Annotated in this window: 64 protein-coding genes and 1 tRNA gene (1 of these 65 only partly in view); 13 read left to right on the top strand and 52 right to left on the bottom strand. The window is 42.9% G+C overall.

From position 1 onward, the window contains the following. The 4 genes from acsB to VB077_RS02590 all read right to left on the bottom strand — a co-directional run. On the bottom strand, positions 1 to 912 hold the 5' end (the start) of the coding sequence (acsB, locus tag VB077_RS02605) for an acetyl-CoA decarbonylase/synthase complex subunit alpha/beta (RefSeq protein WP_323413656.1). The gene continues 1,269 nt to the left of window position 1, outside the view; only the first 912 of its 2,181 coding nucleotides appear in the window; its start codon is at positions 910 to 912; its stop codon lies beyond the left edge, outside the window. A gap of 20 nt (positions 913 to 932) precedes the next feature. Beyond that, positions 933 to 2,951, bottom strand: a complete 2,019-nt coding sequence (cooS, locus tag VB077_RS02600) for an anaerobic carbon-monoxide dehydrogenase catalytic subunit (RefSeq protein WP_323413655.1) — start codon at positions 2,949 to 2,951, stop codon at positions 933 to 935. A gap of 81 nt (positions 2,952 to 3,032) precedes the next feature. Then, positions 3,033 to 3,809 (bottom strand): P-loop NTPase, encoded by a 777-nt coding sequence (locus VB077_RS02595; RefSeq protein ID WP_323413654.1) that lies wholly within the window; start codon positions 3,807 to 3,809, stop codon positions 3,033 to 3,035. Positions 3,810 to 4,204: 395 nt separating this feature from the next. Then, entirely contained in the window at positions 4,205 to 5,056 is an 852-nt protein-coding gene (locus tag VB077_RS02590) for a DegV family protein (protein ID WP_323413653.1), read from the bottom strand. Positions 5,057 to 5,309: 253 nt separating this feature from the next. Between VB077_RS02590 and VB077_RS02585 the strand changes: the two genes are divergently transcribed. The 7 genes from VB077_RS02585 to VB077_RS02555 all read left to right on the top strand — a co-directional run bounded on the left by VB077_RS02585 (position 5,310) and on the right by VB077_RS02555 (position 10,156). Beyond that, positions 5,310 to 5,386 (top strand) — tRNA-Pro (locus tag VB077_RS02585). 131 nt (positions 5,387 to 5,517) lie between these two features. Continuing rightward, positions 5,518 to 6,444, top strand: coding sequence for a tyrosine-type recombinase/integrase (locus tag VB077_RS02580; RefSeq protein ID WP_323413652.1), 927 nt, complete (start codon positions 5,518 to 5,520; stop codon positions 6,442 to 6,444). 13 nt (positions 6,445 to 6,457) lie between these two features. Further along, entirely contained in the window at positions 6,458 to 6,679 is a 222-nt protein-coding gene (locus VB077_RS02575) for a hypothetical protein (protein ID WP_323413651.1), read from the top strand. A gap of 21 nt (positions 6,680 to 6,700) precedes the next feature. Next, positions 6,701 to 6,913, top strand: a complete 213-nt coding sequence (locus VB077_RS02570) for a hypothetical protein (protein WP_323413650.1) — start codon at positions 6,701 to 6,703, stop codon at positions 6,911 to 6,913. Between the two features lie 307 nt (positions 6,914 to 7,220). Further along, positions 7,221 to 7,856: a hypothetical protein gene (locus VB077_RS02565; protein ID WP_323413649.1), complete on the top strand. Its 636-nt coding sequence runs from the start codon at positions 7,221 to 7,223 to the stop codon at positions 7,854 to 7,856. Positions 7,857 to 7,974: 118 nt separating this feature from the next. Then, positions 7,975 to 9,366 carry a Mu transposase C-terminal domain-containing protein gene (locus VB077_RS02560; RefSeq protein ID WP_323413648.1) on the top strand — a complete coding sequence of 464 codons (1,392 nt, stop codon included), beginning with the start codon at positions 7,975 to 7,977 and terminating at the stop codon, positions 9,364 to 9,366. After that, complete coding sequence (locus VB077_RS02555) at positions 9,359 to 10,156, top strand: ExeA family protein (protein ID WP_323413647.1); 798 nt, start codon at positions 9,359 to 9,361, stop codon at positions 10,154 to 10,156. The genes VB077_RS02560 and VB077_RS02555 overlap by 8 nt, the downstream gene beginning before the upstream one ends. Positions 10,157 to 10,708: 552 nt before the next feature. On the opposite strand, the gene VB077_RS02550 is transcribed toward VB077_RS02555, so the two are convergent. Next, entirely contained in the window at positions 10,709 to 10,840 is a 132-nt protein-coding gene (locus VB077_RS02550; RefSeq protein WP_323413646.1) for a hypothetical protein, read from the bottom strand. A 364-nt stretch (positions 10,841 to 11,204) separates the two neighbouring features. Here VB077_RS02550 and VB077_RS02545 point away from each other — a divergent pair, with 364 nt between their 5' ends. The 4 genes from VB077_RS02545 to VB077_RS02530 are packed head-to-tail and all read left to right on the top strand — an operon-like array spanning position 11,205 to position 14,191. Then, entirely contained in the window at positions 11,205 to 11,747 is a 543-nt protein-coding gene (locus VB077_RS02545) for a DUF6431 domain-containing protein (RefSeq protein WP_323413645.1), read from the top strand. A gap of 41 nt (positions 11,748 to 11,788) precedes the next feature. After that, positions 11,789 to 13,141: a DDE-type integrase/transposase/recombinase gene (locus VB077_RS02540; RefSeq protein WP_323413644.1), complete on the top strand. Its 1,353-nt coding sequence runs from the start codon at positions 11,789 to 11,791 to the stop codon at positions 13,139 to 13,141. Then, positions 13,134 to 13,934 (top strand): ExeA family protein, encoded by an 801-nt coding sequence (locus VB077_RS02535; protein WP_323413643.1) that lies wholly within the window; start codon positions 13,134 to 13,136, stop codon positions 13,932 to 13,934. The genes VB077_RS02540 and VB077_RS02535 overlap by 8 nt, the downstream gene beginning before the upstream one ends. After that, positions 13,931 to 14,191 carry a hypothetical protein gene (locus VB077_RS02530; RefSeq protein ID WP_323413642.1) on the top strand — a complete coding sequence of 87 codons (261 nt, stop codon included), beginning with the start codon at positions 13,931 to 13,933 and terminating at the stop codon, positions 14,189 to 14,191. The genes VB077_RS02535 and VB077_RS02530 overlap by 4 nt, the downstream gene beginning before the upstream one ends. 689 nt (positions 14,192 to 14,880) lie before the next feature. Here the strand turns inward: VB077_RS02530 and VB077_RS02525 are convergent. From VB077_RS02525 to VB077_RS02500, 7 genes are all read right to left on the bottom strand, one after another. Beyond that, positions 14,881 to 15,030, bottom strand: a complete 150-nt coding sequence (locus VB077_RS02525; RefSeq protein ID WP_323413641.1) for a hypothetical protein — start codon at positions 15,028 to 15,030, stop codon at positions 14,881 to 14,883. Between the two features lie 375 nt (positions 15,031 to 15,405). Further along, the gene (locus VB077_RS02520; RefSeq protein WP_323413640.1) at positions 15,406 to 15,846 is read right to left on the bottom strand and encodes a hypothetical protein; all 441 of its coding nucleotides are present in this window, start codon (positions 15,844 to 15,846) and stop codon (positions 15,406 to 15,408) included. 234 nt (positions 15,847 to 16,080) lie between these two features. Continuing rightward, positions 16,081 to 16,575 carry a GNAT family N-acetyltransferase gene (locus tag VB077_RS02515; protein WP_323413639.1) on the bottom strand — a complete coding sequence of 165 codons (495 nt, stop codon included), beginning with the start codon at positions 16,573 to 16,575 and terminating at the stop codon, positions 16,081 to 16,083. Positions 16,576 to 16,893: 318 nt separating this feature from the next. Beyond that, positions 16,894 to 17,241: a GNAT family N-acetyltransferase gene (locus tag VB077_RS16535; protein WP_416337014.1), complete on the bottom strand. Its 348-nt coding sequence runs from the start codon at positions 17,239 to 17,241 to the stop codon at positions 16,894 to 16,896. Between the two features lie 280 nt (positions 17,242 to 17,521). Next, positions 17,522 to 18,070: a hypothetical protein gene (locus VB077_RS02510; RefSeq protein ID WP_323413638.1), complete on the bottom strand. Its 549-nt coding sequence runs from the start codon at positions 18,068 to 18,070 to the stop codon at positions 17,522 to 17,524. 115 nt (positions 18,071 to 18,185) lie between these two features. After that, entirely contained in the window at positions 18,186 to 18,416 is a 231-nt protein-coding gene (locus VB077_RS02505) for a DUF2164 domain-containing protein (protein WP_323413637.1), read from the bottom strand. 158 nt (positions 18,417 to 18,574) lie between these two features. Next, positions 18,575 to 19,606, bottom strand: a complete 1,032-nt coding sequence (locus tag VB077_RS02500) for a GntG family PLP-dependent aldolase (RefSeq protein WP_323413636.1) — start codon at positions 19,604 to 19,606, stop codon at positions 18,575 to 18,577. Positions 19,607 to 19,732: 126 nt separating this feature from the next. On the opposite strand from VB077_RS02500, the gene VB077_RS02495 reads away from it, so the two are divergent. Continuing rightward, on the top strand, positions 19,733 to 19,933 hold the full coding sequence (locus tag VB077_RS02495) for a hypothetical protein (RefSeq protein ID WP_323413635.1): 201 nt from the start codon (positions 19,733 to 19,735) through the stop codon (positions 19,931 to 19,933). Positions 19,934 to 19,944: 11 nt separating this feature from the next. Further along, positions 19,945 to 20,313 (top strand): type II toxin-antitoxin system PemK/MazF family toxin, encoded by a 369-nt coding sequence (locus VB077_RS02490; protein WP_323413634.1) that lies wholly within the window; start codon positions 19,945 to 19,947, stop codon positions 20,311 to 20,313. On the opposite strand, the gene VB077_RS02485 is transcribed toward VB077_RS02490, so the two are convergent. From VB077_RS02485 to VB077_RS02290, 40 genes are all read right to left on the bottom strand, one after another. Continuing rightward, positions 20,267 to 20,710, bottom strand: coding sequence for a hypothetical protein (locus VB077_RS02485; RefSeq protein ID WP_323413633.1), 444 nt, complete (start codon positions 20,708 to 20,710; stop codon positions 20,267 to 20,269). The genes VB077_RS02490 and VB077_RS02485 overlap by 47 nt on opposite strands. Before the next feature lie 349 nt (positions 20,711 to 21,059). Continuing rightward, positions 21,060 to 21,476, bottom strand: coding sequence for a hypothetical protein (locus tag VB077_RS02480; protein ID WP_323413632.1), 417 nt, complete (start codon positions 21,474 to 21,476; stop codon positions 21,060 to 21,062). Then, positions 21,473 to 21,694 (bottom strand): helix-turn-helix transcriptional regulator, encoded by a 222-nt coding sequence (locus VB077_RS02475; RefSeq protein WP_323413631.1) that lies wholly within the window; start codon positions 21,692 to 21,694, stop codon positions 21,473 to 21,475. The genes VB077_RS02480 and VB077_RS02475 overlap by 4 nt, the downstream gene beginning before the upstream one ends. Before the next feature lie 157 nt (positions 21,695 to 21,851). After that, entirely contained in the window at positions 21,852 to 23,516 is a 1,665-nt protein-coding gene (locus VB077_RS02470; RefSeq protein WP_323413630.1) for a ribonuclease J, read from the bottom strand. Positions 23,517 to 23,626: 110 nt separating this feature from the next. After that, complete coding sequence (efp, locus tag VB077_RS02465; protein ID WP_323413629.1) at positions 23,627 to 24,184, bottom strand: elongation factor P; 558 nt, start codon at positions 24,182 to 24,184, stop codon at positions 23,627 to 23,629. Between the two features lie 67 nt (positions 24,185 to 24,251). Further along, positions 24,252 to 25,310, bottom strand: a complete 1,059-nt coding sequence (locus VB077_RS02460; RefSeq protein ID WP_323413628.1) for a Xaa-Pro peptidase family protein — start codon at positions 25,308 to 25,310, stop codon at positions 24,252 to 24,254. Positions 25,311 to 25,518: 208 nt separating this feature from the next. Continuing rightward, a complete protein-coding gene (locus VB077_RS02455) occupies positions 25,519 to 26,139 on the bottom strand; it encodes a LysM domain-containing protein (RefSeq protein WP_323413627.1) in 621 nt (206 codons plus the stop codon). Positions 26,140 to 26,164: 25 nt separating this feature from the next. After that, positions 26,165 to 26,602: a hypothetical protein gene (locus VB077_RS02450; protein ID WP_323413626.1), complete on the bottom strand. Its 438-nt coding sequence runs from the start codon at positions 26,600 to 26,602 to the stop codon at positions 26,165 to 26,167. 66 nt (positions 26,603 to 26,668) lie between these two features. Further along, positions 26,669 to 28,075, bottom strand: a complete 1,407-nt coding sequence (locus VB077_RS02445) for a hypothetical protein (RefSeq protein ID WP_323413625.1) — start codon at positions 28,073 to 28,075, stop codon at positions 26,669 to 26,671. Positions 28,076 to 28,108: 33 nt separating this feature from the next. After that, positions 28,109 to 28,864 carry a prepilin peptidase gene (locus VB077_RS02440; protein ID WP_323413687.1) on the bottom strand — a complete coding sequence of 252 codons (756 nt, stop codon included), beginning with the start codon at positions 28,862 to 28,864 and terminating at the stop codon, positions 28,109 to 28,111. Between the two features lie 56 nt (positions 28,865 to 28,920). Further along, the gene (locus tag VB077_RS02435) at positions 28,921 to 29,433 is read right to left on the bottom strand and encodes a type II secretion system protein (protein WP_323413624.1); all 513 of its coding nucleotides are present in this window, start codon (positions 29,431 to 29,433) and stop codon (positions 28,921 to 28,923) included. Positions 29,434 to 29,449: 16 nt separating this feature from the next. Beyond that, the gene (locus VB077_RS02430) at positions 29,450 to 30,679 is read right to left on the bottom strand and encodes a type II secretion system F family protein (protein ID WP_323413623.1); all 1,230 of its coding nucleotides are present in this window, start codon (positions 30,677 to 30,679) and stop codon (positions 29,450 to 29,452) included. Between the two features lie 49 nt (positions 30,680 to 30,728). Further along, positions 30,729 to 31,766, bottom strand: a complete 1,038-nt coding sequence (locus VB077_RS02425; RefSeq protein WP_323413622.1) for a type IV pilus twitching motility protein PilT — start codon at positions 31,764 to 31,766, stop codon at positions 30,729 to 30,731. A 17-nt stretch (positions 31,767 to 31,783) separates the two neighbouring features. Then, a complete protein-coding gene (locus VB077_RS02420; protein WP_323413621.1) occupies positions 31,784 to 33,559 on the bottom strand; it encodes a GspE/PulE family protein in 1,776 nt (591 codons plus the stop codon). Between the two features lie 17 nt (positions 33,560 to 33,576). Then, positions 33,577 to 34,062 carry a hypothetical protein gene (locus tag VB077_RS02415; protein WP_323413620.1) on the bottom strand — a complete coding sequence of 162 codons (486 nt, stop codon included), beginning with the start codon at positions 34,060 to 34,062 and terminating at the stop codon, positions 33,577 to 33,579. Beyond that, positions 33,966 to 34,475, bottom strand: a complete 510-nt coding sequence (locus tag VB077_RS02410) for a type II secretion system protein (protein ID WP_323413619.1) — start codon at positions 34,473 to 34,475, stop codon at positions 33,966 to 33,968. The genes VB077_RS02415 and VB077_RS02410 overlap by 97 nt, the downstream gene beginning before the upstream one ends. Positions 34,476 to 34,505: 30 nt before the next feature. Next, a complete protein-coding gene (locus VB077_RS02405; RefSeq protein WP_323413618.1) occupies positions 34,506 to 34,922 on the bottom strand; it encodes a hypothetical protein in 417 nt (138 codons plus the stop codon). A gap of 3 nt (positions 34,923 to 34,925) precedes the next feature. Then, positions 34,926 to 35,270, bottom strand: a complete 345-nt coding sequence (locus VB077_RS02400; RefSeq protein ID WP_323413617.1) for a competence type IV pilus major pilin ComGC — start codon at positions 35,268 to 35,270, stop codon at positions 34,926 to 34,928. Between the two features lie 856 nt (positions 35,271 to 36,126). Next, positions 36,127 to 37,206 carry a 3-dehydroquinate synthase gene (gene aroB / locus VB077_RS02395; protein WP_323413616.1) on the bottom strand — a complete coding sequence of 360 codons (1,080 nt, stop codon included), beginning with the start codon at positions 37,204 to 37,206 and terminating at the stop codon, positions 36,127 to 36,129. After that, the gene (locus VB077_RS02390; RefSeq protein ID WP_323413615.1) at positions 37,203 to 37,718 is read right to left on the bottom strand and encodes a shikimate kinase; all 516 of its coding nucleotides are present in this window, start codon (positions 37,716 to 37,718) and stop codon (positions 37,203 to 37,205) included. The genes aroB and VB077_RS02390 overlap by 4 nt, the downstream gene beginning before the upstream one ends. A gap of 28 nt (positions 37,719 to 37,746) precedes the next feature. Further along, entirely contained in the window at positions 37,747 to 38,895 is a 1,149-nt protein-coding gene (aroC, locus tag VB077_RS02385) for a chorismate synthase (RefSeq protein ID WP_323413686.1), read from the bottom strand. Between the two features lie 36 nt (positions 38,896 to 38,931). Then, entirely contained in the window at positions 38,932 to 39,366 is a 435-nt protein-coding gene (locus VB077_RS02380) for a prepilin-type N-terminal cleavage/methylation domain-containing protein (protein WP_323413614.1), read from the bottom strand. A gap of 16 nt (positions 39,367 to 39,382) precedes the next feature. Then, positions 39,383 to 40,207 (bottom strand): shikimate dehydrogenase, encoded by an 825-nt coding sequence (gene aroE, locus VB077_RS02375; protein WP_323413613.1) that lies wholly within the window; start codon positions 40,205 to 40,207, stop codon positions 39,383 to 39,385. Positions 40,208 to 40,304: 97 nt separating this feature from the next. Continuing rightward, positions 40,305 to 40,835, bottom strand: coding sequence for a YqeG family HAD IIIA-type phosphatase (locus VB077_RS02370; RefSeq protein ID WP_323413612.1), 531 nt, complete (start codon positions 40,833 to 40,835; stop codon positions 40,305 to 40,307). Between the two features lie 253 nt (positions 40,836 to 41,088). Then, a complete protein-coding gene (locus VB077_RS02365) occupies positions 41,089 to 41,940 on the bottom strand; it encodes a flavodoxin family protein (RefSeq protein ID WP_323413611.1) in 852 nt (283 codons plus the stop codon). Between the two features lie 185 nt (positions 41,941 to 42,125). Then, on the bottom strand, positions 42,126 to 44,615 hold the full coding sequence (locus tag VB077_RS02360) for an EAL domain-containing protein (RefSeq protein WP_323413610.1): 2,490 nt from the start codon (positions 44,613 to 44,615) through the stop codon (positions 42,126 to 42,128). A 265-nt stretch (positions 44,616 to 44,880) separates the two neighbouring features. After that, a complete protein-coding gene (gene sigK, locus VB077_RS02355) occupies positions 44,881 to 45,630 on the bottom strand; it encodes an RNA polymerase sporulation sigma factor SigK (RefSeq protein ID WP_323413609.1) in 750 nt (249 codons plus the stop codon). Positions 45,631 to 45,741: 111 nt separating this feature from the next. Next, positions 45,742 to 46,245: a type 4a pilus biogenesis protein PilO gene (gene pilO / locus VB077_RS02350; RefSeq protein WP_323413608.1), complete on the bottom strand. Its 504-nt coding sequence runs from the start codon at positions 46,243 to 46,245 to the stop codon at positions 45,742 to 45,744. Positions 46,246 to 46,400: 155 nt separating this feature from the next. After that, a complete protein-coding gene (locus VB077_RS02345; protein ID WP_323413607.1) occupies positions 46,401 to 46,949 on the bottom strand; it encodes a PilN domain-containing protein in 549 nt (182 codons plus the stop codon). Further along, a complete protein-coding gene (pilM, locus tag VB077_RS02340; protein WP_323413685.1) occupies positions 46,950 to 47,960 on the bottom strand; it encodes a type IV pilus biogenesis protein PilM in 1,011 nt (336 codons plus the stop codon). A gap of 36 nt (positions 47,961 to 47,996) precedes the next feature. Next, a complete protein-coding gene (locus VB077_RS02335) occupies positions 47,997 to 50,123 on the bottom strand; it encodes an Ig-like domain-containing protein (protein WP_323413606.1) in 2,127 nt (708 codons plus the stop codon). A 31-nt stretch (positions 50,124 to 50,154) separates the two neighbouring features. After that, positions 50,155 to 50,580, bottom strand: a complete 426-nt coding sequence (locus VB077_RS02330) for a hypothetical protein (protein WP_323413605.1) — start codon at positions 50,578 to 50,580, stop codon at positions 50,155 to 50,157. Between the two features lie 12 nt (positions 50,581 to 50,592). Then, positions 50,593 to 51,186, bottom strand: coding sequence for a prepilin-type N-terminal cleavage/methylation domain-containing protein (locus VB077_RS02325; protein WP_323413604.1), 594 nt, complete (start codon positions 51,184 to 51,186; stop codon positions 50,593 to 50,595). A 13-nt stretch (positions 51,187 to 51,199) separates the two neighbouring features. Beyond that, entirely contained in the window at positions 51,200 to 51,634 is a 435-nt protein-coding gene (locus VB077_RS02320) for a type IV pilus modification PilV family protein (RefSeq protein WP_323413603.1), read from the bottom strand. Next, on the bottom strand, positions 51,625 to 52,152 hold the full coding sequence (locus VB077_RS02315) for a prepilin-type N-terminal cleavage/methylation domain-containing protein (protein ID WP_323413602.1): 528 nt from the start codon (positions 52,150 to 52,152) through the stop codon (positions 51,625 to 51,627). Before VB077_RS02315 ends, VB077_RS02320 begins: the two co-directional genes overlap by 10 nt. A gap of 11 nt (positions 52,153 to 52,163) precedes the next feature. Next, complete coding sequence (locus VB077_RS02310) at positions 52,164 to 53,369, bottom strand: type II secretion system F family protein (protein ID WP_323413601.1); 1,206 nt, start codon at positions 53,367 to 53,369, stop codon at positions 52,164 to 52,166. Positions 53,370 to 53,411: 42 nt separating this feature from the next. Beyond that, entirely contained in the window at positions 53,412 to 55,133 is a 1,722-nt protein-coding gene (locus VB077_RS02305) for a GspE/PulE family protein (protein ID WP_323413600.1), read from the bottom strand. A 78-nt stretch (positions 55,134 to 55,211) separates the two neighbouring features. Continuing rightward, positions 55,212 to 55,688, bottom strand: coding sequence for a type II secretion system protein (locus VB077_RS02300; protein WP_323413599.1), 477 nt, complete (start codon positions 55,686 to 55,688; stop codon positions 55,212 to 55,214). 255 nt (positions 55,689 to 55,943) lie between these two features. Next, positions 55,944 to 56,180 carry a DUF4911 domain-containing protein gene (locus tag VB077_RS02295; protein ID WP_323413598.1) on the bottom strand — a complete coding sequence of 79 codons (237 nt, stop codon included), beginning with the start codon at positions 56,178 to 56,180 and terminating at the stop codon, positions 55,944 to 55,946. Between the two features lie 43 nt (positions 56,181 to 56,223). After that, positions 56,224 to 57,525: a U32 family peptidase gene (locus tag VB077_RS02290; RefSeq protein ID WP_323413597.1), complete on the bottom strand. Its 1,302-nt coding sequence runs from the start codon at positions 57,523 to 57,525 to the stop codon at positions 56,224 to 56,226. Positions 57,526 to 57,671: the final 146 nt, after the last annotated feature.

The following is a 57,671-nucleotide window of genomic DNA, read 5'->3' as shown; positions in this document are numbered from 1 at the left end:
TTCTAAAGCGAGTGGCACAATTTTTTCATAATCCGGTTCGGAAATATACCAATCGGGAATTTGCATATCAGCTCCCAGTTCTTGATCCGTAAGAATGGGAAAGCCCATAAAGATCGCACCCATTTCCGCAGCCACTTTGACATCATCTAATTCGCCCAGATGGAGAACAAATGCCCGAACACGTCGGCGTTGATAATCACGATGCCGCTCTCTCTCACCTGCGGGAATACCGCCGAATGCAAGTCCAGCACGGAAAGCATAGTTGACAGCATGAATTACCGATGTGAAATTACCTAAGGGAAATGCAATATAATCGATTCCGAGCTTAGCATTTTCTTCAAGCAGCTGTTCAATGATTTCATCGCAAAGGAAAAGCATAAATCCTTTTCCCATAAGGTTATCAACAAGCTTCTTGGCAGCTTTGGAATCTTTGGCCCGGCCAAGGATAACTGCTTCACCCGGAATTGTCCAGTCCACCATCTTGATACCATATTTACGCACAACAGGATCACCTAAGAACCCAGTCCAAGGCTCAACCTTAGGCTCATCTTGGCGTAAATAATGCAGCACCTCGATTATCTCGGCTGCATAGAGCACCGATTCCCCCCAAAGACGTGCATTTTCGAAGGTTAGGCCACTTTTTACTTGATTTCTCATTCGATTGAGGATGGGAACCAGTTGATTTAAGGTCGTTACTTTTTCTCCGGACAAACAGGTAATAACAGGTAAGTAATACGCTGTGTCAGGATAGCTGATAACTTGGTCTTTGCCGTAGTCCTTAATCGCGCGGTTAAGAAGAATTTCAGCATAAGTCATGGCTGTAATCGTACCGTCATAGGCTTTACGTAAAAGTTTTTTAGGTTCTTGTGATGGGTCTTTTATCGCATCTTCATAAATTTGCTCCATGGACATAGAAACCGCTCCTCCTTTCCTTACCAACCCTGGGCGATTTGAGTATCGTATTTTTCCGATGCTTGTTTATGAACTCTTAATTTCCAAGTTCGATACTCTAGGGCATCCATGATCTTTTGGGCAGCAACCTTGGGGTCCATTTCAAAAATAAAGTTGCCTCCAAATACGTCATGTGCGATCTGAGTCGCAATTCCATATACAAGGTCGCTTCCCTCAAGGAAAGGCATTGAACCAACATGGGTAGGTAATCCCATTGTGACACAGTAGGTACCGATAGCTACGGCCTTCTCATGCATAGCCTCAGGGGCAGAAGCTGCGAAAGGAACTTTTGGCACATCAACTCCAAGTTCTTCAGCCATAGCCATAACCAAATCCATACCACGGCTATTATCAACACAAGCCCCAATATGAAAAACTAAGGGCAGACCCGTTGTCAATTGAGGGTTTGCTTCCTCGAGGGTCCGAAGGAAGCTCTTCAATCCATCACCGGCATAAGCATCTACTGCCAACGGGCTCATTAATCCAAACTTAGCAAAAGCCCCTGCAGAACACCCTGTAGCAACGACAAGAATATCATTTTTAACCAATTCCTTTAATATTTCTATATGGGATTCATCCTGGGGACGTTTCAGGTTATTACATCCTGCCATTTGGACAACCCCTTTGAGTTGACCGTTCAGGATAGCATCAGTCAGGACAGACATTGGACGCTCAGGGTTCACTTTTGAGAAAATATCTATCATTGCTTCAATACTGAACCCTGCAACAACATTATGCCGCTCATTAGGAATAGAAATTTTCTTCGGATCACGGTTTTTAAAAGCGTCAATGGCAATACGGACAAGTTTTTCAGCATCTTCCATGGCTGTTTCCGCATTAAAGGAAATATGCTGGGCACTGGGCATCTTCATAATTCCTTCGGTCGTAATAACTTTTGTGTGGAAACATTCCGCTAATTGTTGTACAGCCGGATAGATACATTGAATATCCAGAACCATTGCATCAAGGGCACCTGTCATGATCGCCATTTCTTGAGAGGCTGATGAGGTAGCGAGATAAACCCCTTCACGCATTAATAGCTCATTGCCGGTACAACAAATACCGACGATATTAACCCCTTCTGCCCCGGCTTTTTTAGCTTCATCTTTCATCCTACGGGCAGCAGCAACGACCATTTCACTAAGAACCGGGTTATGACCATGTACAGCAATATTAACCATTTTAGGATTGATCACTCCGAGGTTTGACTCGGAGACAATCGGTTCAGGAACGCCAAAGAGAACATCACTCAGTTTAGTACCGACATATTCACCGGCCAAATCTGCCAGAGAACCTTTTAAGCCGCCAAATATTAGATTTACCGGATCACTGTCAACACCCATAGCAGTCTGTGCGATTAATTCAGTTACAGTACCATCAATTGAACGAGGCATTATATTGGTGCTTTGGAATTTCTTACGGCGTTGTTCTATGAGAAAGTTATCTAAGAATGCTAGTGGTCGATCTTGATATCTTCCAAAGTCTTCATAGGCGATTTCAGTCACGTCTTTTAGAATTTCACGATCATCACGATTTACGTTGGGAACACCAAGCTGTGAAGCTAATTTATGGAGTTTTTCCGGAGATTTTATCGAATAATCCGGAGCATTTCCCTCGACCATTGCATGAGCAGTATGCAGGACATGACGAGAATGTTCGGAGTGCGATGCAGTTCCCCCGGCAATTGCCCGAACTAAGTTACGTGAAACAATTGTAAAGGCTGTAGCTCCACAAATTCCTTTACTACCCGGCCCATCTTCTGTTTTGACACGACAAGGGCCTGCAATGCAAATTCGGCAGCAAACTCCCTTATAGCCGAAACCGCATTGCGGTTGTTGAGCAACAAAACGATCAAAAACAGTTTCAATATGTTCCTCTTGAGCAACCTTGAGCATTTCTAATGCACCCGGATCAAGGGTACGCAGCGGATTCTTAGGTTCGATCACACGCGGTGCATCCGAAGGTCGCGCAGTGTGCGATAAATCCCGATATCTGGGCATAATTTCAAACCTCCTCTTTCTTTTTGCTCATCAGCCTGTGAAAATTTGTAAACCATCAAAAAAGAACTGAAACCGAACCTCTCATCTCCCCTCTGAAATAATCTTCCTGTAAATGTCTTCAAGAAATAAACCTAGGTTTCCCGTAGGAAAACCGGCCGAGTCAGTGTTGACAGACATATCAAGCAGTTCCTCACTAAAAGGAATATAGCCCAACAATGTCTCAGCCGAAAATTGACTCTTTAAAAACTGCTCTTCCCTTGTATTTCGTATTTTATTACCGACAACGACAACCTTAGGTATGCCTAATTCCAAAGCTAGATTTCGAATAACATTTACGGTATGAATACTTACTGTACTGGCTTCTGTTATAATAACGAGAATATCCACCCCTTGAGCCGTACCCCGGGTCAGTTGTTCAATTCCTGCTCCCATATCCAAGATAACCGTATCTTCTTCGCCAAGGATTAAAGAATTCACAAGGGCATGAAGAAAGCTATTTTCTTTGCAATAGCAGGAGGTTCCACCTCCTTTGATATTTCCCATTCTGAAAAAACGAATTGACCCCACAGTATCATCCAAAGAAATTGAGTAATCATTAAGAATATCGTCAACTTGCGGATTAAGAGGGTAAAAAGCACCGCTCCCCCCCATCCTTTCTTCAATAAGCTCTTTCATATCTACGATTGGCTTCAAATCGGCTAATACATCATCAGAAAGACCAAACACTGTACCTAAACTCGCATCAGGATCAGCATCTACAGCCAGAACTTTTATTCCGCGTGATGCCAACCAAAAGGCTAAATTGGCTGCAAAGGTCGTCTTACCTACCCCGCCCTTTCCGGAAATTGCAATCTTCAATGCAATTCATCTCCTATTCTTATGATCATAAGAGTCTGTATATTTCGGTTCTTATAATATTTACCTTATTTTATAATAATTCCTATTTCGTAAGCATAATTTCTATTCGGAATTTTTAATCTTGAAACTTTACATACCTTTTCACAACTTTTTTCCTTATGTTTTTGCTTATCTGATCACATTCTATATAAGTTTGCCAAATCCTTCAAAGATTCTGATAACTTTATTTTATAGGGTAATTTACCACGCTAATCGTTAAAATATAATTGCTCAATAGCTTCGTTGATTGTCCAGAAATATCCTTCAAATTATTTGTAGTTTAATGTTAATATATAAGAAAAAAACACCTTTAAAATCATTTCTTTAAAGATGTCTTTATTATACCAGACTTTTATTCACTTATCGATCAAAGGATAGAATGATAGTCCTGAAGCCCCCGGTCCAACATGAGTAGCAATCACAGGTCCCGCTTCAAACACACGGATTTCATCATTGGGGTATTTTCCCTTTAGTCTCTTTGCTATATCATTTGCTTCTTCCGGTAATTCAACATGCATTACGGCAATTCTATATGATCCTCCTAAGGAATGGGCTCGCTCCAGCTCTTTAAACACTCTTTGCCAAGCCCTTCCTTTGGTGCGTACCTTTTCAAAAACGTCAATTTCTCCGGAAGGATTAAAGTAAAGAATGGGTTTGATCTTGAGCAGAGTCCCAAATAGTGCAGCCGCCCCCCCGATCCGTCCTCCTCTTTGTAAATATTCCAAAGTATCCACTATAAAATATAACCCAGTTCGTTCTTTCAACTTGGAAAGATCATTAATAATAGCCAACGCATCCAAACCATCATCAGCCCATTCTGCTGCGGCCCAAGCAAGAAGTCCTAATCCTAATGCCGATGAACCGGAATCAAAAACTTGAATAGAGACATCTGGAAGCAACTTGCAGGCCATTCGCGCGGCTGTTATTGTTCCACTGATTTTTTGGGACAAATGGATGCTTACAACCTCTTTATACCCTGCCGCAATCAAGGATTGATAAACTTGTAGAAAAGCACCCACTGAAGGTTGAGAAGTTGTCGATGTACCTTGGCCTAACTTCACAAAAAAATTCTCAATGGACAACTCATTTTCGGAAAAGCTTTCACTACCGATCATCACGTTTAACGGGACGACTTTAATATCATAATTTTTGAGAAGATCGGGGGTTAGGTACCCTGTCGAATCCATAACTATGGCAGTTTTGCGCAAAACTTATCCTCCACTCTATCTATTAGGATATTCCTGTATATCTACTTTAATTATGTAATTAACAAATATCTCCTTAGTAGTATATCTAAGAATTGATACTTCTGCAATAAATCGGGAAATATCCTTTATTTAAGTGATATATTTTGTATTAGAATATTCTGTATATATTAAAAACAGCTAAAAGAAATAAATCATTAAAAAGTTTGCTTGACAGTATGCCTGACGTTTGCTAAGATAAAAGTCGTTCGGTAAACGGGGCGTAGCGCAGCTTGGTAGCGCGCTTGGTTCGGGACCAAGAGGCCGCAGGTTCGAATCCTGTCGCCCCGACCATTGAAATTAACTACAAGGGTTTCAGCGATTTTAAAGTATCAAAATAACCAAGTGGATACAGACCGACCCTATTTCGATTATCAAGACCACTTTGTTCTTTACGAAATTAAGTAAAGAAGGAAGTGGTTTTTTTGTTACTCAAATTTGCCATCAAAGACTTTATTCAAGACCGAGAATTCAAGAATATGTCCAAGGCAACAATTACTGGTTACAAATACAACCTCGAAGAATTTCATAGTTATTGCATCAGAGAAGAAATCATGGATACCTCAGAAGTGACAGGTAATACCATTAAAGGTTATCTCCTATATTGCCAAAAGGAAAGAGGAAATAATCCAAAGAGTATTAACCACAAAATTATCAACGTCAAGGCATTTTTCAACTATCTAACTAATGAGTTAGAACTCTATACCCCTAAAACAAATCCAGTTGTTAAAATCAAAAAACTAGAAGTAGACATTAAGATTGAAGTTTTCACCGATCAACAAGTTAAACAAATGTTAAGTTATTTTGCTCATCTCAAACATCGTGATAAATCTTTTTATGCAATGAGAGATTCAGCCATAATCATTACTCTTATTGGTACAGGAGTCCGATTAGGAGAATTAGTCAATCTCAAATGGAATGATATAAATTTCGATCATAATGTCATTACTGTTTTTGGGAAAAAGCGTATGCAAAGTAGTATTCCAATGATTGATAAATTAGCTAAAGAATTGTCTGAATATCGTTTATTTTGTGAACGTAAATTTAAAAAATTACCTGTTTATGTATTCACCACTAGAGAGGGTAAACAATGTTCTCCTGATTCTATAAAAGGAATGTTCAAGCGACTAAGTACAATCATGAATTTTAAAGATGTAAGATTGTCCTGTCATACGTTCAGACATACTTTTGCCCATCGTTGCTTGATGGCAGGAATGGACGTTTTCTCCCTACAAAAAATGCTCAGACATACAGAGTTAAGCATGACAGAAAAATATTTGGCTTTATGGGGAACCGCTCTTAAAGACGTAAATGATAAATATAACCCACTAAACAAAATTGAAATCTTTTAAGGGGGATTAACCAATGCAAATGTTAAAATGTCCTGTTTGTAATTCTATCCTTAAACTCAATATTAGCTATTCAGGTTGTGATTGGGATACCAAGGCGGGGAAAGGTTCTGGATATGGTTGGGAAGTTTCTTTAGACTGTATAAATTCAAAATGTGCAAGTTTATTTACAATTGGTCATGTCAGAAATATCAATGATTTTGTTGGCTTAAAAGATGAATTAAAAAGCGTTCAATAAATTATGAGGAGTGATTATATTATGGCAAAAATCCTGAATTTCCCTTGTTCTCTCGATGATAAAATCAGAATCAAAGGTGCGACTAAATGGATTCCAACCGAAAGTAAAATTGACTTTTCAGTAGATAAAGAATACCCTCTCTTGTTTAATAGTGATACTGAAGAATGGTATGTTTTAGATGATTTAGGTCGTCAAAATTACGCCTTTTGTTACTTGGAAGGAAATTTACAATAATGATAAAGGGGTGTACTTTCGGGTACATCCCTTCTTTTTTACCACAATGCTTTTAGTTGAATATGTTTACTTACTGTCAATGTGCTATCTGTGACCGCGTACGCTAAATGGCGGTGAAAGACTTAGCGCCAAAGGCGCTGATACAAAATGGTGATAATGCAGGAAAAATGACGATAAACGGAGAAAGCCATCCCTTGTAAAAAATGCAAGGAGATGGCTTCTTCATCTTCGTGGCATGGGAGTTAAAAGGTTTGGCGGCCCTTCTCCCGATGCCATCCACAAGGTGACTGGAAGTCCAGTAACCAAGATGAGAGTACCAATTCTCTGTGATGATTACAAGAGTTATTTGAAAAATCCTAAAGATTTTCTTCCTGAGCACCCAATCTGCCTTAATAATTTAGCTCATAGGCCCCACTGGAATATGCATTGGGAACGAGGATTCTTACCAGATCATGTTCATGAAGAGAAGATTCCAATGTTTCAGGCTTACTGTGAAAAGTGCCATGAAACGATTAGCTATTGGCCTGAATTTGTACTGCCCTACCAAAGGGAAGCTCTTGAAACACATGAATGGGCGCTCATTGAACATCTCCGAGGTATGAGTTTTCAAGAAATTGGGGAAAGGATCGGTTACGATCCTCGAACCATTTCGACGTGGGTTAATTTAGCTTTAGCCCAATCGTTTCAACTCTTCGGCGAGGTTATACAACGGATTCTTCAGGGAATCGGACATGAACGGTTACCCATCGCTCCAACATCGGATTGGAGAATGACTCAGCTAATACTTGCTTGGTTAAGGCGTTATGCCGAGTGGATTCAATTTCCCCGTTTTAACCGCTTGATGGGGCTATGTAATCTTTTAGGTAAAGGAGATTGGGATTTATGGGGAGGCCCTTTAGGTAATGCCAAATCCCGGGTAAACATGGAGTCCCCTCCTTCCTAAATCTCCCCCTCGGGGGAGATTCCCCATAAACCTTGGTGGTCGCCAAAACTCCTGGTTTGTTTCATGATGGTATTTAGAGGGACAACTCTCAAAACGAACAAACCAGGAGGGAAAAGGTATGAAAAGTCGAGATGAAGAGGAGCGTTCGCGGATTGCCCTGCTTCGCTATGAAGTCATTGCACCGTTACTCAATCGCTCCTTGCCCCGGGGTGCCCAAAAATTGATCCTTGAGGAAATCGCAAGCCAAATGTACCTCGATGGTCAAAATCGCCTTGTGTATCTCGGTAAACGCACCATCGAACGGTATCTCAGTCAGTACATGAAAGATGGTTTGGAGGGTTTAAAACCCAAGGTTCGAAAAGAGCAAGGATCGCTTAAGGCCTTTCCGGAGGAAGCCTTAAACGCTGCGGTTCATCTAAGATTAGGCCAGCCCGAACTTTCAGCCGATAGCATCATCGACATGTTGCGTTCCCTTAAAGTGAATGGATCCGAGCAAATGTGTGTAAGTACCCTTAACCGTCACTTCCGACGTCTAGGGAAAGATCGGCCTGCGCTTAAACGCATTATTAAGAAACGCTACCGCCTCTTAGATGTCGAAGGAGCTCACGTTTTATGGATTGGTGATGTCTGGGATGGCCCGTATCTCTACGATGAAGTAAAGGAGAAAAACCGTCGACTCCGTCTAGTTGCGATCATCGACAGCTTTTCTCGAACAATCGTTCATGCTGAGTTTTACTTTAATGAAACCCGACCTTGCATTGAGGATTCCCTTCTTAAGGCCATTTTAAAGCATGGAGTTCCTGAACGTTTTTATGTCGATAATGCGCGGGTGTTCCGGTCGGAACACCTGAAGCGGATTGCAGCCGAGCTCACCTTCTCCATTCACCATTCTAAACCTCGGGAGCCCCAGGGACGCGGTCGAATTGAACGCTGGTTCCGCACTGTTGCTGAGAAGTTTGAGCCGCTGCTTAAAACGCAGATTCATTCTCAAAAGATGACTACGCTGGCAGAAGTGAACCGTTTTTTGGCAGCTTGGATTGAAACCCGTTACCATGCTAAACGCCATAGTACGCTTAAGATGAGCCCTCAAGAAGCCTTAGCTCGGGCAAAGGATAATGGGCTTCTTAAATCTCGGAAAATGGATTTCCAAACCGTTCAGGAAGTCTTCCTTTGGCGGGAAAAGCGCCAAGTGAGTAAACTCGCAGCCGTAAAGATTTACGGTAATCTCTATGAGGTCGATGAAGCCCTGATGGGCAAAACCGTGGAACTTCGCTTTAACCCCTACGATTTAAAGAGAATCCTGGTCTATTATGAAGGAGTTTACCGGTGCGAAGCTCGGCCCTACCAGATGAAAAACTTTACGGAAAAGAGAGTTAGCGAAAGACAAAGCGAAAACCAAATGTGCTTAGACGATGTGATAGAGTCGATTGTGAGGGAGCATCAGGAAGAGGTTAAAACACGAACAGGACTTTCCTTTGCAAAGGCATTGGGGGTGAAGCCGAATGTATAGTCCTAATTTTCCATTTACGCGGGAACCGTTTTCTCGAGAGCTTGCACCTTCCGAAGTCTTTGTGTCGGAAGGCCACGAAGAACTTCGCGTAAGACTTCGTCACGCGATTGAAACAGGTTCCTTAGCGGTCGTGACAGGTCAAGTCGGCTCCGGTAAGTCGACGGCCCTTCGAGCTGTTATGCACTCCTTGGATGCCTCCCGTTACCGAACTCTTTACTTAGCGAACTCTCAACTGACCCCGACTGAGTTTTACCGAAGTCTTCTTTACCAACTCAACGTTCAGCCACGGCGAGGATTCGCAGAGAACAAACGTTTACTCACACAGATTATGCTCGAATGGCACCAGAAAGGAGTTAAACCGATCGTCATTATTGACGAAGCCCAAGAGCTTGGAGTCCCGATGTTAAGTGAACTTCGCTTTGCGCTGAATTACCAAACCGATTCGTTTTCTCCCTTGACCATTATCCTTACCGGACAGCCGCAACTCACAGAAACCTTGCGATTACAGGTTCTTGAATGCATACGGCAAAGGATTACGATTCACTACCGTTTACCGGCACTTTGTGAAAAGGAAGTTCCCGCTTACATTCAGCACCATCTAAGAATCGCCGGAGTGGATAGACAAATCTTTACCGATGAAGCCATGACGATGATCTACCAATATTCGAAGGGGCTTCCCCGGCGCATTAATAACATCTGCCGCTATGCCATTATTGCAGCCATTACCGCAGAAAGCTCTGTTGTTGATGTGGATGCCGTCCAGAAAGGAATGAATGACGAAAATCTTTAATGAAGTAACTGCCGATGGCGATGATTGGTTAGAATTAAGATTGCCGCCATCGGCAAAGATTTGCGAGAAAAAGAATAACCGCTGAAGGCGGTGAATCTAAAGTTAATAATTAAATGAAATTGGCAATGGGCACATTACCGCCAAAGAACTCAGTTCGCTACAATTAGTCGCTTTCTTCGATTCCGTTTTTGAGCTTGTGAACAATGTAAATCCAAGTCGTAAATAATATAGTTAAAATAACAAATGGTATTTCAACCAAATAGTAAGTTATTGCGACTTCGCCGCTATAAGTGTAGTTAAAATGAAAAACTAAGTCCAAACAAATTACCACTATCGGGATTTTCCAGAGTTTTAAAATCTTATGAAGAATAAATACAAGAGCGAAAGATAGGATAAGTCCCATTAACCAAAACTGGGTTAAGTCTATAAAGAACCTAAAGCTTAGCCAATAATATGTTACTATTAAAATAATGAGTAGTAAGATTATCCAACACACCATTCGCAATTTCTTACTTTTAAAGCTCATATAAGCTAAAGTATCCCTCCTGTTCCTTAACATTTTTCTACAAGTACGAAATAGCCGAGAAGCCTTTCCCATAGCGTCCCAACTGCATCCAGCTTTGCTAAGTTGCGAGAACACTCTGTTATCTGATGGATGGCGGCCTGTAATTCAAGGGCTGTCATGGTGGGCAGCCCCTTCAGCAAAAATATATAATTACGTTTCACTTCTACCGAAGATAAGGTCCTTACCAATCAATCCCAATGTGACTACCAAAGCAATTACTACCCAACCTATTTCAGTATATTCACCATTAATAACATAAAACATTGCAATAAAACCTAGAACGATCGGTACGAGTATATAATTTAAAAACTTAATTGTTTGCGCTAGCGCAAACAGTCCAAAAGCTGACGGGATTGCCTGTCCATGAATTGACAGATATAATGACCTTATCAAAGCAAAGGAAAAGGATGTCCCCTTTAATGTGAACCTGCTGAAACAAGTTCACAGAGACATCCCCCAACAACATGGTTATTGTATCAAATTATGAGCTTATTGAAAACCCACTTACTGGTGTTTTTTGTTCGGTGTGCGGAATCCATCCCTTGTCCCTGCTGTGGAGAACAACTGGAGGTTATCGGAAGTCGTAAGCGACAACGTAGAAGTAAGTCTGGACAAATTCAGGTGTTGGTCATTCGTAGATTGCGGTGTACCCAATGCAGGCGAATTCACCATGAACTACCGGACTGTCTGGTTCCCTACAAACGCTATGAATCCAAATGTGTGGAACAAGGGATAATGGATTCCTCGAAATCCGTAGACATCGCGGTCGATGACTCAACCTTGTACCGATGGAAGACGTGGTTCCACACAATGCAACCTTACCTGGTCGGTTGTCTAAAATCCATTGCTATTCGTTTAAGACAAGATCCTGTGGAGGAGCCGTCCGTCTCTCCACTGTCTGCGCACCAACACATTGGACAGTATGTCAGCGAAGCATCGGGGTGGCTAGCGCGAATTGTCCGCCCTATTGCTAATATAAATTTATGGCTACATACCCGTTCTGCATTCTTGTCCGGAAGTCCTTAAGGTAGACTCGAATTGAAATCTACTGAAAGGACGTGTTTTCGGTGAAAGATCAGAAGAAAGCCGAAGAGATTGCGGCACAACGGGTCCAACTTTTGTCCCCGTTGCTTGCTGCAGGGATTGATTCAGCCCAGGCTCGGGATTTAAAGGCATGCATTTGTGAACAATGGGGTTTGTCCGAGAGGACATTACGGCGGTATTTAGCCAAGTACCGTAAAGCGGGCTTTGAAGGATTAAAACCCAAAGGCAGGGGCCGGTCCCCTCATGAATCCATTGCCCCAGAGCTTCTCGATCAGGCCATCTTACTCCGTCGGGAAGTCCCGAATCGTAGCGTCGCTCAGATCATTCAGATTCTGGAATGGGAAGGAAAAGCACAGCCCGGAGAACTCAAACGGAGCACCCTGCAGGGGAAGCTGGCGAGGTGTGGCTATAGCACCCGTCATATGCGGATGTACGCCGATTCGGGCATAGCCGCACGGCGATTCCAACGGCGGCATCGTAACCAATTATGGCATTCGGACATAAAGTTTGGGCCGTATCTTCCGATCGGTCCGAATGGGGCCATGAAACAAGTCTTTCTGGTCACGTTTGTAGATGACGCAACGCGGTTTGTTCTGCAGGGTGCATTTTACCCGACGCTCGATCAGGTAATCGTCGAAGACTCCTTTCGTGCTGCAATTCAGAAGTTTGGCTTGCCGGAATCCGTGTACTTCGACAACGGTAAGCAGTACCGAACGAAGTGGATGACGCGGGCCTGCTCAAAACTAGGGATTCGGCTCCTTTTTGCGAAACCCTATTCTCCTGAGGCTACGGGAAAGGTAGAACGTTTTAATCGAGTGGTCGACGCCTTTTTAAGCGAAGCAGCCCTAGAAAAGCCAAAAACCCTGAATCGGATGAACGAACTCTTTCAGGTTTGGCTCAGTGAATGTTATCTCAATAAGTCACATTCCGCGTTAGAAAACAAGATGAGCCCGGATACTGCTTTTCGCAGTGACAAACAGGCCCTTAGATTCGCTGAACCCGAGGTGCTTGCGAATGCTTTCTTGCACAGCGAAACACGTCGCGTGGATAAGTCGGGTTGCATTAACTTTATGGGCAAAAAGTATGAAGTCGGCCTTCCCTTCGTGGGCTACACTGTAGAGGTGGTTTATGATCCCTCTGACCTAACTGAACTTACCATTGAATACGTTGGTCACACGCCTTGGAAAGTCCATGAACTCGTGATTGGGGAACGCGCTGGGAAACGACCGGCAATGCCCGAACACTTACAGGCCCAACCCGCCGAGTCTTCACGTTTGCTCACGGCAGCCCAAGAGAAGCACCGGCAGCGACAAACTCGGCTAGCCCCGGCCATCTCCTACCGTAGTGTACGGAAGGAGGGGGTAGATCATGTTTGAATCATTTTATGGACTAAGCCATGCTCCATTCTCCCGGGATATCCCGACCCAAGAACTTTATCCCTCACCGGTGCTGGAAGAAACCCTGGGGAGATTAGAGTATGCGGCTGAACGAAGGTGGTTTGCCGTAATTACCGGCGACTCAGGCATAGGAAAGACAACAACCATCCGTCGTTATGCCGAAACCTTAGATTTTGCAAAATTTAAAGTGCTGTATTTATCCGACTCCAAGCTTACTCCTCGACACTTCTACAAAGGACTCCTTGAGCAGCTAGGCTGTGAGTCTAAGTTTTATCGTGGAGATGCGAAGCGTCAGCTTCATCGTGAAATCGAATTGATGCGCGGGATTCACCACCTTCAACCCGTTGTGGTCGTGGACGAAGCCCATCTTCTAGATCGGGAGATGTTAGAGGAAGTTCGCTTTTTATTGAACACGAATATGGATGCGCAAAGTCCCATGGCCCTTATACTTGTCGGTCAGAGTGAGCTTTGGGATCGGCTGCAACTCCAATCTTATGCCGCTATTCGTCAACGGATCGATTTACAGTGTAAATTAACACATTATGACCGAGCCGAGGTGGAAATGTATATAAAACGGCACCTTAATTATGCCGGAGCTTCACACGATATTTTTTCGGACGGAGCCACCGATGAAATATACCGATTCTCCAGTGGAACTGCCCGACTCATCAACAAGATCTGTACGCATTGCCTTATGTATGGTGCACAGAACGGCCACAGAATCATTGATGATCACATGGTGAAACGGGTTATTGAGGGGGAATTGTCATGAAGCGACCGGAAGAATACTTCGTAAAGACTGGCTTCTACGATCTACTCCCGATGGCCTTACAAGTAGCCGAAAATCTAGGTTATGGCCCAAGCGAAATGATCGAAGCCGTCTGCAAAGTGAGCGATAAATTCCACCAGTATCCTCCCACTAAAAACAGAACAGCTTGGTTCAGAATGGTTTTTGAAGAGAAATTAAAAGAGGCCAGAGGAGATATTTTGGCCTACGAAGCAAAAACAAAAACTCGATGGGATAAATAGTGAATTCATGAGAGCCAGTTCGTGAGAAAAAACTGGCTCTGAACTTCTTTCAAACTTCGGTGACGGACCGACGGACAGACAAAAATCTTTATCTTTTAGGTCAGCTTATCTGGCTATTTTGGGACACCTTACACCATCAATCTATGGTCATTAAACTTCAGCAATAACACTTAATACCTGAGATTTCTTCATCATTTGGAGTAGTCTTTGCTTTCTTATTTGGAAAGAACATGTTAATAACAGATGTAAGTAAAAGCGTTATTGCCGGAATTAGAAAAAAAATATTGAATACAAGCGATTTGGGATAATTGTTATTTATACCATATAAAAGTAATGTAAAATAGAATATTATTCCCAATACGATGGCTGAAATCTTTCCCTTTTTAGCAGTCATTATCTCCACCCTCTTACCTACATTCTAATCCATTCTATTTATGTACTTCTCCGAAGTGTGCATTTATTGAATTGCTAGGCAAGGTACCAAGGTTTGTAGCATAAATTCCGTTGAATTCGCTAATTAGGTCTCCAGTATAAAACCCTGTCCTTCATCGCTTCTCTATCCCTGGATAATATTAAGTAAGTTCGGTATCCACCGTTCGAAATTTAATACATCAGTCATTTGATTTAGCCTTCTAGCTCAACGGGGGTTATGAATACACAAAACCCCGTCAGGTTAGCGGGGTTTATCATTACTTCTTGTCAGCTTCTTTTCTTATTGTTCCGATCTTTTTGTCGCTTCGGGTATCCCTTCCGTCTTGATTTCTAATTGTACCGGGGGGCAAGCCCTGTTTCTTTTCGAAAGTCCCAACGGTACAGTCACTTCTTGTTTTTCTTGCCATCTCTCCAATCTCCGAAAAAACGATATATACTAATCATACCACAAATACCATAAATTTCACGTCTAAACTTTTCTTTCCCAAATGATATACCGATAATTAAACAACCCAAAATACTACTCCGACAGGCTATGTCGGATAACGCACCTGGGATTCCCGACATGTCCGTCCCGCAAGGGCTGGTGCAAGACTTGCTTCTCTTAATTCGACTTTAAATTGCAAGTCTTGTGACAGGGGACATGTGGTGCGGCATACCCCATAAACTTCCTTATCCGCACCCTCGCGGAAATCCTCGTGTTATATGATGGATGGCGCCCCCAGATACAACTTCAGCAGAAAAACTTGGCTAAATAACCATACCAACTTAGAGAATACGCATTAAGCTGGTTCTTCTTTGTTAATAATGATCCATTCGGTATCCATGGTTTTTACCATGAAGGTTATCGGTATATCCTTTGAGCCACCTACGGTTTTGTTTTTGGAATCGGTTATTTTAACTGAATAAATCATTTCTACACGAATCAGGGAGTCATCCTTTTTCTGGGATATTTCCTCAAGACTAAAATCAACCTTAAATGGTTTGTTGTACTCGGGAGAATTAACGGGATAAGCGTTATAAATGTTAGTTTTGTCGAAAACTTCCCTAGTAATATGTTTGGACAGTTCATCGCTAAATCCCTTGTCAGTTAGGAATGCCTCTTTTACGATATCGTATACATCAACATATTTTGTAATTTCTACTGTTGCTCGACTGCAAGCGGCGAGTGCGATAATAACTGCTCCAATTATCAACACGATAAATATGCCTCTTACCTTCATCGAGCTATTTCCTCCCTCCTAACCTGAAAGTTTTTCTTTAATTGCGCCATTTTTCATATAACGTCGCGGGTGTCCCCGTAGCGCCGTTTAACTTTCATATTGTCAAAGTTATGGGAACACCTTGTTATCCGTTGTCGTACGCCCCCAGATTCAGTGGCCGCCAAGGACGGCGGCCTTTTGAGCCTCCGTTCATTTAGGTGCACAATATAGGAAAAGTGTTCAATTAAGAATCCTTTATAATTTCTTTTCAAGCAAATAAAATAATCCTTTTCTCCAATTTGCTTCTCCAACCTTTTGATATCCAAGTGTTTGATACATTTTTAAGGCATATGGATTTAGAGAAAACGAGTCTAATCTTATAGATTGAATTCCCTCCGTCTTTAATAACTCTTCTATCTTAAACATAGTGTCTTTCCCAATTTTTTTATTCTGATAAATTGGGTTAACGCACAGTCGATGGACTACGGCACAATTGTCATCGTCATATCTCCAATTGCCATTCTTATATTCTTCATCACATTCATTGTTAATTACTAGAGCAGAGACGATTTCACCATCTCTAATTCCTACATACATTTGTCCATTTAATATATCTTGTTCTAGATTTGTATCCGTAGGGTAAACTTCATCCCATTGGTGAATATTATTGTCGTTCATTACCTTAATTGCTTTTCTAAAGATGTCTATAATTATATTCAAATCTTCAAACTTTGCTTTTCTAATTTTCAACCGACACTCACTCTCCTAAATAAGCAATCTTTCCTACACATAATCCTACAAATGTGCAATAGTCATCACTAATTCCTACTCCACGCATAAACGCGCGGTATCTGCGTACGGTTTCAGATAACGTTCCCGGGATTCCCGACGTGTCCGTCCCAACAGGGCTGGCGCAAGACTTGCTTCTCTTAATCCAACTCTAAATTGCAAGTCTTGTGACAGAGGACATGTGGTGTGGCATACCTCAAAAGCTTTCTTAACCGCACCCTCGCGGGAATCCTCGTGTAATCTGATGTGCGGACGCCCCAAAGACTGACCTTAGCTACTCTATGTCCGTTCAAAGTTAAATAATTCCCCTACCGTGGTAAAACCAAACCACTTGTAAAAGGATATTGCCTTAGTATTTTCGGCATCAACAAATAACTGTACCGTTTTATCGGAAAACCGATTGAGTACGATTTCTAGGAACTGCGTTCCAATTCCTTGGTTCTGCCAATCAGGTAAAGTACTAAACTTGGATATTATGAAGTGCCGGTCCGTTACTCTTTCCAAGTTCATCGAGCTAACTGGTTTTCCGTTGTCAATTACTGTAAAGTGTTCGCTGTCAGAGAATTGCTCTGTATAAATGAACAATTGGCGATTGGTATTACGTAATGGAACCGAGTCAAGGTTCATTGCTAACACTAGATACCGTGAGGTTTCAAAATGGCTAGGAACGAGTCCATTGACTTCTAAAGTAAAGGCAATAGTAGACTCGATATCATAAAAATTGTGGTTGCTGCAGAGTTGAGTGAACCATTGTAAGCAATATTCTTCTTTCCCCCTAACCGTAGCGATCTTCTCATGGTACCATTGCCCAACTAGGCCGACCACCTGGCCAGAGGCGACGGACCATCTTTCATATTGGCTCAGACTTGTCATTTAGACCAATATTAAGCCTTTTAATGGATGTTAGCTAAAAGTTTGTATTGATCCGTACGTTGATGTGTTTTGTGTCAAGAACCTTGCCCACATCCGATAAAATCTCTATTTCAAAGGCAGGCCCGTCGGACTTATCAAGAAAAGTAAACCAAACACGATCATTATCATTACCCACTATCTTAGCTTCCTTCGAGTTCTTATGTTCCGTATCAGTTATTTTGACAGCTGCAATTTGTTCATTGCTGATATCACCAATTAGCATAGGAAACGGAGTTCCAGAAACAGCCTGGAAGTACTGTCCTGAATAACTGGAAAAACCGCCTCCCCATATCCATTTCCAGCCCAGCAACCCCTTTTTCACATAGCCAGCATCAATTGTGTTTGTATTTCCGGTAATACGCTTTGTAAAAACAACTACGCCACCGTTAACTTTTTCCTGGTAAATTACTTCGCCTCCCCTGCGCCCAGTTTTCTCAATTGCCCCTTCGATAGTTTTATCGCCCCGGTTCAAATGTGCCCAGTAGCCGCCACTTACAAGAATTAAAAGTACAACCGCACCAATAAACAAGGACTTTCTTCTCATTCATATCCCTCACAATCTATCTCGCAAGCAATCGGGACCCCAAATTCTCTAACAAACATACCGACTTCTGCTAAGCTTGCATAATCATTAACAACTCAAGAAAGAATTAAGAAGGTTAATACTTCTGAATTCCTAATAAATCTTCAGTTCTTTCACTCATATATTTGTATGAATCATAAACACCTTGATTATATGCATGAGGCGCTAATTTCTCCATGAAAAAATCAAGAATAAAACTTGCTGCAAGATCCCCTAAATCTTCATCTCTTTCTTTTAAAAAATATGTTTTTATGGCCAATATCATATCTTCTCTTGCTTCTTTATTTAACTCTATTCTATTGGACATCATTCTTCCTCCCTTGATAAAACCATTTTCAATAAAGTTTTTCGATGGTAGTCCGCCGCATGATGCTGCGGAACTATGAGCGCCTAAACAATTACTCCATTACGCCATACAAGAAAAAAGTAAACCAATCCTTTAATGTTGGAATCAGCTATCATTCATCATAGTATTTTCTTTATTGCATCAATTGTTTCGTCAATATCACTAGCGGTAATTCCCCAGTGAGTTACTAGCCTACACGTCGTTGGGTCCACAACTTTAACTTTAATACCATATTCTTCTAAAGATGTAGCCAAGTATAAAGCATCTTTCCCTACACTTTTAAGATTGATTTGAACAATATTAGTCAAGGTCTTCTCCACATTAACTAGATTCTCATTAAATTTTGCAAGTTCAATAGCTAAACGTTTTGCATTTATATGATCATCTTCAATCCTGTCAATCATGGTTTGAAGTGCGACAATACCGGCTGCAGCCATATGACCGGGCTGTGCCATTCCACCTCCAATTCTCTGCCTTACTCTCCGCGCCTGTTCAATGAAATCTTTTGTCCCTAGCAGAATGGCACCAACGGGAGCACTTAATCCTTTACAAAGAGAAAATTGCATGACGTCGATGCCTTGGCATAAGAGTTTAGGCTCAATTTTCAAAGCTGTTACAGCATTAAAGATTCGAGCTCCGTCTAAATAAACTAGTAAATCATATTTATGTGCCAACATCGATATCTCCGACATATACTCTTGAGATAGCGGTATGCCAAGATTTAAATCGTATGTATTTTCTAGACATAGAACCCGTGTGATAGGCAATTGAAGCCCACGATTTCTAATAGCTCGTTGAACATCATGTAAATCAAACTGTCCGTTTGAACTTCGAAGAGGTCTGGCCTGAACTCCAGATAGAGCGGCTAATCCACCAGATTCCATACTATAAATATGGGACTCTTCACCTACTAAAACCTCATCTCCACGTTGAGTAGAAGTCATTATTGCTATTTGATTTGCCATTGTAGCTGAAATAGCAAATAGTCCAGCTTCTTTTCCAAACATTTGGGCACTCATATCTTCCAAATATTTTACTGTTGGATCTTCACCAGCAAAATCATCTCCGACTTCAGCATTTGCCATTGCCTGACGCATTTCAGATGTAGCTAATGTTGCCGCATCACTTCTATAATCTCTGATTGAATTCATTTGTGCCCCCAAAAATTAAAATTTCTAACTTCTCCATTTAATATACCTTATGATTCCATTTTATATCTTCTAATTGGCAAATCATGGGCATACTACTTATTGAATGAGTGTTTAGAAGGTGATATGATGGACAATAAAGAGAATCATTTTGAAAATAAGGAGGGGGAAAATTTGAGTGCCGTTGCGAAAGAACAAGGCTATAAGAAATTATCCCTAACCCCTAAAAAGTTAGAAAAGGCCACTGTACAACCTATTAGCATTAAGGATGGAAAATTGTTATTTGACAAAAACAATAAAGATCATCGTTACATTGTTGAAGGAGAATAATGTAATCGACAATGTATGACTTTAGTATAGGTGAGATTTACTGGATCGAAGTTGGATATGAGGATTCTCCTGAAGAATCAAAGGTCAGACCTGCCATTATAGTTAGTGAAGAGGATGGGGCCATATTGATTTTGGTTGCAACAACGTCAGTGCCACCACATGATCCTCCGAAATATTATGACCAATTCAAAATCCCAATTCTCAATTGGCGTAAAGCTGGATTACTAAAACCTTCTTGGGTGCAAGGCTATAAGCTAATTCCTTTAATGAAAGCAGACTTATGTAAATTAGTCAAAAGAGATGATTTCATAGGAAGAATGCCGGAATTGGATTTTAATTTTTTAGTAACTGAAATTGAACAGATTCAAAATAATCGCTAGACCCCTTGTTACGGGGTCTATTTCTGTTATATCTATCGATATTTTCCTTAAACCTTCGAAATGCACCACTCCCTTTAATCGAGTCGTACATGAGGCGAGACAGACGTTCGTTATCTAGTGATAAACAAAATCTTTCCATAATTTCATACTCGTGAACATCAAATTTTGAGGGTAACGGGATAAAGTGATCCTCTTCCAGAATTTCAATTGCTATTCTAATATTCTCATGCTGCCAGTTCGGAAATTTTTCGACTGATTCCTCGCTTTCGGCCGCACGAAAATCATCATCTGAAATTGCCACAATGTCACCGGTTTTGGTGTTTAGGAATGATCGAGTGTCATCGAACATTATCTCTAGTTCTGCCACTATGTCGTCTAACTTAACAATTATATTCACTGAAATCAAACCTCTTTTCCGGTAAGTAGATATCTTTTTCTTTAAATTTTAACCTAAAACCAGAAATCATAAAAGAAAAACTACGATAGGCTACCTGTCGCCTAACGTTTAGGAATTCCCGAAAACGTTATTAAGACTGAGTATTTCAGATAATGTTTTGAGGGTTTGCGATGTCGGTTTATTACCTTACCTAATATGTTCTACCCTGATGTCGCAAACCCTCCGTTTTCCGATGCCGTACGCCCCAAGGTCCTGAGGCCGTCATGGATGGCGGCCTTTTGAGCCTTCGTTCATTTAAGTGCACAATATAAGAACATTGTAAAAAAAACAACCTCTGATTATGCCCATTTTATTCGTGCTTTTCATAATAAATGTTCACCGATATTACCGTAACAAATAACACTGTAAAATAGGCGGCTGATAATATAAGCCAATTAAGCCAAAGTTGGTTTTTCGTTACCGCATACATAACCATAGACGTTAGAACCATAATGTAATTAATGGCGTTAATAATTTGCAATACTTTGTGTGATGTTTTTAAAATAATATATTGATCTCTCTCATCATTTGCTGCAGTAATATCTTCCTTTGATGCAGACCTTGAAAGGCTTCTTTTTATCTCTGTAATCGAAAATAGGAATACTAAAGGGAGCAATATACCCATTTTCAGAGATAATCCCTTTAGAATAACTGAAACCAATCCAATTATACATATTATTAAAAATATAATACCACTGATAAAGCCTTTCTTATTATAAATCATCATAATTTTCTATCCTCCAATTCCTGTGTTTCTTTCAAGCAAAATAATTCTTCGATATTAGTATTAAATACTAATGAAATCTTATATGCCAGTAAAATAGACGGGTTATAAATTCCCTTTTCCAATGAAATAATTGTCCTTGATGTTACATTGACTTTATCCGCCAATTCTTGCTGAGTCATTTTTGCTTGCGTCCGATATTCTTTTAATTTGTTTTTCAATTATTCTCCCTCTTTTTTTAGTGAAGCAAACTTCACATGAAGTACACTTCATATAATAACTCAATTTTTACTTTTGTCAAACAAAAAATAGCAGGCTGTATTTCAAGCCTGCCGAAGATTATAATTTTTTACGGTATCAAAATAATTACGACACCCTTTAAACTTGCAGAAGAACGGGCAGAATCATGGGACGACGGCGCGTCTTATCCCAGAAATAGTTGCTTAGGCTTATATGGAGCGCTCCTTTTAATACTCCCCATTCCCAGCTTTCTTGTCGGAGCTGGTTCTCGATAACTGTCATTGCCGCGCTTTTGGCACCATCAATTAGATCGTTAGCCTCTTTCATAAACGTGAACCCGCGCGAAATAATATCCGGACCTGATACGATTGTATTGGGAACGCCTTTCCCTTTGGTTAAAACAACAACGACGACAACGACTCCGTCTTTTGCTAATTGCTGACGGTCTCGGAGGACGATTTGGCCCACGTCGCCAATGCCTAAGCCATCAACATAGACACTTCCCGCTTCAACCCTTTCCCCTATCTCCATTTTATCCGGAGTCAAAACGACACGCGTTCCTAACTGAGTAATAGGAATTTGCGCTTCTTCATACCCCAGCAATTGACCAATCTTGCGGATAGCGACTTGGTGCCGAACTTCCCCATGATGAGGGATCAAAAATTTCGGCTGAGTTAAACGGATCACAAGCTTAATCTCTTCCTGACACGCATGGCCGGAAACATGGACCTGTCCTAATTCTTTAGTTACAACTTCCGCTCCGATTTGATACAAATGATTGATCGTTCGTCCGATCAATTTTTCATTCCCGGGAACAGGGGTTGCCGAGATAATTACCATATCTCCGGGTACAACCTGAACTTGACGATGATTTCCGGTAGCCATTCGTGTTAAAGCGGCAAAGGGTTCGCCTTGACTCCCCGTTGTCAGTATGAGCAGGCGAGAGGGGGAAAGTTCCTGGATATCGCTGATATCAACCAGCATATCTTCCTCAGGCAGATGCAGATATCCTTCCTCTTGGGCAGTGCGAACAACTTGTTCCATGCTTCGGCCGACCACACTAACTTTTCTTTTCAATTCTGCTGCTGCATCAATGGCCTGCTGAATACGATGAACGTTAGAAGCAAAAGTTGCCATGATAATTTTCCCCTCGGCACGTTGAAACCATTCTCTTAGGGTTTTGCCGACGACCCGTTCGGACATAGTCATCCCCGGGCGCTCTGCATTCGTAGAATCACAGAGGAGAGCCAGCACTCCCTCCCGACCCCATGCCGCCAATTTTCCCAAGTCCATTTCTTGACCATCTATGGGTGTATAATCCACTTTAAAATCACCTGTATAGACAACCCTGCCTACCGGAGTCAATATGGAATAACCGACAGCATCGGGAATGCTATGGGTAACGCGAAACGCTTCCACTTCGATATCTCCGGCTTTGATGGGGCGGCCCGGTTCAAGCACCCGATACAAGGAATCCGGATACCCGCCGCGTTCCTGAACCTTTGCCCGAACCAGTCCTAAGGTCAAGCGAGTTGCATAGACCGGAACCTGGAGTTTTGGCAGGATAAAAGGCAAGCCTCCGATATGATCCTCATGCCCATGAGTCACAAAAATGCCTTTGATTTTTTCCCTATTCTTTTCAAGATAGGTGATATCCGGAATCACCAAATCAATGCCCAGTAATTCATCATCCGGGAATTTTACCCCGCCGTCAATGACAACAATTGAATCCTCATATTCAAAAACAAGCAAGTTTTTCCCAATCTCGCCTGTTCCGCCCAAAGGAATAATATTTAATTTCATCAAAAAAACCTCCACCGAGTAGCCTTCTAATCTATAGAAAAAGCTTACCCCGAAGGAGGTCTTTCAATTCGTAATGCTTATAATTTTATTTAACCGAGCTAATCGCTTAGTTAAGCACGTTGAACATAGTTGCCTGTACGGGTATCAATAATCAGAACTTCACCTTCATTGACAAAGAACGGAACCTGAACAATCGCGCCTGTTTCCATTGTTGCGGGTTTCGAACCGCCGGTTGCCGTATCCCCTTTAACGCCGGGTTCAGTATGAGCAACGGTTAATTGGACTGTATTTGGCAGATCAACACCAATAACAGTTCCATTGAAGAAAAGCACCCCTAAATTCATGTTTTCCTTAAGCCATTTTACACCGTCCCCGATTTGCTCTGCAGTCAGACTGGTTTGTTCATAGCTCTCATTGTCCATGACATTAAAAAGATCACCGTCTTTATAAAGGTATTGCATGTCACGACGTTCAACATGAGCCGTTTCAACTTTTTCGCTGGCATTGAATTTACGCTCAGTAACTCCGCCGGTCTTTAAATTTTTTAGTTTGGTACGAACAAAAGCAGCACCTTTTCCCGGTTTAACATGCTGGAACTCAACAATGGTATAAACATCGCCATCAATTTCAATTGTTAAACCTGTTTTAAAATCGCTCGTAGAGATCATATAGTCATAATCCTCCTAAATAAAAATATGTTAATCTTATCTTGTCCCATTTTAAAGCAAAAATTTTTCACTCAATAATAATGAACTCCTTTGGCGCTTGTGTCAAGACCTCACAGCCATTTTCCGTAACAACAGCCATATCTTCGATGCGAACGCCTCCCCAGTCCGGTATATAAATTCCGGGTTCGATTGTAATAACCATACCCGGTTGGAGAATTCGTTCCTCCCGCAGATTAAGATTGGGGTTTTCGTGAATAGCCAGCCCAACCGAATGCCCTAAACCATGCCCAAAAAAGTCACCATAGCCGGCGTCGGCAATGATTCCACGCGCCACTGCATCAACTTCCCTGCCGGGAATTCCCGGTTTAAGCGCAGCTATTCCGGCCTTTTGAGCCTTCAGGACGATCTCATAAATTTCCTGCTGCTTTTCGGTCGGTTCACCGAAGCAAATGGTTCGCGTTATGTCTGAACAATAGCCTTGATAAATTGCACCAAAATCCATCGTCAGGAAATCACCTTGTTCAATGGTTTTAGTGGTGGCAACCCCATGAGGCATGGAAGAACGTATGCCTGATGCTGCAATAAAGTCAAAAGAACCGCCGCTTGCGCCATTGCGCCGCATCGCAAATTCAAGTTCCAAGGAAATCTCTGCTTCCGTCTGTCCTCGTTCGACAAACTGCAGAATATGGGCAAAAGCATCATCGGCAATCTTAACCGCTTGACGAATTTTTGCCAGTTCCTCCGTATCTTTAATCGCACGCAGCTCTTCTAAAATCTTGGATTGAGAAACCAGCTCTGCCTGAGGCAATGCTTCTTTTAAGTTCAAGTAGTCTGCATAGGTCGTAAATTCTTCCTCGAATCCGACTCTTGCCGCCTTTTGGCCCAATTCCGCAAGGGAATTGTACATATTTGAGATCCTGACCACCTGAAAATTCGGAGCTTGTTCTGTTGCTTGCTGTATGTAGCGAAAATCCGTCAGCAAACAAGCTTTTTCAAGTGTAATGAACAACATTGCACTCGTTCCGGTAAAGCCGCTCATATAGCGACGGTTTTCCGGGGAAGCAATGATAAATGCATCTAACTTTGCTTCCTGCATTTTCAAGCGAATTCTTTCAAGACGACTCATGCAATTACCCCTTTCAAACACATAATGAAATTTTATCATAATTTTGCCGTTAAGACTAGTTTCCCTTATTTTTGACGAATAAATCAGGGGCTATCGCAAAACAACCCTTATTCGCGCGCATATAATTATAGACTATTGCAAAAGACCCGAAACTACACGACCATAGGTTTTGTGATAGACCCTGCTCGATTATTCCCTTATCTCCGGATTACTTACGAAATTGAATCGGATTAGTCTGACGAATATCGAAACCCAGTTCCTGCGTCTGTGCCAGCGGATTTTGCTGAGGTTGACTTTGCCCCGATATTTGCGTAATTGCGGACGGAGACGGAGCCGCAGCTGTACTAGCCACCCCTGTTGTTCCTTGTGTTCCTGTTGTCCCTGTTGTTCCCGTTGTTCCTCCCTTTTCGCTCATCAATCGTGGGGAATGCACGATATCAACATTGCTGATCATAATTTGAACCTCGCACGGACCTTGCTCCCCCTGAGGCTGGATTTTATGGATCTCGGTCCTTGGCACAATTAAATGGACTTCATGGGGAACTTTACTTTCCCCAATCCGCTTGATGCGAAATCGTACCCCTTCGATTTCCATTTCAACCTCATCCATTTTTTCACCGGCGTATCGGGACCCCTCTTCACCACTGATTTCCGCATATTGTTCGCGCGCATTAGGCGTATTTAATTCCGGCAGAACAACTTTTTGGCCAATTTGAAGGGTTAAAGGATTTATTCCGGGATTGGCGAGAATCCAATCTTCACAGGTTCCCCCAAGCCGTTGGGCCAGTTGATAAAAATTGTCTCCCCGCAGAATTACGTATTCAGGCATTCGTTCGCCCCCTCTCTCTTCCATATTATGGTCGATTGAGTTTGTTTGGTTCATAAAAATATATTTTTAGAACCGTATCTCCCCCTTCGGGATTAAGGCGAACCTCCTGAATATGAATGATTTGATTGGAAATATTCTCAAGACGCTGAAAAGCGTTTTCAATCCCCCTCCAGCTTCCGCTCAGTTTAAAATGAAAAAGAGCATAACTTAATCCTGCATCCTGCTCATCAAGTACTTCCCGGCTCTCCGTTTCGATCCGGTCCAGGTTAACGGTAAGCACTTGTACATTTTCCTCCAGAAATACCCGCTGACAAGCTTCAATCGTTGTGGGCAGCTCCATCAACGTCGGCATCACCGTCTCTTGAACCTTAGGCCTTTGAAGTTCAAGTTGGGCTTGCCACTGACTTTTCTCCAGATTCAGTTCGCGAATTTTAGCGTAACTCGGCCAGCAGACCAGGCCCATCAAACAAAAAGCCGCGCCCGCAATTACCCAATATTTAAGGCGGGTTTTCTTTATTTCCAGAACATATCACCTCACAGCCGTTACCGTAAAATTGATCACCGATGGCTTTTCTTGACGGTATTCACGTAGCTGAACCTGCCGCCAATCTTGGGCATACAACTCCGTAAGAAAATGTTCCAGTTGGCCCGCCTGTTTTGCCGTTCCCTGCAGAGTTAAGATCGCTTCTTTGTACTCCAGGCGCTCAAAGGCTATCCCGTTACCTTCCAGCTCTTGAAGCAATTTCAATGAGGCCGGAATTTCTTGACTTAATCCTTTAGTTTTCTTCCAAGCATTGACTAGATTATTTTCATTTCGTTCCTGAGCCTGTTGACTCAGCGCTCTATTTTTGATCCCCTCAACTTCTGTTTGCAATATCTTTTGTTGATTTTTCCCGTAAAACCACAATCCCGAGGTGCATAATAGGGAGAGTAGAATTATTCCAACCATCATTCGTTGTTGACGGCTTTCTTTTAACTTCATCAGATATTCGGAAAGGAGATTAACGTTTTGAGTTTTCCCCTTTGATCCGCCTTCAAGCGCTAAACCCAGACAGGGCAGATACGGAAAGATTACCTCGGGACGATTCTCTCTCCAAGGCCACGCCCTTGCTATTTGTTCAATGGATACTATCTCGGTCATCGAAGTGAGCCCGGGAAATTCAGCGCCAACAATACTCTTTGCCAGAAATACTGTACTCTTTTCCCCGCTGATAAAAATACGGCTTATAGAAACATCTGAGCTCATCAGACCAAAAATACGGCCGATTTCACTCACCCATTCCTTGGCATCACCCTCTGCGGAAGCAGGAAAAAATCGTGTAATCTCCGGAAGAATTCCATGATACAGAAGGACTTGGATTCCTCCATTGGTCTCGCTTAAATAGAGATAATGCTCCTGAGGTTTAAGACCTAAGGCATCCCCAAAGGCTGCCGCCGCAAATTGAACTTTTGCAAGCTTAAAGCCCGCCTCCCTAAATGCTTGAAGAATATCCTCGAATATAGACCGACGGGTTGCACCCAACGTAACTCTCAGCCTGTTTTGCTTCTTGTCTGCCTCGGTAACAAGATAACCGGTGACTTGATTATCCTGGGGAATCGGCATTTCTTCCCTTGCCAGATATTGAATTGCCGCTTCCCGATGCTTTGGTGCAATCCAGGGAAGAGAATATTCACGAATAAATCCATTGACCAGCGGTATCGCAAGCCATGTTAGTGTATTCTCGGGAATCTTGTGGGCAAGTCGTACCTCCTTTAAGAGCTCTGTTAAACGTTGGAGCTGTACTTGACCGTGCTTAAGCCAACCTTCAGGAATCGGATAGGAGTCATACTTGACTTGGTTCAGATTAACGAGCTGACCTTTCCTTGTTTCCGGAAAGAAAATGAGCAGATGTAATTCCCGTTCGCTCAATTCAAGGCAAACCTGCATCCTCGTCATAAACCCTCACCCTTTACGCTGTTACTCGTGCACTTAGATCAGATTAAAAAATATTTGGAGCAGCCAATCCCCGCCAAATAAGGTTGCATATGTTCCGAAGGCAAGAAACGGTCCAAACGGGATTTGGGCCCGAAATTGCCTGCCGCGAATGACCATCCAAAGGAGACCCACGATTGAACCCGCTAAACTCGCTATAAAAAGGGCCAGCAGGATTTTAGGAAATCCCAAAAAAGCTCCTATTCCCGCAATCAGTTTGACATCCCCGAGCCCCATTCCTTGGGGATAAAGCTTCGCGATCAGCCAAAAAATTCCCCCTGCCCCGAGGGCTGTCACCAGGCTTTCGCCGCCGGATACCTCCATAGGAAGAAGAAAAGAAGAAGCAATCCCGAGGAAGAGCAGAGGAAGGGTAAAAACATCCGGCAAGCGCATCGTATCCCAATCGATAAGGGCTAAGACCAAAAGAACGGCCAACATCGTAAAGTGAACACCGAGTACAGGGACGGACTCCAAAGGATTTTGCCAGGCCCAAAGAAAAAAAAGCAAGCCTGTCAGGAACTCTACCCCGGGATATCGCCACGAAATTTTGGCACCACAGGAATGGCAGCGTCCGCGCAGAACAAGAAAACTCAAGACAGGGATAAGCTCCCAGGCTTTTAGGACATGTTTGCACTGAGGGCAGTGGGAACGCGGTTTTACTATAGATTCCCCCTGGGGTACACGAAAGATGACTACGTTTAGAAAACTGCCGATAATCAGTCCAAAAACTCCCCAAAATAAGTTCATCATCATTTCATCCACATCTTTTACCTCATATCTATATTTTTCTATATTTTTCACATCAATTTTTAGTTTGATGATGTCCATAGTACCTCATCTAACTTAGAGTTGTAAGCCCGCACCTCTGCACCTGATCCATCAGCGGAAAGGTAAATCATAATTAAATTTGAGGGAGTCGAAGAAGCAGGAATCAGCCCATCTTTTCCGAGAGCAGCTACACCAAAGCCTTTTTGGGCATCGTCTGTTTCCTGCTGAGTTGTCCTTGCGTCAAGTTTGGTAATATATTTAGGAATGAATTTTGCGGCAGTTACTGTACCGTTAGATGCGGAAAACTCCTTTGCTATCGGGTATATCCCGTTTTCCACCTGGTAGCGGTCTAAGGCAGTTTTTACTTGGTGAGCCGTGGCTATATCCGCATTTTTGCGGGCGCCCTCCGAGCTTGAACTTATTTTAGGTATGGCAATCATCGCTAAAACGGAAATAATCACAACCACCATCAGAACTTCAACCAGCGTAAACCCTTGCTGCTTAATCTTTGCTTGCTTGTTTTTTGCGTGTTTGTTCTCCTCATGCGTAATCATTTTCTTCCCCCATTTTCTATTGGATCTTCGTTCCTATATCAAAGACGGGCATCATTATTCCAATAGCTATGGCCCCGATGATTGCTGCGATTCCGATGACCAAAACCGGTCCTAAGACAGATGTTAATCGTTCCATTTTTTCTTCAAGATCCTGACGCAGCATCTTGGCTAAATGCTGAAGAATCGTACTCAACTGACCGGACTCCTCTCCAATCGACCAAAGCATTGCGGCATCGGGCGGAAAAAAAGAATCAGAACGAAATAGCAGTGAAAGGCGTCTTCCTTCACGGGCAGCAAAGGTCAGTTCTCGAATTTTTTCTTTCATCGAAGGCAGGCGAACCGTTTCCTGAGAGAGACTCAGCGCATCAACAAGGGGAATACCCGCCTCCATCAATGTACCCAAAATTCTAAAAAACTGAACCTGGTCACTTTGTTTGTAAAGAGAACCCCACAAAGGAAGACGCCCCAATAAATCAAAAGCCTTACCCTTCCATTTTTCAGCATACTTCAACTTTAAAAGAACAACGCCTCCCACACAACTCATCAATATCAAACCGAGGCTAAAGGGAATCCAGTGTGCCACTGCAAAAATGACCCGGGTCATAAGCGGCAGTGAGCTGTCCAGGTTGCTAAAAACTTGTTCATAAACAGGCAAGACAAATTGACTGAGGGCAAAAACAACGGAAAGGGCCATAAGAAAGAGGAAAGCAGGATAGGCCAAAGCCCCTTGAATTCTCCGCCTAGACCGGTATTCCTCTTCCAAATCATGCGCCAGTTGAGTCAAGATAACCGGTAATTTTCCCGCGTGTTCCCCTGCTCGAATCAAGGCTCGAATTGCCGGAGTGGGGTGGGGATTTATGTAATTCAAAGCTTCGGAAAGATCCATTCCGGTTTCAATATATCCTCTAACCTCTGCCCAATTTGTCTGCCGGCCTATCCTTGACTTTTTCTGCTTTTGAATAGCCATTAAGTCGAGCGCGGAGAGGATGGGGACGCCTGCTTCCAGAAGCATCCCTAAGCGGTGGCAGAAATTGGCCCAAAATTGAAGAGAATTTCGCTGCTGTTCAAAGATAGGGATTGAGGAAATAATCTCAAGCAATCCTTTGGAAGAACGGATCAGAATGGGGTAGTACCCTTCGAGAAATAATCGTCTTTGGATCTCCGTTAAACCTGTACCCTGCCATGTTCCCTGAATGATCCGGCCTTCGGCATCTGCCGCCTTCCAGAAATATTCTCGGACTTTCATACCACCGACTCCTCTTGTATTCCCGTACTTCCTTACTTAGAGTATGGAATTACCGTCCCATAGCTTGCAGCTTTTCTTGAGCTAATTCAGCCGTAATTAAGCCCTGCCTCGTTAAATCTTGAAGCGCTTTTTCCATCGACTGCATTCCTTGCTTTCCTCCTGTCTGAATTACCGTAGGGAGTTGATGAGTTTTTCCTTCACGAATTAAATTACGTGCACCTTGGTTAACCCGCAGAATCTCAAAGGCGGCAATTCTCCCTTTTTTATCTGCCCGCGGCAAGAGCTGCTGGGCTACGACACCTTGCAGTACAGAAGCAAGCTGAACCCGAATTTGTTGCTGCTGATGAGGAGGAAAAACATCAATCATCCGGTCTACAGCCTGAGTCGCATCATTAGTATGGAGTGTGCTGAAAACCAGGTGTCCCGTTTCCGCCGCGGTTACCGCAGTGCTAATGGTCTCCAGATCCCGCATTTCCCCGACAAGGATTACATCCGGGTCCTGGCGCAAAACCGCACGAAGAGCATTGGCAAAGGAAAGAGTATCATTGCCGATCTCCCGTTGGTTGACTAAACTTAAACGATGCTGATGAAGATATTCAATCGGATCCTCAATCGTCACAATATGCACAGAACGCGTCCGGTTAATATAATCAATCAACGAAGCCAGTGTCGTTGACTTACCACTGCCTGTCGGCCCCGTTACTAATACCAAGCCTTTTTCAAGTTTAGCCAATTCAATACATACGGGGGGTAAACCCAAACTTTCCGGCGTAGGAATCGTAAACGGAATTATCCGAATGACGATACCCACCGAACCCCTCTGCCGAAAGGCATTCACCCGAAAACGCCCTACTCCGGGCAGACTATATGAAAAATCAAGCTCACCCTGTTCTAAAAAGTGCTGCGCTTGATGCTCATTCATTAATGAGTGGGCAAATTGATCCAGCTCTTGACGAGAGAGCTTTTCCTCGCCAATGCGAGTTAAAGCTCCATCAATCCTTAAGACAAGAGGACTTTCGACTGTCAAGTGAATATCGGATGCTCTATGTTCTACAGCTAATTGAAGTAACGAATCAATAGTTATCATTTTCTACACCTTTCTTTTTAAGGACTAGACGCCGTTGCTGAGCTCCAGACCTCTTCTAATGTTGTCATCCCTTGACTGACCTTATCCAAACCATCTTGATTTAAGGGAATCATACCTGACTTTAAGGCGGCGCGTTCAAGTTCAAGTGCGCTCTTGCGCTCTAAGACTATATCCTTGATCGCTGCATCATAAAGAAGCAGTTCATGAATGCCGATCCGCCCTGAATATCCTGTTCCCCGGCAGCGTGCGCAGCCCTTCGGCCGGAAAACCTCTCCGAAGGTTTCATCAAATCCGAGTGATACGCGTTCGGACTGGCTTAACACATAAGGCTCTTTGCATTCATCACACAATTTTCGGACTAAACGTTGAGAAAGTACCCCGCGAATCGCCCCTCCCAATAAATAAGGCTCAATTCCCATATCGATCAGCCGGGTTATGGCCTCGGCCGCTGTGTTCGTGTGCAGTGTCGAGAGAACCAGGTGCCCCGTCAAGGCCGCAGCAGTCGCGATTCTCGCCGTCTCCTCATCCCTTATTTCTCCGATCATAATCACGTCGGGATCTTGTCTTAGAATCGCCCTTAATCCTGCGGCAAACGTAAAACCGATATGAGGCTTTACTTGAACATGGACAACGCCGGGCAAACTGTATTCGACAGGATCTTCAATCGAAACAATGTTGAGCTGTTCCGAAGCCAACTCCCGCAATAGAGCATAAAGCGTTGTCGATTTACCGCTCCCCGTCGGCCCCACCACGAGGATGATGCCATGAGGCTGTTTAAGCAGCTGCCTCATTTTTCCTTCAACTTCCGGACTCATCCCCAGCTGCCGCAACGAACGCTCTGCTGTATCCGGATTGAGCAGGCGGACAACAATCTTTTCCCCATAAACCGTCGGCAGCGAAGAAAGCCTCAGATCGATTCGATTGCCGGAAACCGTTATTTCTGTTCTTCCATCCTGAGGCAAGCGCTTTTCGGCAACATCCATACGGGACATCACTTTTAAGCGAGCAATTAGGTTTCGGGCAACCTCCATCGGGAATTTCTGCCGTGTCTCTAAACGTCCGTCGATCCGATATCGAACGATAAATTGATCTTCATACGGTTCCCAATGGACATCACTGGCCCCAAGTGAAACCGCTTCCATGAGCAGGGAATCCACCAAACGAACAGTCGGCGCATCAAAGTCAATACTTTCACGTAAATATAATCTTCCCTCAGAAAGCTCCCGGTTCATGGAGGCTTTTTGACTCGAGGTTAATTGAGCAACAGAGTTTTGGACCGTAACATACTTTCGAATCGCTGCCTCAATCTCATTCGAATCGGCGAGGAAAGGTTCAATCATGTATCCTGTTAAAACTCGAATATTATCCAGCACCTGCTGATTACCCGGGTCTGCCATAGCAACCTGTAAGCGATTATTCTGAAGCTTAAAGGGGATCAAGTGACAACGCCAAGCCATCTCCTCCTGAATTTGTCTGGCAATAGCCGGGTCAATTTCGACTCCGGTCAGTTTAATCAAAGGCACACCTAAATAAGCGGCCAATGCTTCGAGCATTTCCTCACGTTTTAGGAAGCCTTCCTTAACCAAACATTCTCCCAGACGTTGTCGTGACTGCTGATGAATTTTTAAGGCTTGCGAAAGTTGACCGGAGTCAATTTTACCGTGATCGAGTAAAAACTTGCCAAAGCCTCCTTCCACAGCATAATGTCCGATTCGCTCGCGAACTTCTAATTTTACGTCCACATTTTCCCAAGATTTCTGTTTCTTTTGATTATACCAGTCTTTAATACTCAATGCAGTTGTTGAGTAACCTACTGATAAATTTCTTGGTATTGAGACATAACCCAACGGTTTTGATTCAGGGTGTCAGGCGACAAGAAAACACGAATCTTCCGGCGGGCTAAACCCACTTGAGTATCAGAAGTTACCCAGTACCCCCCTTCTCCCACCGTAACATTGATAATGACTGTTTCTTCCCCGATCGTCTGTTTGCCGCCGGTAAACAGAGGATCCTTGATCAGCTCTGATTTTGCCCACTCCAGTCCGCCCTCGGCAATGTAGACCGCCTGACGGCTTTGGGCCTCCCTTTTGGCCATTCGATTCTCAGTCTGGGCTTTGAGATAGGCTTCTAATCCAAAAGCAGAAAATGTCGTAAAGAGAAGAAGAATAAGGAGTGTTGCAAATCCCTTTTCCTGATAACTTACGGATCGGCAGGGGGAGGAAAAGCCCGTTGGCGGCTTGATCCCTTCCAGTTCACCGTTTGCCGGCCAACTTGTGCTTGAAATGTTACAGTCCACAATCCCGCCTCCCCTTTCGTACAATTCCAACTGATCATTCGGCTGGCTACCGGATTCGGTACACCTTTATGTTCGATATACAAATCCTTAATCCCGTCGTAATCCTTATCGGCAATGTAGTATTTATCTGCACTTGCCCCTTCTCCCCAAGGCAAGATGCTTAAAGTCCCTTTATTATCCCATTCGACAGTCTGCGCTCCTCGAATATCATCAAGCACAGTCCGTCCTGCATTCAAAACAGAGAAGTGAGCTTCCATCCGATCTTTTACTTCTTGAGTGACACGCCACTGATCCACGAACAAACGCAGAGAAAACGATAAGATTATTCCGATAACCACCAGCGTCACCAGCACCTCAGTCAAGGTAAAACCATGCTCTGCTTCTTTTCTTTGAAACTTTCCAGCGGTGTCCATCCTAAATTTGCACTCCTTAGCTCAGATGGCTTACTCTACGTAAAATAACGTTGTTAATCCATAGGTCGTAAGGTGACCTTTTTTCGGCCAGGTCACTTCAGTCGTAACTTTCAAGAGGACATTTTCCAACTCCCATGCGGATGATATACTCCATTGCAAGCCATTTTTCGTTCCTTGGACTTTACCTCCGGGAATGCATTGACCTTCGGCAAAGTTTTCAGACCAGGGCCGAGCTGAGAGCTGTTCCATTAATTCTTGAGCCAAATTAGCGGCCTCGGTCGTTACTAAAGCTTCCCGAGAATTTTGAATTGCTCCTTCCGTTAGCCCATAAAGTGCGGCAAAGCTCATCGTTAATAGGAATATCGCAATAAGGGCATCGATTAAAACAAACCCGCTTTGATATCTTCTTTGCCCCCAATGCCCGCTTTGCTCTCTTTTACTCAGCATAGATCACATCTCCACTTTTCCCTTGGCATTCAGGGAATAAGGCTTTCCATTGCGCTGGATCGGGATTTTATCCAAATAGGGGCCTCGCCAACTGTGAACCTCGGGCGGGGCAGACAGCAAATCTTCTAAGCAGCCGGGAAAGGCTCCGGTATCCAAGCGATAAAGTTCCGCAGCTCCCTCAATTCGCAAGCGGTTTGCTTGCTGGGCTTGTTCCTTGGAGGATAGGATTGCCGAATCATAATGAGGTACAACTTGGGCGAGTATCATCCCTAAGATTGCGACTGCCAGCAATACTTCGATCAGGGTAAATCCGCACGAGCCTGATTTTGAACTTCGTTTATTTCTCATAAACACCTCCCATTTCCAATTCTTCACTCCTTTCGCTTTCCGCAAATTGTCTTGTTCAAGTATTCAAATAGTCATCTTTCGACGTTTGCCCTATTATTTCAAGTAATCCCGTCTATCATTTTCTATATTTCACTATTCTACCTAACCCTTCTTGTTTTCCTCTATCCCCCGCGGTCTTTCGACACAACTTGTCTTGTTCTTTTTGCATAGGATATAGTCTCTCGATATTAAACATTTTTCTATAGCTTACATCACTCTTGTGTCGAAAGATCATTCTCACTGCGTGAACTCGACAGCTAAAGCCCAAAAGAAAAGCCCATACAAACCTTTAATATAAAAGGATCTGTATGGGGTATATCGGGGATTTTTATCTTCGATAATCATCCAATAAAGTGCTAGCTATTGAGCGGTAGCCCTTATATCTCAAAGATATTGGAATAGAAATGCACCTAGAAGAGTATATACTCTGATTATTTTTCGTTTCTTTTCTTGTAGAACTTTATGCCCATATTTATAAACCTAACTGCAATCAAAAATAATATTATCCCAATTAAAACGTACATCGAGAAACTAAGTAAGACCTCAGAATCGCCATAAATATTTTTGGGCATTAAGATAATCATAAGCCAGGCAATGAACCGTCCACCTATCTGAGCGGAAGTTATTATTGCAAAGACAACCGGTACAAACATCGGGATATCTTGGGGGTCTTTCTTAACTAATTGACTTAGTTCGTAAATAAAATAAACGATACATTGAGCTATCGTCATCCAAAAGCTAGCTCGAATATAATCCATATTCATGATATTAAGAGGAAAAGCCACAACACTAAGAATGGCAAGGCGTTTTAACATGGTTACTTGATGACCTTATGCCATGCCTGAAGGATCTCTTCATCATGGGCGTCCCGCACGACAATAGCGTGGCCGATCTTATCGGGAAGGATCAAGACTTTATGTCTGTTTTGATTCTTCTTATCTGCTTCCATCAGATGAAGCAATACTTCGGGGTCTTTGCCTTGAATGTCGATAGGTAAGCCTAAGCTATTAACTAAATTCAGTATCCGGCTGACCTCTGCAGAAGTGATCAATCCCCTTGCTTCGGCCAAATAAGTCGCTGCGATGATGCCGATACTTACACCTTGTCCATGTGAAATTCCTTGATAAACCGCCTCCGTCTCCAGAGCGTGCCCAAAACTATGGCCCAAATTCAAGAGCATCCGCTGTCCTTTTTCCTTCTCATCTTCCACTACGACTTTGACCTTGACTTGAAGGGAACGCGTTGCTAATTCCTCATATACTTCGGGTACTCTGTCCAATATCTCCCGGTGGTGGGTCTCTAAAAAGGAAAATAAGTCCGGATCACCCAGTATCGCATGTTTAACCGTTTCCGCCAAACCGTTTTGAACTTCTTCCCAGGGAAGCGTTTGCAGGGTTGAAAAATCTGTCCAAACCACAAGCGGAGGATAAAATGCCCCTAATAAATTCTTGCCTGACGGGTGATTGACCGCGGTTTTGCCACCGATGCTGCTATCGACTTGCGCCAGCAAGGTTGTCGGTATTTGGACAAACCTGATTCCGCGCATGTAGACACTGGCGAAAAAGCCTGCAAGATCACCAATAACCCCGCCCCCCAGCGCCAGAACCACACTGTGGCGATCCGCAGCACAGGCAACGGCTTCTGCAGTTAATATACTGAGCCGTTCAAGTGATTTTTCCTCTTCGCCAACCGGAACAACTAACACATCGCACTTAAAAGCATTAAGTCCTTTGAGCAAACGCTCGAGATATATTTCCTTGACACTCGGATGAGTCACGATAAGCAGGTGTTCGCTGCCCCCCAATTCCTTTTCAAGGTATGCTCCTAAATCCTCGAGAGCCGCCCCCAAATAGATGGAATAGGGTCGAGAGGAAGCTACCTCAATCTTTTGCTTCATAATTCAATTCTCCCCTCGATTTTTTGCATAATCTCATCAACAACCTCATCAACATCAAGTTCGGTCGTGTCAATAATAAGATCTGCTTGATTATAAATGGGCTGCCTTGAAAGCCAGAGTTCTTGTGCTGCTTCCCGTCCCTCTCTTAAGAGGGGGCGATCATTCTTCGTACCGATGCGCTCAAGGATCGTGTCAATAGGGGCATACAACGAAATTATAATTCCCGTTCCTGAAAGGATCTCCCAGTTTTCTGGTTTCAAGGGAGTCCCTCCCCCTGTCGCCATCACCTTCTTTTTATCGTTCATCAAACGCTTGATCAGAACCGTTTCTTCGGAGCGAAATCGTGTTTGGCCATGCTTGCGGAATATTTCAGAAACGCTCATCCCGCTGATTTCTTCGATAGCCGCATCCGTATCGACAAAATCCCAATCGAGTTTTTTTGCTAACCGTTTCCCCACAGAAGTTTTCCCCGTTCCCATGAACCCAATTAAAACGATATTTTCTCTCTTCACGCTTACTTCCCCGCTCTCAGCAGATCTTTTACTGCGCCTTCAAATAATCAAGGTAGTCCTGCCAAGCCTTCTCTAATTCCGGAATTGTATCCGCAGGAAATTTCTCCAAAACGGCTTGAGCAATCTCCCAGGCGATGACATGTTCTAAGACGACAAGTGCTGCAGGCACAGCACAAATATCGCTGCGTTCGATGCTTGCCTTGACTTCCTCTTTCGTTTCCAAGTTTACCGTGCTTAACGGATGGTAAAGTGTTGGAATAGGCTTCATCGCCACTTGAAGAATTACCGGCTCTCCATTGGTCATTCCGCCTTCAATTCCTCCCGCATTGTTCCGGGTTCGCTGATACCCTTCACCCGAATGATAAACGATGGGATCATGAACCTCTGAGCCAAACCGCTTGGCAGCCTCAAATCCTAAGCCAAAGGATACCCCTTTCATGGCCTGTACCGATAAAACCGCCTGAGCTAATCGTCCGTCTAGTTTGCGATCCCACTGAACATAAGAACCCAAACCTGCCGGTAGGTTTAAGACCTGAATCTCCAAAATTCCTCCGAGTGATTCTCCTAAACGCCTGGCCTCATTCAACTGTTCGTTTAAGCGTTGTTCTCCTTCAACGTCCCCGACTCGCCATTCGGACTTGGCGGCACGCTGCCATTCTTCTTCTGTATTGCTCCAATTTAATTCGACCGCTCCGACGGAGACGACCCGGCCGCGGATTTGTACCCCTAAGTTCGTTAAAAGCTGACGTGTAATACTGCCTATAGCTACCCGCATCGCTGTCTCGCGGGCACTCGCCCGTTCCAAAACATTGCGTATCTCCGTTCGGTATTTTAGCGATCCTGTTAAATCCGCATGTCCCGGACGCGGTGCAATAACCTTTTTGCTTTCCCAATCCACATCTTTGCCCGGGGTCATTATGCTTTCCCAGTTCGCCCAATCCCGGTTTTTCACTTCCAAAGCTACAGGAGCTCCGGTCGTAATTTCCCCGCGGACTCCCGCTGTAATGACCACTTCATCTTGTTCTATCTTCATCCTTCCGCCCCGTCCGGGCCCTTGTTGTCTTGCCTGAAGGGCACGGTCAATTGCTTGCTGGGAAAGGGTTAAACCCGCCGGTAATCCTTCGATAATCCCCGTTAATTTTGGCCCATGCGATTCTCCCGCTGTTAAATAACGCAACATACTTTTCCCCCACATTATTATTTCACGATCACATTATTTCGCGATTTCTTCACGAACTCTGGCTGTTACAGGCATCATGATCACATTTCTCTTGGATTTACCCGCCTTTAACTGGATCGTCACCCCAAGATCAGGAGTTCCGGCCCCCGAAAAGCGGATATCCTTCGGCGCATTTTCCATCGTAACGCCTTTGGGTAAAGCAATATCCTTAACCCATTTTCCATCACGTGAAATCCGATAAAAACCTTGATCATAGAAAAATTTCATCTCATACCAAGTGCGTTCGGAAAGCGCCGCTTGACGAATATCCCGAATTTCTTGGGTAAGCTGAGTAGCAGCCATCGCTAAATTTCGTTCATTCTGCTGAACCGGCAGTTTCACTAACAAAACAAAGGCAGCACCGGAAAGAAGGGCAAGAACAAGAAGTAACTCGATGAGAGTATAACCAAAACTCGAGCGGTTGTTCATCTCAAGCCCCCTCTTCTTATTTCGGGAGTGCTTCAAGCAATCCTTTTTTCATGCCTGCGACCGGAGCTTGTCCACCCAGCCAAAATTCCCAGGCTAAGGCCCCTTGATAAAGCAGCATCCCTGCACCGTTTAAAGTACGGCAGCCCCGTTCCCGAGCTTCGCGCAAAAACGGAGTTTCCCAAGGATTGAAGATAATATCGACTACCAGTGTTTCCGGTGAAATTCCTTCGAGTGAAAAGGAGTACTTCTCCTTTTTTAACCCGAGAGACGTTGTTTGTACGATGAGTTGTGCTGATTTAAGCCATTCTCCCGGTCCCCATGCTTCTGCAACTGCCCTTCCTCCCCGGCTGTTGATCAACTCGGCCAGCTGTTGGGCACGTTCCATCGTCCGATTTAAAAGGGTGATTTTTACTTGATAGGGTAAAAGGGCCATGGCGATTCCTTTCGCAGCTCCGCCTGCACCAAGGATAACAACCTGCATATCTTTTTCCGGCTTCAATTCCTCTTGAATAGATCGGACAAAGCCTTTACCATCGGTATTATGGCCGAGCAATCGTCCATCTTCCATTACTTTAACGGTGTTTACCGCTCCTGCACGTAAGGCTTCGGGCGTCAACTCATCAAGCCAGGGGATGATCTGTTCTTTAAAAGGTACAGTAACATTCCACCCCGTAAAACCCAGTGCTTTTAACCCTTGAACCGCTTGCGGCAGTGCGTGGGGTTCGACCTCGCATCGCAAATAATCGGCCTCTAATCCCATCTCTCGATACCCGCCTTGATGCATTGCCGGAGAGAGGGAATGCGCAATCGGATTCCCAATCACCGCAAAATGTTTTTCCAAGTTCCATTCCCCTTCCATTTTTGCTTAAACAAAACGGAATGGTAACCCATTCCGTTTCTGATCATTATTTCTTCAAGTAAAACCAGCAGCACTCCAATCAGTGGGCTTTAGGACTATGCGGTTTGGCATCGGCAAATCGTTTCATCATCCAGATCAGAACACGCTCTACTCTGCGCATTACGCGTGTACCAATGTATTCACGTTCACTGATGGGCAGAACAAGAATAGTGACTAAACCTAATCGATTTCCACCCATAATATCCGTAAAGAGTTGATCCCCAATGACCCCGGTATCTTCCTGTCCCGTCCCCAGGATCTTCATCCCCGCACGAAAAGCACGGCGGCGCGGCTTAGTTGCCCTAAAAACGAACGGTATTCCCAAGCGTTCGGCAACGACAGCGACTCTTTGCTTTTTTTTGTTATTCGAAACAACACAGGCCTTAATGCCCGCTGCCTGAAGCTTTTCAAACCAGTCCACGACTTTAGGACCAACTTCCAGGTCATTCCAAGGGGTCATTGTATTATCTAAATCGATGATCAGTCCATGTATTCCCTTCGCGACTAATCCATCAATAGATATACTATCTAAAGAATTTGCTTGAAAGGTAGGTGTAAATAGTTCGAACATGTTACCCCCCAAAGTTGCCAGTTTTTACTTATTATATCTTAGAGCGTGAGCAGGGGCAAGTTTCCTTCCCTACCACTATTTTATTTAGAAATAAATACATCTGTGAATTGCAGATTATTTTATTTCTTCGTGGCTCTCTATTTTTCCTGCTTATTGTCTAATAAAACAGCATTTCCAAAAAATTCCGACTTAATATTAAAAGGAATCTCAGCCCATGTTTGAGATTCCCCACTAAGCATTAATGATCTAGTTGTCAGCCTAACTTTGTCTGAGGAGGTGTAAGCCAAGTACCTTCTCCTTTATAAGGATCGCGGATAAGGGCCAGTTCTTTGCGCCGGGCAATGTATTCCTGAACTTTGCCCCGCAGCCAACCCTGAAAATGTTCTTTAAGATGTTCTTTTTCAAATGGATTATGAGAGCCTGCATAGGTCCAGGTAATTGTATTTCCTTCCGGGACAAGGTTAGCTTTTTGACCACAAATAGAACAAACCGCTTTTGAGGGTTCGGGGAATTTCCAGATTTCGGACCGGCATGTTGGACACTCGCCGTTTCTCGCCTGCCGCGCTTCTCCAAACAAAGCTTGGCCCATCTCCCTGGCCCTGGCTAATGATTCCGGGGTATTTATCCCTTCACCGGGTAAAGCGCCAAAGAACATATGGCTGTCTTTTAGCTGAAGCCCCATAAACTGAACCATTGAATTGAGCGCCGATAATGCATATCCATCCCAACCTTCAATACCATAAGTTGAAATTACGACACAAGGTTTTCCCCATAAATCATCAAGCGATTGCGCTAGCGCAAGCATCCGATCGGCAAAAACTTTGGTCACTGCGGCAGGTCCGAGAACATAATCGGGTGCGGATAGAATAATTCCGTCAGCAGCTTTGATCTTTTCAAGCAGAAAATACAAGTCATCATTAAGGACACATTGTTTTCCGGGTATCAGACAGGAGTAACAGGCACGGCAATACTCAAGTTTGAGATCGGCTAGTCTGATCAGTTCTAACTGACAATCCTCCCCAGCCGCTGCCGCCACCTCCTTAGTGAGAATCTCACCATTCGCCAGCTTGCGTTGGGATGCTACCAGACCCAGGATTCTTTTCATCTTCTCCCCTTCTTTCTAACCTATTTAGTTTTGATGTAACTTTGGTTTTGATATAACCATATGCAGGTAGTGATTTTCGTACTTTTGGGAATATACAGAATATTCCTTCCCTAGAGTTTAATATAATTTACCCTTACTCGTCAATCTTTAGCGAACATCAATTTTCATATCAATGCTTAATGCAATTAAGTATAGAGTTCAAGCTGATTTTCCTGAACAGGTTTCGAAAAATAATAGCCTTGAGAATAATCTACATTCAATTGTGTTATTTTATCATATATCTCTTCTTCCGCTACGAATTCTGCAATTGTTGCTATTCCCAATTCCTTAGCAAAGGCGACTATGGTTTTAGTAATAACTTCAGCTGATTTATCGCGATGGATGTTCTTTATGATTGATCCGTCAATTTTTATATAGTCCACATTTAACTTCATTAAATAGCTGAAATTGGAATACCCTGTTCCGAAATCATCAATAGCAATTTTCGAACCATATTTTTTTATTTCTTTTATAAACATTCTAACTTCGTTAAAGTCTTCTATCCCTTCGGATTCCACTATTTCAAAGACAATATTGTGAGGACTTTTCGCTTTTTCTAACTTTCCGATAATTAATTCTCTGATTTCTTGACTTTCTATATCTTGAATCGCAAGATTTATAGATATTTCATAGCCTGTTCTGTTTATAACTTCAAAGGTTTTCTCAAGCATTTTTATCGTTAATCCTTTATATAATCCGGCTTTCTTGGCAATTTCCAAGAAAAAGTAGGGAGGTATAATTTCTCCGTCTTCACCCAGTATTCTTATTAAAGCTTCGTATTTGCAAACTGTTCTTAAACGATTGTCAACTATAGGCTGAAAAAAAGGTACAATTCTATTTCCGGATATAGCCTCTTTGATTTTTTTCGTCCATTCTATATTTTCTTTGATATCTTTATATATATTTAATGTTTCATTGTATATTTGGAATGCTTTTTTGTTTTTCTTGGCATAATGTAAGGCCATTTCAGCATTTTCAAATAAGGACTCTTCCCTTAGCGCAACTCCGATTGTTACCCCTAAATAAATTTTACCTTCTTCATAAAATAGGCATTGATTGTGGATGACGTTTTGTAAAAATCTTATTGTTTCTATAAATTCATGACTTGATTTTTCGTTATCGATGACCGCAAAAAGATCCGAATAGAGGCGATAGGAATTTAAGCCCACTTTTTTACAATACAAATCAAGTAATTTAGCAAAATCTTTTAGCACCGCATCCCCTACCATATTACCATAAAAATCATTGATATCATTAAATGATTTTATGTCTATGATTGCTAATTTATCGTATTTTCCTTCTGCTAAATCGATCAGTAATTTGCTTCTGTTATTCAAACCTGTTAGCTCATCAGTATGATATTTTTTCTCCAGTTCTCTCGTTTTTTCTTCGACTTTTTCTTCCAGCGTTAAGTTTAATTGGTGTAATTCCTCGCCTATCGTTTTTAAGAAATTATATAGCGTTGAATATCCGTCATTTATATAATGGCTATTGTAATCAAGCTCTTTGTTTATTTTGATTCTCGCATTAATATCTTCCGATAGCAGCAGCATTGACATGGTTTCTGTATGAAAAATATTATCACTATTAATATTGATAAATTCGCCATAAGTATAAAACCCGCCGGTTTGGGAATCATCATTAAGCGGTAACAGTTCAATAAGGGCCCTCTTTTTAAGAAAATGTTTCCTTGCGGCACAAGAATATATGAATAAACTTTCCCCCGGATTTTCGGTTATCTTTTTAAAAGTTTCTAATGATCCCTCTAATACACGGTTTAAATCACCAAAACCTATCCTAATTTTTTCCCCGACTTCTATTCTTGATGAAATAAGTATTTCAGTACCATTGAGATAACTTAAAACAGGTCTGCCGGCATAGCCGCTATTTCTTTTGATCATCAAAGGAAATTGTTCTCTTGTATGCTCAATTTCTTCGCTGCTATTCGGATGAATATACTTATTATAAAATTCTTGGGCTGATATATGATCTATACTTTTAATTATTCTTCCGTTTGCTTCTGTTATTATATGTTCTCTGCCTATCGGCACCCAATTAAAAGTACTTCCATTGCTCACAAATAAAGTATCGCTCTCTAAAGCGGCAGCAACGACTGCATCTTTCTCCACACCATTTTCCGTAAAAACATATGAATTATCGGGAATATGACTTTTCCCCGCAATGCCTCCGGCTATAATAATACTATCATTTATAGCGTTTATTCCATCAAGAAAATCTTGGCCGTCGATAGTTACATCGGCAAAAGATATGATGACTTTAGTATTTCGAGAAATTAATTGACGCGCTATTTTTACCCCTTTGTCAAAATCCGCTGTTTCATCTTTAAGGACTAATGTCTTGATTTTCGTTTTCTCAAATACACTTATAGAAATAAGGCATGATTTGTCTAACATGTTATTATTAAGTATTTCCCCGGCTGTTGTGGCCCCTATTATTTTAGCTTGGGGAATTAGTGAGACTAAATTTCGAATGACTTCTTCAATGAACTCTTTTTGATCTATCCCGGAAAACAATTGGATCAATATATTGCTGTGTTTTACTATGTCATTGTTTCGAAGATACTGCTTTAAGGACTCATTACCTTCATACTTAAAATTATATGTTTTCACTTTCACAAATCACCCCCAAATCTTTAAAATACTTGGTTGATTTGATTAAACAAAACAATTTTTACTTTTTCTTCTAAGGTTCTTCTACAATTATTATAATTCATCCAATTTATTTTACCATAGAATAAACGAAATCCTTTAAATATTCTTATACCTTAATATTCTATGTATCCTCCTGCACACAAAAATACCCCCCTTCCGGTACTCAGTTATTATTATTTAACCGACTACCGGAAGGGGGGCATATCAACTTGGCAAACAGATTTCTTCTTTATTTTTTTGGATTATGATCTTCCATCTCAATCATCAGCTTTTGAATGGCTTTCTTTTCTATTCTCGATACATACGAACGGGATATTCCCAGGGCTTTAGCAATCTCACGCTGGGTTCGCCGCGGATTGTTCATAAGCCCATAACGAAGCTCCAGCACTAACCGCTCCCGACGGGTGAGCTTTGTTACTTTTTGAAGCAGGGCTTGCTGTTCAAATTCATTTTCAACTTTGTCGGAAATAGCTTCACCTTGCGACGCCAAAACATCCAGTAAGGAAATTTCATTGCCTTCCTTATCTATGCCAATAGGATCATAGATGGAAACTTCTCCGCGCGATTTCTTTAAGCTCCGCAGGTGCATTAATATTTCATTTTCGATACAGCGTGCCGCATAGGTCGCCAGCTTTGTTCCCTTCCCCGGATCGAAAGAATCTATCCCTTTGATCAAACCGATTGTCCCTATGGAAATTAAGTCATCACTATCTTCACCTGTTCCATCAAATTTCTTGACAAGATGGGCCACCAAGCGAAGATTGTGTTCAACCAGTTTATTCCGAGCATGCTCGACTTGCCTTAAATCTATTTTTTCGCAGTCCGGGTTTTTACTGGATCGCAAGATTTGTAAATAACGAGATTCATCCGCTTCGCTCAAAGGCTGAGGAAATGCATTATTGTTGATATATGATACAAGAAGGGTTACCCCTTTTAGCACCGATAAAGCAATACTAACCGCTAAGATTTCCGTCAGCATGATATTCCACCCCTTTCGCGCCCTGCCTTAATTTCTATGCGCTGAAAGGGAAAAAACTGCTTATCCTCGCCGGAGAATTCATAGTTCTTTTTTGGGAATATCTTTGTTTTCCTAAGGTGTAAACATTTGCGCCGGGTTATCAACCCCAAATGGAGAATTCATAAAGACAGGTTTATCCCCGGGGGTTAAATCAGAACCCTGAGCAGCATAGGCTGCAAGCTTAAGTTCTGCTTTCATAACCCCTTTTTGTGAAGTTAAATCAATCCCCCGAAGGGCTGTTTGAAGAGAGGAGCCATACTGCAGCGTTTGGAGGAGGTTAAGTACCGAAGCCGGTGTGCCCTCGCACTTGAAGGTCATATTGATCTCTTGATAACTTGCTTTATTGTCAACACTATCAAAGGTTAACGATTGGGGAAGAACCCCTTGCTGTTTTGCCGTAACATATAAGTCAACAAGGATTTGTTCATTATTCAGCTTTGCCGGCAGTTGTGTGCTTTGCTGCAGCATCTTATTCTTTAAATCCAGAGCCTCTTTTTGAAGCTGGGGAAGATCGGACTGAGCTGCTTCCAATCTTTGATAATACGCTTCGCGTCTTGCCAGCTCTTGGCTTTGCATCTGCAAGTTATCCTTTTGAGGTATAAAGAGATAGGTCACATAGACATAGATAAGGCCTGCAATAACTAATCCTGCTAAAAGTATTTTTTCAAACTGTTCCTTTTTCAGACGAGTTCACCTACCTCTCTGTCTCTCTTAATCACCAAGTTAAGTTTTCACTTCAATTTTAGATCTAGAGAAATGTTCTGCATTTTATCCTCGAGTGAAACCGCCTTAATATCCACTTTTTCAAATAAGCCGGAGTTCTCGAAGCTGAGCCAGAAACGTGCCACATCAACAGGAGTCGGCACACTGAGTGTCATCGTAACGCTCTTGTCCGGTTGCAGGGAAAAAGCTGAGATTGTCGTTCCTGCCGGAAGGAGTTTCTTTAACTTTTCAAAAAGAGGTCCCGGATCAAGCGTATTCTCCTGCACGAGATTACTCATCTGCTTTTGATTTTGCATCTGAGCATTAAGAGCATCAATGGCCCTGACTTGCTTATCAACCTCACTCAACGTACCGATCTTTTGGTTAACAACATTAAGGTCAGATTTGATTTTATAGGACCAAAGCCATGGTGCGCCTCCAAGGAGAATCAGGGCAAGAATTCCTCCTCCGATTCCCAAAATCATTTTGCGCTTCCGGCTGGATTGATAACCTTCATTTTGATGTTCTTGGACTTTCGCCCAACGCAGTGCAAAATTAAAATCCTTTTTTTCTCGCATTTAGTCCTCCCGTATGGCTAAACCATACAGACTGCCATACTTTACCCAACTCTTGTCAGGATGATCAACATTTTTACTATAGGACGGTTTCCAGTCGTCAACAAATCCTGGACAGGTGGGAATTTCCAGTTCGCTTTCAAAGAGTTCCGGCAAAGACGGCAATGAGGCCATCTCTCCCGTAAGATAGATTTCATCCACGTTTTTCCCAAAGTGTCTCATGGCAAAAAAGCTTAAAAACTCCGCTAAAGTTCTTAATACCGGATTAAACCTTTCAGCAAACTCTAACTGAACTTGTTGAGCTTGTTGAGCTTGTTGAGTTTGTTGGGCTTGATCAACTTGATTAACCGGATTGTCCGGCAACCCTGTTAAATCGGCCTCCATATCGGAATAGAGAAAGAAAACACCATGTTCCAAAAGGAGAAACTCGACTCCATCGGAATTCAAATCCACAATGGCCATGTCCTTAGGCTGTTCTCCTGCCTCCTTTTTTAGATTTCGCGAATTTAAACGAGAATACAGCCGTGCCAAACAATCTGAGGCAAGGTCAACGACTTTTGGTTCCAACCCTATTTCTTGCCACATGTTCCACAAGGGTTCCCATTGGGATTTAGGTAAAGCCGTGACAAGAACCTTGAGTCTTTTTTGTCCCTCTTCTTCAATCTTTTCAACGATCCGGTAATCCACCAAATAGTCATCGATATTGACCGTAAAATACTGCGCCGCTTGTTCAGTTAACAGTTTGTCCAAATCTTTGGCCGGGAGCAAGGGTAAAGTAATCATCCGTGTGATGACGCCCGGGCAGGACAGAGTAAGCTGTAATTTCTTAAGGGGTATTTTTTCCTTCTTAAGCCATGTTCTTAGCTGAAGTACATTAGAAACCGGTGACTCTTCTTCATTCTGGTCATATTCGCTTAAGGCTAAAATCTTTAGCGATACATTACGCCGGACTACTCTTACTTTAGCGGCCACCCAGCGATTGCCCCGCACCAAAGCAACCCATTTGGTTTTCATCACTATTCAATCTCCTCTTTGTAATCACTTGATGTATCAAGGAAGAAGCTCTCTTTCCCAAACGGGTCCCTCATCATGATTAAGGAAGGGATTTTGGGGAGGAGGATTATCAACAATCTGACCCCAGGTCAGACTTCCTTCATCCAAGCGGAGATACGTTGGATATCCGATGGGCGTCAGTATTTTGGTTACATTACTCGTATCATTCCGAACAGGCACCTCTCCCCTGCCCATTCGAAATTGGAAGTTTGACATAACCGGAAGGCCACCTAAATTCCATGACTTGACAGATGTCTGAGAATCCGCATCATTCGGAACATATTGTGAACCGTTATAACGTTCAACAAACACTTGAGCTTTGCCGGACGCTTCATAAAAGTAATCATCTGCCGCACGGATTTGACCGCGGTATAGCTGATAAACTGATCCCGGAGATGTTCCCGGAACTAAAGCCTGTGTCACCGGAGCGGAAATTCCGGCTTGATCCTGCGGACTTAAGGTCAGGGTAAAATTAGCCATCAGCTTTATATCGCTTGGATCTTCCTGCGTCAGTTGCATAAAGACCTGCAGCGTGGGAACTCCGCCGATATAAATTGGGTTAACGTTAATGATAGAGTTAGGGGATGATAGACTATTCCCATTTTCGCTCGTAAGAATTCTCCAATTATTGGGTCGGCTAAACCAATTGGTATCCCAGGAATAATTGTTAATCGGCTGTCCCTCTTTGGAAAATGCCTGTAAATATGCTTCGATCGTCATGGGTTCGCCGATATAGGCCCATGTTGAATCGCTCACCAATGTATCACCGCGAAGATTTAGTTTGGGATAAACCGGTGAACCCTCCCCGCCAATTGTTGAACCCGTACTGCTTACAAAACCCAAATGATCTGCTACCGGCCCAACCATAGGGTCTTTTTGCACAATTAGATTTGCCGTAGCCTTCAGACCATTATAGATTGCAGTAATTGTCGTATTTCCTTCGGCCAAACCCGCGGCTACTCCCGCACTGTCTATACCGGCTATCGATTCATCCGAACTAGACCAAACAATACCTTCTGTTAATTTTTCTCGATTCGAATCTGAATGAATAAGAAAAGCCTCAAACGTCCCGGTTTCTCCCAACTTAATGATCTGACTATTGGGTATAATGGTCAATCCCTGAACTTTAAGGATAGCCGTTGCTTCCAGATCAAACAACGGGTAATGGGCTGTAATCGTGCTTTCACCGGGTGACAAACCTTTGGCCAGGCCACCGTCATTCCAGGAAAATAAGCTTGATGAGCTTATACTGCCGACATCCGGTTGGCTTGAAGTCCAGGAACAGAAGAGTGAATTCGTCACTTTCATCTCAAAGCGGTGATCGCGGATGTAGAAAAAAACGAATGCATCATATTGCTGCTTATTCCCTACGCCAATGGTTGCCGTAGACGGTCTGATTTCTAAACCCAAACCCTTGGAAGCGACAATCAGCAAAGCATCGCCACTTAAACCGTATCTTGGATCGGTTGCATGAATCGTTGTTTGTCCTTCCGCGTTTCCTTTCGCTTTCCCACTTGGAGTAATTGAGGCGATTTCAGATTTCTCGCTGCTCCAAAGAACACGATCGGTAATATCTTGAAAAGTTCCGTCTTTAAACGACAAATATGCGTGGTACTGTATGCTTTCTCCGATATCAATATTTTTTTCTTCAGGAACTATTATAAGTTTATTGATTTGTGTAACCGTAAATATATTGGAAGTATAGACAAAGTTTTCGGTTTTCTTGCCGTTATCAATCGTCCCTGTCGCTTTAATCATCCATTTTCCGGCCGATGGAAATATAACGTCTGTACTTCCCGAAAGCTGTCCCGAGTTAATTACGATTGAATAAACCCCTTTTATCGTTTGTTGTTGCGGGAAAAGTTGAGTTAGTTCCAGCTCAACTGTGACTGGCTTTACCGCCGGAACATTCTTGGCGTCACCGCCGTTTGTTGTAAACGCCCAGATACGAGTCGGAGTATTCATGAGTTGATAATCGTTAATCGATCCTTTTTTAATAAACGTCGCCGTATCATGAAGGACAACATCCTTGGGGTCAGGATCAGCGAATGCCGGTCTGACAAAGATCAACAAGCTAAAACATCCGATCAGCCATAAAATACATCCAATCTTTTTGGGGGTCATTTACATCACCTTCTTTGGCTTAGGGAATTATCTAGGGTTGGGCTTGTACGGGTTTAGGATACGTATACTGTTCCTCAAGTACGCGTTTGATTCCTTGCTTATCCGGGTAATATCCAATGCTCGTTACCGTAAATATATAATTTTCTTCCGCAGGATGAATCTCTAGCGAAACTTCAAATTCACCTTTGTCTTCCGTGCCAAAAGGATCCTGCTTGGCCGCCAAATCCTGCTTCGTTAAATAACGTGAGTCCTTGAAATATTCTTCCGGATCGCTGCGAACCTTGGCAACTCCATAGTTAATTCCTGCTTCCGCCATGTAATAAGCCCTTAATCCTTTTTCCTCAGAGGTTTCTACTTTAAACCGATAATTTACAAAGGTAAACATCACTCCCGAAACCATTAAGAGCACCATAATTGCAATCACCGAAGTCAATAATGCCGAGCCGCGTTCTTTCATCCCCAGCCCTCCTTAATAGAGGCGAGCCCAAGTCACCAAATCAAAGCTGTCAGTGGCCTTGGGATCTTTAGCCTTCAAAGTAATCTTAATTAAATGCCCATATTGATCGGCAGGAGTAATGGTGATGGATTCAATATATTCAGCAATCCGGTAATTCGCATTCGAATTTTCAACATCTCGATACCATAGTTCATGTTTATTTGAATCAAAATAGATTCCTGTCCCTTCGCGAAGATTATTGATATCCGGGTCCAAATCCAAGAGACAAATTTTAGTATCTTGAGGCTGCGTGGAATCTGGATTTCGATGATAAATTCGATTGATTGTGCCTGTGTCTTTTTTTATTTCACGGGGATCATAATAGGTTGCTTGATGTAAACGTACTTCATCTAAGATGTGCATCATTGCCGTACGAGCATTTTGTTCAACCGCATCATTATGGGTTACCGTATTGAGCAGATGGACTTCACCACGCATCATTTGGGAAACGTATAACATCAGGAAACCGAAGATAGCAACTGCTATCATCACTTCAATCAATGTAAAGCCTTTTTGCTTATTAACGTCTTGCTGTTTAATAAAGCTAATTTTTCTTACTGTCTTCAAATAAATCACCCGCTTATGGCGTTGGTGTCCATGCACGATACGTCTTCAACTTGACTGCCGGGATATTCGGATCAGCTACACCGTTCTTCATAAGAGATACGCTAACCTCAATCTCTTGAAGGGGCAATCCGTTGAGCGTACTTCCGGCTTTCATCTCTTCATCGGTAGGTCTCTTTATAATTGTCGTTGCAAAATTATTAAAAGGCGGCTCAGGCTCTGTCAAACCTTCTTCCTTTTCAATTGCTGCTTCCAATTGACCTGCGGCATAAAAAATCATTTGCTGACGAATTTCCTGGCGGGCGTTAAAATGCATGGCCACAGAATTGCTTTGGGCAATGAACCCAACCCCAATTAAAAATATCGTAATCGCGACCACAACCTCAATAAGTGTCATTCCCTGATCACGATGTTGCACTGTTATCACCTCAAGTGTATTCCTTATGGCCATGAAATCTCCATCTTGCCCGTACCCGCCTCAAGTTCAACCCCTACCTGCTGTGAGGACCGGGTACTTTTGAGAGCAATCACACCCGAAGATCCTGAAGGATTGGTTTGCAAAAATCCGCGATAGTCAAAGTAAATAAGATACTGTCCCGAATCCATCAGAAAAAGGTTTTGACTTGAATCAGGAACAAAGATAATTCCGGAATCATAGATATACCTATCCGAGGGGGTGATTTCCTGCATTCCTGTTGGGCGTGACTTCCCCATCTCATCTTTTTCCACGGTCACATTCATAAGCTGAATATCACTCGCAGTTAAGGCAACCCCAATATTTTTTCGTTCATCCATCGCCATTTGTTTCGCCTGTCTGAGCCGAAGCAAAACATTGCTTGATGCCGTCTCCAGTTGGTAGTAGTCCTTCAAAGATTGATAATGAGGAACAGTCACTGCCGCTAATATACCAATGACTGATATCACAATCATCAGTTCAATAAGTGTAAATCCCGCACTTGCGCGTTTCATCTGCATCATTCCTATTGGATTGCACTTGACATATTCATGATAGGCAGAGCAATCGATATAATCATAATACCCGCAAAAACTCCGATGACCACTGTAAAGATAGGCTCGATCAAAGCTGTCATTCTGGCAATCCCGATTTCAACACTTCTGTCGTAATGATTCGCGATTTCTCCCATCAATTCCTCTAGCCGACCTGTTTCCTCACCAATTGACATCATTTGGATGACTAGAGGATCAAAAAATTGTTCTTCACCAAAGGCCGAAGTGAGTGTATCTCCCTGCATTACTTTTTCCTTAATTCGTGCCAAGGCCTGACTTGGGACTTTATTGCCCATAATCGTTTCCATGGAATTTAAAATCGTGACGATGGGAATAGAGGAATGAAGAAAAAGAGCCAAGGTTCGCGCAAAGCGCGCAATGATGATATTGTGAATATTTTTACCCAGAACGGGGATATGGAGTTTAACATCATCAATAAAGTAACGAACTCGAGGAATAAGCGAAATACGCTTGTAGGCAAAGAGTGCCGCCACAAAGCCGAGCAAAAGATAAAAGGCATTCGTTTTGAGAAACATCGCAGAATTGATAAGAATCTGGGTAACCAGGGGCAAACTTTGCCCCGTTTGCGTCATTAAATCCGCTATTGACGGCAGGATAACATTGATAAAGAGAATAATGAGACCGATAAGTACGAGCGTTAATATTACCGGGTATACTGCAACACTTGAGATTTTCTTGCGGATAAAGTTTTCGCGCTCATAATATTCTGCCATGCTGGTAAGCACCGTATCCAAGCTGCCGCTCTCTTCACCCACGGCCACCAAATTGACGAGAAGATCAGGCAGTGCCCCTTTACAATCCCGCATTGACTGCGATAAGGAATTACCTCTGCTGACTCCCTCAAAAATTATCTTTAAGACTGATTTAAGCCGTTTATCTTCAACCTGAGCTTTGAGGATATCCAATCCTCTGACTAAGTTCGCACCGGAACGGATCATCATGGCGAGTTGACTGCAAAAGGATGACACTGTTTCATATTTTACTTTTCCTTCAAATTTCCGGTTGATTACCGAATCAATACTGGGAACTTCCCTTAACGAAATCACCTGCCAATGATTTTCAACCATATTTTGTTTTGCGGTATCAAGGTCAACGGCTTCCATCGCTCCTTCGACTACGGCCATATTTTCATCAATGATTTTATACTTAAACTGCATCTATAAACCACTTCCTTTGCCGGGGCTAACACAAAGAATGATCTAGTCATTAACAAAGGTGACGCGCAGAAGTTCATCGATCGTCGTAATCCCCTGTCGAACCAGTTCGGCAGCCGCATCCTTTAATGTTGTCATTCCCTGGCTGATCGCATATTTGCGAAGTTCATCGACAGAAGCATTATTATCGATCAATTGGCGGTGACCCGCGGTTATCGGCATGATCTCGAATATCGCAATTCTGCCCTTATAGCCGCTGTGATGACAGTAAGAACATCCCTTGCCTCTTTTTAAAACCAATGAAGAACCCGGATCCACTCCCAATAAAGCATAGTCTTTGACTTCAGCAGGATATTCGGTACCGCATTGCGGACAAATTCTTCGTACAAGCCGCTGAGAAATGATTCCCAGTAAAGAAGCTGAAAGTAAAAAAGGTTCAATTTCCATATCAACTAAACGCGTAATTGCACTTGCCGCATCATTGGTATGAATCGTGGACAGAACAAGGTGTCCGGTCAGCGCGGAGCGAACCGCAATCTCCGTTGTCTCGCTGTCACGCATTTCCCCGACCATAATAATATCCGGGTCCTGGCGGAGTATGGAACGAAGACCTGAGGCAAATGTCAGTCCGGCTTTCGGATTGACCTGCATTTGGTTGATTCCTTGAAAATTATACTCGACCGGATCTTCCAGAGTCACAATATTTTTTTCCGGCGTATTTAAGATATTCAGCATCGTATAGAGAGTCGTGGTTTTCCCACTCCCGGTCGGTCCCGTAACTAACACAATCCCGTACGGCTTATGGATAAAATTTTCGAACATCTCTATGTCTTTTCCTTGAAGGCCTAATGCTTCCTCGCCAAGAACAACGCTTGCTTTGTCTAAAATACGCAGAACGACTTTTTCCCCATACATCGTCGGTATTGTCGAAACACGAAGGTCGATCGGTTTATTCCCTACGAGATACGAAATCCGTCCATCTTGCGGTAAACGCCGTTCGGCAATATTTAAGTCTGCCATTATTTTTACACGGCTAATGACGGGTCCAGCCATATTGATATGCGTACGCATAATCTCACGCAAGACACCATCAATGCGGAAACGAACGCGCAGCTCCTCTTCCATGGGTTCAATATGAATATCACTGGCGAGATTATTGACCGCATTTTCAATGATTGTATTTAAAAATTTGATGATGGGTGTAGCTTCCCCGTCACTGGAATCTCCTCCATAAGACAGGGCAGTTGCCGCGGCACCTTGGGATGCAGCTGCTACAGGTGCAACCCCAAGCTGTTTTGCATATTCCCGAGCGGCTTGCTCCGCTTCACTGCGTCCATACATGCGATCAATAGCCTTAAGAATATCTCCTTTTTTCGCAAGACAGGATTTTACCATCATCCCCGCTGCCAAACGAAGATCATCCATTGCAAAGTAATCTGTGGGGTCACTCGTAGCGACCATCAATTGCCCGTTCTGAATTTCTACGGGAAGGACATTATACTTGCGCACCACATTTTCGGGAAGCATTTTCAGAACCGAATCCGGTATAACGAGTCGATTCAAATCTATAGCCGGAAGCTTTAATTGGCTCTGCATCGTGCGCAAAATATCATCTTCCGTCACAACATTTTGCTGAATCAGCGTCTCGCCGAGACGCAAACCCAGTGTTTTTTGTAACCTTAAGGCTTCTTGAAGCTGATCAACTGTGATAACGCCGCCGGCGACAAGAATTTCACCGAGACGTTTGCGTTCCTGATGAAGTGCCATAGAAAGTAATCCTCCTTTCTTCAAGCTTTAGGTGCTAAAAAAGGGTGTTTGGTTAACACCCTTAATAGCGCTTCATAATCATGGAGTTACACTAACCGAATTATATAATTCCCCTTTACTATTGTATCCGCAAATCGTAACCGTGTATGGTGTTGAAGTACTTACCTTCACATAAACAGCACCCGGGGTTCCGGTATCAGTTCCAGTTCCGGATGGTGCTGCACCAGTTACAAATGCACTACCCGTACCATATGGGTTTTTCATTTGATTACTTCCTGATGTCATGGCCCCAGCAATCTCAGAATCAACAGTTCCTTGAGCAGCACTATTCTTACTCCATTTCGTAATCTGGCTTTCAGCATAAGCCTGTACGGTTCGTATATTTACATCAAGTCCTGCATCTTTTGCCGCAGTTTTAACTCCCCCAACCTTCGGTACCAACACAATCGCCAAAATCCCAATAACGGCGATAACTATCATAAGTTCAATCAAGGTAAATCCACTGTCTTTTCTTCGTTTAACCATCCGTTGAACATCACCTTTTATTTCGTTCATGTCCCCACTCCTTTTTTGCTCTGTTCTTTAATTCATTTAATTGAGATAAAAGTAAAAAAATCGATTCTTATGTAAAGATTTTTGTGAAACTTGAACTACTGGGTTTGGGACTATTGGCCTATTGACTTACTTTTATCTCGGATTCTATTTTACAAGGTTCATTACAAAAATTCAATCCTATTTTATAATTATTTTAATAAGTTTCACAATTTCACCATATTTCAGTTTAGAGTATTATATTTAGTCTGAAGTTTCCTATTCTTCTATGAATTCTATCCCTAATCCCATTTGCTCTACTGCTTTCCGTAAGTCCGGCCATGTATCCCGAGTCGCTTGGAATAAAACCTCTCCCGCTGCTTTATCAATGGTTGTAACCACTCCCAAGTGCCCTAAGCCTTCCACATATTTAACCAACATTTGGATTTCTGAACGCGGCACACGGGCTTTGACCAGTTTATCCGCATCTGCAAAAGAGATGATTCGTTTCGACATGTCTTTCCCCTTTTCCTAGTCTATTAGGTCTTTATTTAAAAATCTATTGGTATTTCTTTACTTTTGGTTTTCTAAGAATACTGAATTCAGACAAGGGTTTCGGTAATTCTAAACGCAAAATTTGCTTGGCATGGTTAGCCACTTCCACCGGCTCCCCATCAATATCCCACATCTGCTTTACCTCAAAGGACCAGGGTTCCCCCTCCGGTGTGAGAACTTCGATCACGTTCCCTTGCCGGAAATAGTTACGCTGTTCAACCCAAAATCCCTTATGAAGATTCGCCTTATCCATATCAAGCTCAAGTTCCGCCTGTTGTAACTCTTCAGGGGATAACCCTACGCCGACAAAATTATATTCGCGAATGTAGTTAGATGTCTCCAAGTTATGAGCCTCGGCCCCGGGTTTACCAAACAGGAAGCCGGTAGAATAATCACGGTGGCTGACTTTATCCATTTCCGCTAACCAGCCGGGCAGCTTTTCCCTGAAAGCTTCTTCGCCCAGCTCCCATAACGTGTCAATGGCCTCCCGATAGGCTTTGACGTTGCAGGAAACATAATGAACACTTTTCATGCGTCCTTCAATCTTATAACTGTCCACTTCCAAAGATTTGAGAAGAGGCAGATACGGCAGCAAACATAAATCATGAGAATTAAAAATATATGCTCCGCGCCGGTCTTCCTCTATCGGGAAAACTTCATTGGGGCGTTTTTCTTCAACGAGTCCATAGCTCCAGCGGCAGGGCTGTGTACATTCTCCGCGGTTGGCATCACGTCCTGTCAGATAATTAGAGAGCAAGCATCGTCCGGAATAAGACATACACATCGCCCCATGAACAAACATTTCCAGTTCCCCGGAAACTTTTTCCCGAACTTGAGCAATCTCTTTTTCAGTCAGTTCCCGGGCAAGCACGATCCGCTCAATGCCATGCTTCAGCCAAAAACGTATGCTCTGGGAATTTGTACTATTCGCTTGGGTACTCAGATGCAAAGCAAGCTTCGGAGCGACTTCCTGAGCCAAAGCAATAATGCCCGGATCAGAAACGATCGCTGCATCAGCGCCCCAGGACTCGAGTTGTTGAAGATATTCTGCCATGCCCTCAAAATCTTCCTCATGGGCAAAAATATTGACGGTCACATAGATCTTGCGTCCGGCCTGATGGGTGTATTGAATTGCACGTTTGAGTTCCTCGGGTTTAAAATTTCCGGCGTAAGCACGGAGTCCGTAAGCTGATCCTCCGACATATACGGCATCGGCACCATATGCCAAAGCAAATTTCAGTTTTTCGAAATCCCCCGCCGGTGCTAATAATTCCGGTTTTTTAAGTCTCTTAATATTTGAATTCATATTTCTAACTCCTATCTTCGATGGGAAAACACGACCAATATTAACCCCTTATTTATACCATTTTGTCGAAACTTTTTCTAGCTACTTCTTTATTATATCCTTGACTTCCATATTTTTGTATTATATAATCCGTTTTAACGTAAGTA

This window comes from Desulfitobacterium sp., from assembly GCF_034927245.1.
Lineage (GTDB): Bacteria > Bacillota > Desulfitobacteriia > Desulfitobacteriales > Desulfitobacteriaceae > Desulfitobacterium_A.
The sequence above is the reverse complement of the archived record's forward strand: the minus strand, read 5'-3'. Positions and strand labels throughout refer to the sequence as shown.

What these genes read in the sequence shown, in the direction of transcription:
- cooS (WP_323413655.1), bottom strand. Translation starts at nt 2,951, where the DNA reads ATGCCCAGATATCGGGATTTATCGCACACTGCGCGACCTTCGGATGCA.
- VB077_RS02575 (WP_323413651.1), top strand. Translation starts at nt 6,458, where the DNA reads ATGCAAATGTTAAAATGTCCTGTTTGTAATTCTATCCTTAAACTCAAT.
- VB077_RS02570 (WP_323413650.1), top strand. Translation starts at nt 6,701, where the DNA reads ATGGCAAAAATCCTGAATTTCCCTTGTTCTCTCGATGATAAAATCAGA.
- VB077_RS02565 (WP_323413649.1), top strand. Translation starts at nt 7,221, where the DNA reads ATGAGAGTACCAATTCTCTGTGATGATTACAAGAGTTATTTGAAAAAT.
- VB077_RS02560 (WP_323413648.1), top strand. Translation starts at nt 7,975, where the DNA reads ATGAAAAGTCGAGATGAAGAGGAGCGTTCGCGGATTGCCCTGCTTCGC.
- VB077_RS02555 (WP_323413647.1), top strand. Translation starts at nt 9,359, where the DNA reads ATGTATAGTCCTAATTTTCCATTTACGCGGGAACCGTTTTCTCGAGAG.
- VB077_RS02550 (WP_323413646.1), bottom strand. Translation starts at nt 10,840, where the DNA reads ATGACAGCCCTTGAATTACAGGCCGCCATCCATCAGATAACAGAGTGT.
- VB077_RS02545 (WP_323413645.1), top strand. Translation starts at nt 11,205, where the DNA reads ATGAGCTTATTGAAAACCCACTTACTGGTGTTTTTTGTTCGGTGTGCG.
- VB077_RS02535 (WP_323413643.1), top strand. Translation starts at nt 13,134, where the DNA reads ATGTTTGAATCATTTTATGGACTAAGCCATGCTCCATTCTCCCGGGAT.
- VB077_RS02530 (WP_323413642.1), top strand. Translation starts at nt 13,931, where the DNA reads ATGAAGCGACCGGAAGAATACTTCGTAAAGACTGGCTTCTACGATCTA.
- VB077_RS02525 (WP_323413641.1), bottom strand. Translation starts at nt 15,030, where the DNA reads ATGGCAAGAAAAACAAGAAGTGACTGTACCGTTGGGACTTTCGAAAAG.
- VB077_RS02520 (WP_323413640.1), bottom strand. Translation starts at nt 15,846, where the DNA reads ATGAAGGTAAGAGGCATATTTATCGTGTTGATAATTGGAGCAGTTATT.
- VB077_RS16535 (WP_416337014.1), bottom strand. Translation starts at nt 17,241, where the DNA reads ATGAACCTTGACTCGGTTCCATTACGTAATACCAATCGCCAATTGTTC.
- VB077_RS02510 (WP_323413638.1), bottom strand. Translation starts at nt 18,070, where the DNA reads ATGAGAAGAAAGTCCTTGTTTATTGGTGCGGTTGTACTTTTAATTCTT.
- VB077_RS02505 (WP_323413637.1), bottom strand. Translation starts at nt 18,416, where the DNA reads ATGTCCAATAGAATAGAGTTAAATAAAGAAGCAAGAGAAGATATGATA.
- VB077_RS02500 (WP_323413636.1), bottom strand. Translation starts at nt 19,606, where the DNA reads ATGAATTCAATCAGAGATTATAGAAGTGATGCGGCAACATTAGCTACA.
- VB077_RS02495 (WP_323413635.1), top strand. Translation starts at nt 19,733, where the DNA reads ATGGACAATAAAGAGAATCATTTTGAAAATAAGGAGGGGGAAAATTTG.
- VB077_RS02490 (WP_323413634.1), top strand. Translation starts at nt 19,945, where the DNA reads ATGTATGACTTTAGTATAGGTGAGATTTACTGGATCGAAGTTGGATAT.
- VB077_RS02480 (WP_323413632.1), bottom strand. Translation starts at nt 21,476, where the DNA reads ATGATGATTTATAATAAGAAAGGCTTTATCAGTGGTATTATATTTTTA.
- VB077_RS02470 (WP_323413630.1), bottom strand. Translation starts at nt 23,516, where the DNA reads ATGAAATTAAATATTATTCCTTTGGGCGGAACAGGCGAGATTGGGAAA.
- efp (WP_323413629.1), bottom strand. Translation starts at nt 24,184, where the DNA reads ATGATCTCTACGAGCGATTTTAAAACAGGTTTAACAATTGAAATTGAT.
- VB077_RS02460 (WP_323413628.1), bottom strand. Translation starts at nt 25,310, where the DNA reads ATGAGTCGTCTTGAAAGAATTCGCTTGAAAATGCAGGAAGCAAAGTTA.
- VB077_RS02455 (WP_323413627.1), bottom strand. Translation starts at nt 26,139, where the DNA reads ATGCCTGAATACGTAATTCTGCGGGGAGACAATTTTTATCAACTGGCC.
- VB077_RS02450 (WP_323413626.1), bottom strand. Translation starts at nt 26,602, where the DNA reads ATGGGCCTGGTCTGCTGGCCGAGTTACGCTAAAATTCGCGAACTGAAT.
- VB077_RS02445 (WP_323413625.1), bottom strand. Translation starts at nt 28,075, where the DNA reads ATGACGAGGATGCAGGTTTGCCTTGAATTGAGCGAACGGGAATTACAT.
- VB077_RS02440 (WP_323413687.1), bottom strand. Translation starts at nt 28,864, where the DNA reads ATGATGATGAACTTATTTTGGGGAGTTTTTGGACTGATTATCGGCAGT.
- VB077_RS02435 (WP_323413624.1), bottom strand. Translation starts at nt 29,433, where the DNA reads ATGATTACGCATGAGGAGAACAAACACGCAAAAAACAAGCAAGCAAAG.
- VB077_RS02430 (WP_323413623.1), bottom strand. Translation starts at nt 30,679, where the DNA reads ATGAAAGTCCGAGAATATTTCTGGAAGGCGGCAGATGCCGAAGGCCGG.
- VB077_RS02425 (WP_323413622.1), bottom strand. Translation starts at nt 31,766, where the DNA reads ATGATAACTATTGATTCGTTACTTCAATTAGCTGTAGAACATAGAGCA.
- VB077_RS02410 (WP_323413619.1), bottom strand. Translation starts at nt 34,475, where the DNA reads ATGGACACCGCTGGAAAGTTTCAAAGAAAAGAAGCAGAGCATGGTTTT.
- VB077_RS02405 (WP_323413618.1), bottom strand. Translation starts at nt 34,922, where the DNA reads ATGCTGAGTAAAAGAGAGCAAAGCGGGCATTGGGGGCAAAGAAGATAT.
- VB077_RS02400 (WP_323413617.1), bottom strand. Translation starts at nt 35,270, where the DNA reads ATGAGAAATAAACGAAGTTCAAAATCAGGCTCGTGCGGATTTACCCTG.
- aroB (WP_323413616.1), bottom strand. Translation starts at nt 37,206, where the DNA reads ATGAAGCAAAAGATTGAGGTAGCTTCCTCTCGACCCTATTCCATCTAT.
- VB077_RS02380 (WP_323413614.1), bottom strand. Translation starts at nt 39,366, where the DNA reads ATGAACAACCGCTCGAGTTTTGGTTATACTCTCATCGAGTTACTTCTT.
- VB077_RS02370 (WP_323413612.1), bottom strand. Translation starts at nt 40,835, where the DNA reads ATGTTCGAACTATTTACACCTACCTTTCAAGCAAATTCTTTAGATAGT.
- VB077_RS02365 (WP_323413611.1), bottom strand. Translation starts at nt 41,940, where the DNA reads ATGAAAAGAATCCTGGGTCTGGTAGCATCCCAACGCAAGCTGGCGAAT.
- sigK (WP_323413609.1), bottom strand. Translation starts at nt 45,630, where the DNA reads ATGCTGACGGAAATCTTAGCGGTTAGTATTGCTTTATCGGTGCTAAAA.
- pilO (WP_323413608.1), bottom strand. Translation starts at nt 46,245, where the DNA reads ATGCAAAGCCAAGAGCTGGCAAGACGCGAAGCGTATTATCAAAGATTG.
- VB077_RS02345 (WP_323413607.1), bottom strand. Translation starts at nt 46,949, where the DNA reads ATGCGAGAAAAAAAGGATTTTAATTTTGCACTGCGTTGGGCGAAAGTC.
- pilM (WP_323413685.1), bottom strand. Translation starts at nt 47,960, where the DNA reads ATGAAAACCAAATGGGTTGCTTTGGTGCGGGGCAATCGCTGGGTGGCC.
- VB077_RS02335 (WP_323413606.1), bottom strand. Translation starts at nt 50,123, where the DNA reads ATGACCCCCAAAAAGATTGGATGTATTTTATGGCTGATCGGATGTTTT.
- VB077_RS02330 (WP_323413605.1), bottom strand. Translation starts at nt 50,580, where the DNA reads ATGAAAGAACGCGGCTCGGCATTATTGACTTCGGTGATTGCAATTATG.
- VB077_RS02320 (WP_323413603.1), bottom strand. Translation starts at nt 51,634, where the DNA reads ATGGCCATAAGGAATACACTTGAGGTGATAACAGTGCAACATCGTGAT.
- VB077_RS02315 (WP_323413602.1), bottom strand. Translation starts at nt 52,152, where the DNA reads ATGAAACGCGCAAGTGCGGGATTTACACTTATTGAACTGATGATTGTG.
- VB077_RS02310 (WP_323413601.1), bottom strand. Translation starts at nt 53,369, where the DNA reads ATGCAGTTTAAGTATAAAATCATTGATGAAAATATGGCCGTAGTCGAA.
- VB077_RS02305 (WP_323413600.1), bottom strand. Translation starts at nt 55,133, where the DNA reads ATGGCACTTCATCAGGAACGCAAACGTCTCGGTGAAATTCTTGTCGCC.
- VB077_RS02300 (WP_323413599.1), bottom strand. Translation starts at nt 55,688, where the DNA reads ATGAACGAAATAAAAGGTGATGTTCAACGGATGGTTAAACGAAGAAAA.
- VB077_RS02295 (WP_323413598.1), bottom strand. Translation starts at nt 56,180, where the DNA reads ATGTCGAAACGAATCATCTCTTTTGCAGATGCGGATAAACTGGTCAAA.
- VB077_RS02290 (WP_323413597.1), bottom strand. Translation starts at nt 57,525, where the DNA reads ATGAATTCAAATATTAAGAGACTTAAAAAACCGGAATTATTAGCACCG.